60 protein-coding genes (2 of these 60 cut by a window edge) are annotated in these 54,829 nt (G+C 63.5%); 30 read left to right on the top strand and 30 right to left on the bottom strand.

The window, feature by feature from the left end; translation table 11 throughout:
* Positions 1-2,640, top strand: the 3' portion of a protein-coding gene (locus ACE103_RS29230) for an AAA family ATPase (RefSeq protein WP_375775870.1). It extends 414 nt beyond the left edge of the window; only the last 2,640 of its 3,054 coding nucleotides appear in the window; its start codon lies beyond the left edge, outside the window; it ends in the stop codon at positions 2,638-2,640.
* Between the two features lie 93 nt (positions 2,641-2,733).
* Here the strand turns inward: ACE103_RS29230 and ACE103_RS29225 are convergent, their stop codons facing one another.
* From ACE103_RS29225 to ACE103_RS29210, 4 genes are all read right to left on the bottom strand, one after another.
* On the bottom strand, positions 2,734-3,459 hold the full coding sequence (locus ACE103_RS29225; protein WP_375781206.1) for a formyltransferase family protein: 726 nt from the start codon (positions 3,457-3,459) through the stop codon (positions 2,734-2,736).
* Positions 3,460-3,497: 38 nt separating this feature from the next.
* On the bottom strand, positions 3,498-4,811 hold the full coding sequence (locus ACE103_RS29220; protein ID WP_375775869.1) for a hypothetical protein: 1,314 nt from the start codon (positions 4,809-4,811) through the stop codon (positions 3,498-3,500).
* Between the two features lie 103 nt (positions 4,812-4,914).
* Positions 4,915-7,260, bottom strand: a complete 2,346-nt coding sequence (locus ACE103_RS29215; RefSeq protein WP_375775868.1) for a hypothetical protein — start codon at positions 7,258-7,260, stop codon at positions 4,915-4,917.
* Positions 7,261-7,440: 180 nt separating this feature from the next.
* Positions 7,441-7,716 carry a hypothetical protein gene (locus tag ACE103_RS29210; protein ID WP_223968908.1) on the bottom strand — a complete coding sequence of 92 codons (276 nt, stop codon included), beginning with the start codon at positions 7,714-7,716 and terminating at the stop codon, positions 7,441-7,443.
* A gap of 211 nt (positions 7,717-7,927) precedes the next feature.
* Here ACE103_RS29210 and ACE103_RS29205 point away from each other — a divergent pair, with 211 nt between their 5' ends.
* The 11 genes from ACE103_RS29205 (at position 7,928) to ACE103_RS29155 (ending at position 18,062) form a co-directional block, all read left to right on the top strand.
* Complete coding sequence (locus tag ACE103_RS29205) at positions 7,928-8,629, top strand: RNA polymerase sigma factor (protein WP_375775867.1); 702 nt, start codon at positions 7,928-7,930, stop codon at positions 8,627-8,629.
* 139 nt (positions 8,630-8,768) lie between these two features.
* On the top strand, positions 8,769-9,593 hold the full coding sequence (locus ACE103_RS29200; RefSeq protein WP_050405219.1) for a flagellin: 825 nt from the start codon (positions 8,769-8,771) through the stop codon (positions 9,591-9,593).
* A gap of 63 nt (positions 9,594-9,656) precedes the next feature.
* Positions 9,657-11,363, top strand: coding sequence for a flagellar filament capping protein FliD (fliD, locus tag ACE103_RS29195; RefSeq protein WP_375775866.1), 1,707 nt, complete (start codon positions 9,657-9,659; stop codon positions 11,361-11,363).
* Positions 11,363-11,806: a flagellar export chaperone FliS gene (fliS, locus tag ACE103_RS29190; protein ID WP_223968912.1), complete on the top strand. Its 444-nt coding sequence runs from the start codon at positions 11,363-11,365 to the stop codon at positions 11,804-11,806. Before fliD ends, fliS begins: the two co-directional genes overlap by 1 nt.
* A gap of 95 nt (positions 11,807-11,901) precedes the next feature.
* On the top strand, positions 11,902-12,423 hold the full coding sequence (locus ACE103_RS29185; protein ID WP_375775865.1) for a hypothetical protein: 522 nt from the start codon (positions 11,902-11,904) through the stop codon (positions 12,421-12,423).
* Between the two features lie 225 nt (positions 12,424-12,648).
* The gene (locus ACE103_RS29180; protein ID WP_375775864.1) at positions 12,649-13,320 is read left to right on the top strand and encodes a flagellar hook assembly protein FlgD; all 672 of its coding nucleotides are present in this window, start codon (positions 12,649-12,651) and stop codon (positions 13,318-13,320) included.
* Positions 13,321-13,339: 19 nt separating this feature from the next.
* Entirely contained in the window at positions 13,340-14,611 is a 1,272-nt protein-coding gene (flgE, locus tag ACE103_RS29175) for a flagellar hook protein FlgE (protein WP_223968914.1), read from the top strand.
* Complete coding sequence (locus ACE103_RS29170; protein ID WP_375775863.1) at positions 14,611-14,862, top strand: hypothetical protein; 252 nt, start codon at positions 14,611-14,613, stop codon at positions 14,860-14,862. The genes flgE and ACE103_RS29170 overlap by 1 nt, the downstream gene beginning before the upstream one ends.
* Before the next feature lie 19 nt (positions 14,863-14,881).
* On the top strand, positions 14,882-15,337 hold the full coding sequence (locus ACE103_RS29165; protein WP_092125877.1) for a flagellar protein FlgN: 456 nt from the start codon (positions 14,882-14,884) through the stop codon (positions 15,335-15,337).
* Positions 15,338-15,364: 27 nt separating this feature from the next.
* On the top strand, positions 15,365-17,137 hold the full coding sequence (gene flgK, locus ACE103_RS29160) for a flagellar hook-associated protein FlgK (RefSeq protein WP_375775862.1): 1,773 nt from the start codon (positions 15,365-15,367) through the stop codon (positions 17,135-17,137).
* 16 nt (positions 17,138-17,153) lie between these two features.
* On the top strand, positions 17,154-18,062 hold the full coding sequence (locus tag ACE103_RS29155; protein WP_375775861.1) for a flagellin: 909 nt from the start codon (positions 17,154-17,156) through the stop codon (positions 18,060-18,062).
* 19 nt (positions 18,063-18,081) lie between these two features.
* Here the strand turns inward: ACE103_RS29155 and ACE103_RS29150 are convergent, their stop codons facing one another.
* The 4 genes from ACE103_RS29150 to ACE103_RS29135 all read right to left on the bottom strand — a co-directional run bounded on the left by ACE103_RS29150 (position 18,082) and on the right by ACE103_RS29135 (position 21,518).
* Positions 18,082-19,020: a substrate-binding periplasmic protein gene (locus tag ACE103_RS29150; RefSeq protein ID WP_375775860.1), complete on the bottom strand. Its 939-nt coding sequence runs from the start codon at positions 19,018-19,020 to the stop codon at positions 18,082-18,084.
* The gene (locus tag ACE103_RS29145) at positions 19,017-19,367 is read right to left on the bottom strand and encodes a c-type cytochrome (protein WP_375775859.1); all 351 of its coding nucleotides are present in this window, start codon (positions 19,365-19,367) and stop codon (positions 19,017-19,019) included. Before ACE103_RS29145 ends, ACE103_RS29150 begins: the two co-directional genes overlap by 4 nt.
* 13 nt (positions 19,368-19,380) lie before the next feature.
* Positions 19,381-21,045, bottom strand: a complete 1,665-nt coding sequence (locus ACE103_RS29140) for a methanol/ethanol family PQQ-dependent dehydrogenase (protein WP_223968921.1) — start codon at positions 21,043-21,045, stop codon at positions 19,381-19,383.
* A gap of 227 nt (positions 21,046-21,272) precedes the next feature.
* Positions 21,273-21,518 carry a hypothetical protein gene (locus ACE103_RS29135; protein ID WP_375775858.1) on the bottom strand — a complete coding sequence of 82 codons (246 nt, stop codon included), beginning with the start codon at positions 21,516-21,518 and terminating at the stop codon, positions 21,273-21,275.
* A 178-nt stretch (positions 21,519-21,696) separates the two neighbouring features.
* Between ACE103_RS29135 and ACE103_RS29130 the strand changes: the two genes are divergently transcribed.
* From ACE103_RS29130 to ACE103_RS29115, 4 genes are all read left to right on the top strand, one after another.
* Complete coding sequence (locus tag ACE103_RS29130; RefSeq protein WP_375775857.1) at positions 21,697-22,095, top strand: EF-hand domain-containing protein; 399 nt, start codon at positions 21,697-21,699, stop codon at positions 22,093-22,095.
* A 341-nt stretch (positions 22,096-22,436) separates the two neighbouring features.
* Complete coding sequence (gene pqqA, locus ACE103_RS29125; protein WP_009031067.1) at positions 22,437-22,517, top strand: pyrroloquinoline quinone precursor peptide PqqA; 81 nt, start codon at positions 22,437-22,439, stop codon at positions 22,515-22,517.
* Between the two features lie 242 nt (positions 22,518-22,759).
* Entirely contained in the window at positions 22,760-23,608 is an 849-nt protein-coding gene (locus tag ACE103_RS29120; RefSeq protein WP_223969287.1) for a hypothetical protein, read from the top strand.
* A gap of 102 nt (positions 23,609-23,710) precedes the next feature.
* Positions 23,711-23,947, top strand: a complete 237-nt coding sequence (locus ACE103_RS29115) for a hypothetical protein (protein ID WP_342727806.1) — start codon at positions 23,711-23,713, stop codon at positions 23,945-23,947.
* Positions 23,948-23,950: 3 nt separating this feature from the next.
* Here ACE103_RS29115 and ACE103_RS29110 read toward each other — a convergent pair whose 3' ends face one another.
* Genes ACE103_RS29110 through ACE103_RS29095 form a run of 4 tightly spaced genes read right to left on the bottom strand, consistent with a single transcriptional unit; the run spans position 23,951 to position 26,717 of the window.
* Positions 23,951-24,304, bottom strand: coding sequence for a hypothetical protein (locus tag ACE103_RS29110; protein ID WP_375775856.1), 354 nt, complete (start codon positions 24,302-24,304; stop codon positions 23,951-23,953).
* 40 nt (positions 24,305-24,344) lie between these two features.
* Entirely contained in the window at positions 24,345-25,055 is a 711-nt protein-coding gene (locus ACE103_RS29105; protein WP_223968927.1) for an ABC transporter ATP-binding protein, read from the bottom strand.
* Positions 25,045-25,782 (bottom strand): ABC transporter permease, encoded by a 738-nt coding sequence (locus ACE103_RS29100; RefSeq protein WP_375775855.1) that lies wholly within the window; start codon positions 25,780-25,782, stop codon positions 25,045-25,047. The genes ACE103_RS29105 and ACE103_RS29100 overlap by 11 nt, the downstream gene beginning before the upstream one ends.
* A gap of 2 nt (positions 25,783-25,784) precedes the next feature.
* Positions 25,785-26,717, bottom strand: coding sequence for an ABC transporter substrate-binding protein (locus tag ACE103_RS29095; protein WP_375781205.1), 933 nt, complete (start codon positions 26,715-26,717; stop codon positions 25,785-25,787).
* 149 nt (positions 26,718-26,866) lie between these two features.
* On the opposite strand from ACE103_RS29095, the gene ACE103_RS29090 reads away from it, so the two are divergent.
* Positions 26,867-27,208 (top strand): hypothetical protein, encoded by a 342-nt coding sequence (locus ACE103_RS29090; RefSeq protein WP_375775854.1) that lies wholly within the window; start codon positions 26,867-26,869, stop codon positions 27,206-27,208.
* Positions 27,209-27,233: 25 nt separating this feature from the next.
* On the opposite strand, the gene ACE103_RS29085 is transcribed toward ACE103_RS29090, so the two are convergent.
* Both ACE103_RS29085 and ACE103_RS29080 read right to left on the bottom strand, forming a co-directional pair.
* On the bottom strand, positions 27,234-28,055 hold the full coding sequence (locus tag ACE103_RS29085) for a quinoprotein dehydrogenase-associated SoxYZ-like carrier (RefSeq protein WP_375775853.1): 822 nt from the start codon (positions 28,053-28,055) through the stop codon (positions 27,234-27,236).
* Between the two features lie 43 nt (positions 28,056-28,098).
* Positions 28,099-28,989 (bottom strand): quinoprotein relay system zinc metallohydrolase 2, encoded by an 891-nt coding sequence (locus ACE103_RS29080; RefSeq protein ID WP_375781204.1) that lies wholly within the window; start codon positions 28,987-28,989, stop codon positions 28,099-28,101.
* 203 nt (positions 28,990-29,192) lie between these two features.
* Here ACE103_RS29080 and ACE103_RS29075 point away from each other — a divergent pair, with 203 nt between their 5' ends.
* The gene (locus ACE103_RS29075) at positions 29,193-30,074 is read left to right on the top strand and encodes a substrate-binding domain-containing protein (protein ID WP_375775852.1); all 882 of its coding nucleotides are present in this window, start codon (positions 29,193-29,195) and stop codon (positions 30,072-30,074) included.
* Positions 30,071-30,625: a PQQ-dependent catabolism-associated CXXCW motif protein gene (locus ACE103_RS29070; RefSeq protein WP_375775851.1), complete on the top strand. Its 555-nt coding sequence runs from the start codon at positions 30,071-30,073 to the stop codon at positions 30,623-30,625. Before ACE103_RS29075 ends, ACE103_RS29070 begins: the two co-directional genes overlap by 4 nt.
* A 36-nt stretch (positions 30,626-30,661) precedes the next feature.
* On the opposite strand, the gene ACE103_RS29065 is transcribed toward ACE103_RS29070, so the two are convergent.
* The 6 genes from ACE103_RS29065 to ACE103_RS29040 all read right to left on the bottom strand — a co-directional run bounded on the left by ACE103_RS29065 (position 30,662) and on the right by ACE103_RS29040 (position 35,494).
* Positions 30,662-30,958: a copper-binding protein gene (locus tag ACE103_RS29065; RefSeq protein ID WP_223968937.1), complete on the bottom strand. Its 297-nt coding sequence runs from the start codon at positions 30,956-30,958 to the stop codon at positions 30,662-30,664.
* A 100-nt stretch (positions 30,959-31,058) separates the two neighbouring features.
* Positions 31,059-31,676 (bottom strand): hypothetical protein, encoded by a 618-nt coding sequence (locus ACE103_RS29060; protein ID WP_375775850.1) that lies wholly within the window; start codon positions 31,674-31,676, stop codon positions 31,059-31,061.
* The gene (locus ACE103_RS29055; RefSeq protein ID WP_375775849.1) at positions 31,673-32,521 is read right to left on the bottom strand and encodes an ABC transporter permease; all 849 of its coding nucleotides are present in this window, start codon (positions 32,519-32,521) and stop codon (positions 31,673-31,675) included. The genes ACE103_RS29060 and ACE103_RS29055 overlap by 4 nt, the downstream gene beginning before the upstream one ends.
* Positions 32,518-33,333 carry an ABC transporter ATP-binding protein gene (locus ACE103_RS29050; protein ID WP_375775848.1) on the bottom strand — a complete coding sequence of 272 codons (816 nt, stop codon included), beginning with the start codon at positions 33,331-33,333 and terminating at the stop codon, positions 32,518-32,520. Before ACE103_RS29050 ends, ACE103_RS29055 begins: the two co-directional genes overlap by 4 nt.
* A complete protein-coding gene (locus tag ACE103_RS29045; protein WP_223968943.1) occupies positions 33,330-34,307 on the bottom strand; it encodes a YVTN family beta-propeller repeat protein in 978 nt (325 codons plus the stop codon). The genes ACE103_RS29050 and ACE103_RS29045 overlap by 4 nt, the downstream gene beginning before the upstream one ends.
* 5 nt (positions 34,308-34,312) lie before the next feature.
* Entirely contained in the window at positions 34,313-35,494 is a 1,182-nt protein-coding gene (locus tag ACE103_RS29040) for an ABC transporter substrate-binding protein (RefSeq protein WP_375775847.1), read from the bottom strand.
* Between the two features lie 175 nt (positions 35,495-35,669).
* On the opposite strand from ACE103_RS29040, the gene ACE103_RS29035 reads away from it, so the two are divergent.
* Positions 35,670-36,146: a DUF3280 domain-containing protein gene (locus ACE103_RS29035; protein ID WP_375781203.1), complete on the top strand. Its 477-nt coding sequence runs from the start codon at positions 35,670-35,672 to the stop codon at positions 36,144-36,146.
* Between the two features lie 151 nt (positions 36,147-36,297).
* Here the strand turns inward: ACE103_RS29035 and fghA are convergent, their stop codons facing one another.
* Both fghA and ACE103_RS29025 read right to left on the bottom strand, forming a co-directional pair.
* The gene (gene fghA / locus ACE103_RS29030) at positions 36,298-37,143 is read right to left on the bottom strand and encodes an S-formylglutathione hydrolase (protein ID WP_375775846.1); all 846 of its coding nucleotides are present in this window, start codon (positions 37,141-37,143) and stop codon (positions 36,298-36,300) included.
* 24 nt (positions 37,144-37,167) lie between these two features.
* Positions 37,168-37,788, bottom strand: coding sequence for a response regulator transcription factor (locus ACE103_RS29025; protein WP_223968949.1), 621 nt, complete (start codon positions 37,786-37,788; stop codon positions 37,168-37,170).
* Between the two features lie 181 nt (positions 37,789-37,969).
* On the opposite strand from ACE103_RS29025, the gene ACE103_RS29020 reads away from it, so the two are divergent.
* Positions 37,970-39,334 (top strand): histidine kinase, encoded by a 1,365-nt coding sequence (locus ACE103_RS29020; protein ID WP_375775845.1) that lies wholly within the window; start codon positions 37,970-37,972, stop codon positions 39,332-39,334.
* On the opposite strand, the gene ACE103_RS29015 is transcribed toward ACE103_RS29020, so the two are convergent.
* Positions 39,331-39,747: a YkvA family protein gene (locus tag ACE103_RS29015; protein ID WP_375775844.1), complete on the bottom strand. Its 417-nt coding sequence runs from the start codon at positions 39,745-39,747 to the stop codon at positions 39,331-39,333. The genes ACE103_RS29020 and ACE103_RS29015 overlap by 4 nt on opposite strands.
* Positions 39,748-39,777: 30 nt before the next feature.
* On the bottom strand, positions 39,778-40,752 hold the full coding sequence (locus ACE103_RS29010; RefSeq protein ID WP_223968955.1) for a helix-turn-helix domain-containing protein: 975 nt from the start codon (positions 40,750-40,752) through the stop codon (positions 39,778-39,780).
* On the opposite strand from ACE103_RS29010, the gene ACE103_RS29005 reads away from it, so the two are divergent.
* The 6 genes from ACE103_RS29005 (at position 40,706) to ACE103_RS28980 (ending at position 46,428) form a co-directional block, all read left to right on the top strand.
* A complete protein-coding gene (locus ACE103_RS29005; RefSeq protein WP_375781316.1) occupies positions 40,706-41,155 on the top strand; it encodes a hypothetical protein in 450 nt (149 codons plus the stop codon). The two genes, ACE103_RS29010 and ACE103_RS29005, sit on opposite strands and share 47 nt — an antisense overlap.
* A 19-nt stretch (positions 41,156-41,174) precedes the next feature.
* Entirely contained in the window at positions 41,175-42,980 is a 1,806-nt protein-coding gene (xoxF5, locus tag ACE103_RS29000; RefSeq protein WP_223968957.1) for a lanthanide-dependent methanol dehydrogenase XoxF5, read from the top strand.
* Between the two features lie 123 nt (positions 42,981-43,103).
* Positions 43,104-43,580, top strand: a complete 477-nt coding sequence (locus tag ACE103_RS28995) for a c-type cytochrome, methanol metabolism-related (protein WP_223969294.1) — start codon at positions 43,104-43,106, stop codon at positions 43,578-43,580.
* A gap of 50 nt (positions 43,581-43,630) precedes the next feature.
* On the top strand, positions 43,631-44,740 hold the full coding sequence (locus ACE103_RS28990; RefSeq protein ID WP_050405342.1) for an S-(hydroxymethyl)glutathione dehydrogenase/class III alcohol dehydrogenase: 1,110 nt from the start codon (positions 43,631-43,633) through the stop codon (positions 44,738-44,740).
* A 33-nt stretch (positions 44,741-44,773) separates the two neighbouring features.
* Complete coding sequence (gene gfa, locus ACE103_RS28985; RefSeq protein ID WP_223968961.1) at positions 44,774-45,337, top strand: S-(hydroxymethyl)glutathione synthase; 564 nt, start codon at positions 44,774-44,776, stop codon at positions 45,335-45,337.
* Between the two features lie 137 nt (positions 45,338-45,474).
* Positions 45,475-46,428, top strand: a complete 954-nt coding sequence (locus ACE103_RS28980) for a hypothetical protein (RefSeq protein WP_375775843.1) — start codon at positions 45,475-45,477, stop codon at positions 46,426-46,428.
* Positions 46,429-46,437: 9 nt separating this feature from the next.
* On the opposite strand, the gene ACE103_RS28975 is transcribed toward ACE103_RS28980, so the two are convergent.
* The gene (locus ACE103_RS28975; RefSeq protein WP_375775842.1) at positions 46,438-47,187 is read right to left on the bottom strand and encodes a hypothetical protein; all 750 of its coding nucleotides are present in this window, start codon (positions 47,185-47,187) and stop codon (positions 46,438-46,440) included.
* On the opposite strand from ACE103_RS28975, the gene ACE103_RS28970 reads away from it, so the two are divergent.
* The gene (locus ACE103_RS28970; protein WP_375775841.1) at positions 47,174-48,316 is read left to right on the top strand and encodes an epoxide hydrolase family protein; all 1,143 of its coding nucleotides are present in this window, start codon (positions 47,174-47,176) and stop codon (positions 48,314-48,316) included. The genes ACE103_RS28975 and ACE103_RS28970 overlap by 14 nt on opposite strands.
* A gap of 49 nt (positions 48,317-48,365) precedes the next feature.
* A complete protein-coding gene (locus ACE103_RS28965) occupies positions 48,366-50,084 on the top strand; it encodes a metallophosphoesterase family protein (RefSeq protein WP_375775840.1) in 1,719 nt (572 codons plus the stop codon).
* On the opposite strand, the gene ACE103_RS28960 is transcribed toward ACE103_RS28965, so the two are convergent.
* Together ACE103_RS28960 and ACE103_RS28955 are read right to left on the bottom strand one after the other, a co-directional pair.
* Positions 50,081-51,115, bottom strand: coding sequence for an AI-2E family transporter (locus tag ACE103_RS28960; protein ID WP_375775839.1), 1,035 nt, complete (start codon positions 51,113-51,115; stop codon positions 50,081-50,083). The two genes, ACE103_RS28965 and ACE103_RS28960, sit on opposite strands and share 4 nt — an antisense overlap.
* Before the next feature lie 37 nt (positions 51,116-51,152).
* Positions 51,153-51,617 (bottom strand): GNAT family N-acetyltransferase, encoded by a 465-nt coding sequence (locus tag ACE103_RS28955; protein ID WP_375775838.1) that lies wholly within the window; start codon positions 51,615-51,617, stop codon positions 51,153-51,155.
* A gap of 466 nt (positions 51,618-52,083) precedes the next feature.
* Between ACE103_RS28955 and ACE103_RS28950 the strand changes: the two genes are divergently transcribed.
* Positions 52,084-52,716 (top strand): invasion associated locus B family protein, encoded by a 633-nt coding sequence (locus ACE103_RS28950; RefSeq protein WP_375775837.1) that lies wholly within the window; start codon positions 52,084-52,086, stop codon positions 52,714-52,716.
* On the opposite strand, the gene ACE103_RS28945 is transcribed toward ACE103_RS28950, so the two are convergent.
* The 3 genes in view from ACE103_RS28945 to ACE103_RS28935 are tightly spaced (each overlapping or abutting the next) and all read right to left on the bottom strand, a layout consistent with a single transcriptional unit that may run on beyond the window.
* On the bottom strand, positions 52,701-53,714 hold the full coding sequence (locus tag ACE103_RS28945) for an ABC transporter ATP-binding protein (RefSeq protein WP_375775836.1): 1,014 nt from the start codon (positions 53,712-53,714) through the stop codon (positions 52,701-52,703). The genes ACE103_RS28950 and ACE103_RS28945 overlap by 16 nt on opposite strands.
* Positions 53,707-54,687, bottom strand: coding sequence for an ABC transporter ATP-binding protein (locus ACE103_RS28940; RefSeq protein WP_375775835.1), 981 nt, complete (start codon positions 54,685-54,687; stop codon positions 53,707-53,709). Before ACE103_RS28940 ends, ACE103_RS28945 begins: the two co-directional genes overlap by 8 nt.
* Positions 54,684-54,829: the 3' end of an ABC transporter permease gene (locus ACE103_RS28935; protein WP_223968980.1), read on the bottom strand. 676 nt of this gene lie beyond the right edge of the window; the window shows 146 of its 822 coding nt (coding positions 677-822); its start codon lies off the right edge, out of view; it ends in the stop codon at positions 54,684-54,686. Before ACE103_RS28935 ends, ACE103_RS28940 begins: the two co-directional genes overlap by 4 nt.

Genomic DNA, 54,829 nt, shown 5'->3' with positions numbered 1-54,829 from the left:
TACATGGTCGCCAGCGAGTATTCCAAGGTTTATGAGATTGGGGGCGCCGCACAACATCTGGCGGCGCGGCTCGAAGCGGCTGCTGAACCGAATCAGATCTACGCGTCCGAAGCCTGCCAGAAGCTCGCTGAAGGTAACGTTCAGTTCGAGTTTCTCGGACGCAGGCAGCTCAAGGGGTTTAGTGAGGCTCTGCCGATCTACCGCGTGACGGGTGCAACCGACGTCTCCAGTTGGCGGGTGCGCAGGGCACGCAGCGTTGCGCGGTTCGTCAACCGGTCGAATGAGACTGCGCTGCTCAGGAGGTTGGCGCAGGACGCCGGCCCGAACCGGCAAACGGCGCTCTTGATTGGTGATCCCGGTATCGGAAAATCGCGGCTGGTGCATGAGTTCGTCGACGAACTCACCCGCGAGGGCTGGCTCCCGTTTCACGCCGAGTGCAGCCCGAATCTTCAAGGCGCGCCGTTCAGTACGTTAAAGTCCCTGATGCTCTCGATCCTGGAGGGAGCCGCGGCCGACACCGATGGCCCAACGCGCCTGATAGGACTTCAGCGTTCGGCCATCGACGCGGTGCTGGACCGTCCGATCTCGGATCCGGAATGGAGCGAGCTGGAGCCGCATGCGCGCGGCCGCGCGATCAGCGAGGCGTGCTGCGCGATTCTCGAAGGCGTGGTTGTTCGCCGGCGTGCGGTGATCCTGATCGAGGATCTGCACTGGATCGATCGCGCCAGCGAGACCGTCATGGCGTCACTTGCTTCGCTGCCGGTGCCCGGGCTTCTGGTGCTGCTGACCAGTAGGCCGAATGGAGTTCCGGATTGGGTCGCGCGCTGCAACGCTGAAGTCGCGGCGTTGCGCTCGCTCGGCGAGGACGCCGGACGGGAGATGCTGGACGACATCCTGGGCTCGTCCGCGAACATGGCCGACCTGAAGAGCCGCGTCGTTCTTCATACCGCCAGCGTGCCGCTCTTCATCGAAGAGGTCTGCCGCAGCCTCAAGGACAGCGGGGTTCTCCGCGGGCATTGGGGCGATCTGGCGCTGGCGCGTCCGGTCGGCGATCTCGGAATTCCGAGCAGCATCCAGGGCGTGATCGCCACGCGTCTGGACCGCATCTCGAAGGAGGAGCGTTCGCTGTTGCAGATCGCGGCGGCGTTGGGACCCCAGTCGATGGAATCCATGCTGCGCACGGTGGCCGGTCTGTCGCCGGAGGCGCTTCAGCGCTGCCTGATCGCGCTCGATCGCGCGGAGTTTCTGGTGAGGATCGATGTCGAGCAGGATGGCTTGCTCGAGTTCCCGCACGAGATGGTTCGCCAAGTGACCTATGACTCGATGGTCGAGAAGCTACGGGAAAGCGTCCATGCGCGCATTTTTGCGGCGCTGGAGGCCAATGGGAGTTCGCATGATGAGCCGAACAGGCTCTGCTATCACGCAATGCGAGCAAAGGACTGGCAGAAAGCTTTCAGCTACGGCAGAACTGCCGCGCGGAAGAGCCTGGCAAGATCGGCATTTGCCGACGCAGCCAACTACTTCGAGATCGCGATGACCGCACTCGACAAGACGCCGTTCGCTCGCTCGCGCGAAGCGGATGCGGTCGACCTTCGCATCGAGGCGCGCACAGCCTTCATGAGCGCAGGCAAGGTCGCCGAATGGTTCGACCTTGGAAGGGATGCGGAGGGGCGCGCCAACGCGATTGATGATATCGGGCGGAAGGTCGCGGCGATGGCGGTCAGGTCGGGGGCGCAGAACTTCTACGGCACGCCGATCGAGGCCATCGAAACCGGTGAGGAGGTTGCTCGCTTGGCAGGAGAGTGGGGCAATCCCGGTTGGCTCAACCTTGCTCAATACAGCCTTGGCCAAGCCTATTTCATTGCCGGGCGTTATCGCGACGCAGAGCAGATGCTGGGACAGGCGTGCCTCCGCCTGTCCGAGCCGAAGGCCAGCGCGCCGCCCGGGACGACGCCGAAAACCCTGGAGCTGCTGTCCTGCATGATGAAGAGCGTGACCCACACGACCTTGGGAGAGATTGATACGGGGGCCGAGTTTCATCAACGCGCGTCAACAATCGCCAATGAGAGCAACAGGCCATTTGATCGCGTTGGCGCGGGGTATAGCGCTGGTTGTCTAGCGCTCGGGCGTGGCAATCCTGGCGAAGCAGCGGCGATCCTGGAAGACGCTTTTGCCATTACACAAAAGTATGGAATTCGCCTCTTTGTACCGGTCATCACCTGCCATCTCGGTATTGCCTATCTGGAACAGGGACGTCTCGCTGACGCGCGGATTACGCTAGTCGAAGCCCGAGAGGTCGCCAGGTCGGTGAGCTATACCTCGATCGTGCTACGTACCTCGATCTATTTGGCACTCGCTCTCAGCCGGCTCGGGGATGTGCAGGCTGCGCTGAACATGCTGCGAGAGGCTCGGAATACCGCGCGGCAGCAAGGATTCTCCGGCCTCGAAGCCGAGGCGTTGTTCGGAGAGGCGACGGTATCGCCGGCGTCAAATGAGAACGACAGGACTTCTATTCTGCATAAGTTGCGCGCAGCGATTGCGATTGCATCGAGCAGCGGAACGAAGCCGCTGTTGCATCGGGCCGAAGCGCTCCTGAATGGAATGCTCGCCGATCCGCAGGGTGAACCTTGGCGGCATTAGAGCATGACCCGGAGAGGTGCGAAACGACTCTCCGAAAAGATCATGCTTGGACAGCGCAAGCGCGACGACGCTTCAACCTGATCTCGTCGCGCTTCAGGACGCAGCAGCGAGCGGCGGCGAGACCACCTGCGGTGTCTCGGGCGCCTGCGCCGCGATCGTCGCCAGCTCGAAGCGGATGCCGTGCACGGAGACGGTCAGCGGGATCGCGCGGAAGTCGTCGTGGAAGGCGCGGATCCGGCGGGCCAGCTCGTTTGGGCTGATGCCGGCGGGAAGCTCGCACATGTCGCGGTACATCTGCCGGGTGCTCTTGATGCCGCACCAGGCGATTTCCAGCTCCGGTAGCGGTGAGGGATCGCGGGCAAGATCGCGCGACATCCGCCAGAACAGATGGGCAAGCCGCACATACGCGATCTGCTCGAGCCCGCGCACGCTGATCTTGTCGGGAATGATGAAGGACTCGACCCCGACGATCGGGCCGGAATCGACGCGCGCGGCCATCACATGGGCGGTCGCGCCGAACGTGCGCGCACCGTCATAGAGCGCGAAATGCGCCGGCGCCCAGCCGGGATATTGCGGCGGGCCGGGGTGGAAATTATAGGCGCCGTGGCCGAGCGCCGCCAGGATGCTTTCGGGCACGATGACGCTGGTCGTGAATGCCAGCAGCCTGGCCTCACGCAACACCTCGGGCTCGATCGCCGCGAGCTCCTCGGCCGTCACCGCGCAGCGGAACGACAGCGCCGGATTGTGCGCCTTCAACAGCTCGGTGAGCGCGAATTGCTGGTCGGCGACGCCGGTGAGAAGGATGATGGTTTTCATGATGTCGATATCCTTCTCTTGCCTGATGGTGGTGCCGTTGATCAGCCGCGCTGCCCGGCCATGACGAGGACGCTGCCGGCATCGCGGGACTGACCCACGGTGCGGAACAGATCGGCCGGCAATGCTTGCCAGGGCGCAATCTCGATGATCCGGTTGTTCGCGCTGGCGGCGGCCGATTTCGCCGCGCGGATATCGTCCTGCCATGGGCAAAGCGCGAGCTCGAGCCGGCCGAACCCGCCGCAATCGGCGGCGAACGCGCCGGTGACGGCCTCGATGCTGGCCGCCATTTCGCGTGCGTCGCTGGTCGCGATATCGCGCATGATCACGGTGATCGCGTTGTTCGAGGCTGCTTGCGACCTGATCACGATCATGGCGTCGCGGCCGCCGCTGCGGCTGGCGCGCCGCGCGGCCCGCATCGTGACGCCGAATTCGGCATCGGGCCCAAGGTCGCTGTTGTCGGTCGGCAGATTGTGGACGACCGTGGTGTGGCGGGGCGTGCCGGCATCTTCAGCGGGCGCATGGTACGAGCGCGGCAGCCAGGCGGTGTCTAGCGCCATCTGCGACGACGTCAGGCTCCAGGCCTGGTCGAGCAGGTAGCCCTCCCAGACCGCGGGATAGGCGGTCGCGATGTGATGCCAGTTGCGCAGCAGCGCTTCGGCGGCCGGGGTGCGGCTGAGATACAAAGTGCGCGCCGACATCTCCCACCGGTTCCACTTGTGGAGCGCGATGTCGCATGCGAGGGACGACGGCAGCAATGGCGGCTCGCTGAGCGTTGCATCGGCCTCGATGAACAGCAGGGGCTCGCGATGCTCCTGCCACATCCGCAGCAAGAAGGCGGATTTCTCGGAGGCGCACATACGCTCGCCATCCGCCGTGTCGATCGGTACGATGTCGGACGCGATCTCGAATTCGGCCAGCTTCTCTCGCAGCGCGCGGGCATGACCGTCGCCGCAGGCGCGGGGATAGCAGGAGACCACGCGCAGCGCTGCGTCGGATCGGGCACCTTCCGCGGGCGCGATCGGGCGCCAGTTGAGGCCGCCCCACCACATCTCGTGCGGGCCGTCGAAGCTCGGCCCGATGGTTCCGAAGTCGGTCAGCTTGGACTTCAGGAAATCGAACGCGGGATTCTCGCCGAAGGGGATTACGACCGCACAATCGGCGCGAAGCGACCGGTAGAGTATTTCGGCGGCGGGGCCGCTCGGCGGCTCAACAAGGATGATGATGCCATGGTCCCGCGCCGGCACCGTACCGGCCTGGTGGACGGTTGCGCGTCCGAGCCGTTCGGACAGCCATGCGAGCCGACGGCGCTGTGCAGCGCTCATCCGGATGTTGTTGGTCGCCAGTAATTGGTCCAAATTCGTCTGCAAGCCGTCCGCTTGCACCGTGTCAGCCGAAATCATGCCCGCGCTACCCCTCGTTAACCTTCTACGAGCGGGGCGGCCAGATCAGGCGGACAATTCAGTGGCCGTTGGTTGCCTGCGCACCGCTAGCGCTGCGCCAGGTCAGCGTGGCCGAGGGGACTCCGTTACCGTCGCGGCCCTCGACGGTAAGGATGCGGTCATGGTCGAGGGCGGTCAGCGCGACGGTGTAGATTGCAACATCGTCCTCAAAGCCGTCGACCGGGATCAGCAGCATGCCGTCTTCGGTGGTGGCACGGAACTGACGGCCGCTCCGCTCCAGGCCGGCATCGATCAGCCGTCCCTCGGCGATCGCCTTCACGTTCGAACTCTCCGCCGCCTTCGCGGCGCTCTCGCCGTACTGGACCGTGATGCCGTGCAGTAGTCCGTTGCGCGTAAGCTTTGCCAGCGGCAGCGCGATGGTCGCAACCGCCATGCGGCGCGACAACGGAATCCGCAGGCGGAGGTCGCCGAGCCCGGTATGATAGACGCTGACGGCTTCCAGCGACGCCTGGCCGTCCGGCCCGAACAGGCCGACCTGCAGCGTTCCGCATTGCGCCTCGCCGAACAGGTTCGCGGGCAGGCGATTGGCGCCGAACAATGTGTAGAGGTAGGCGTGCGACGGTGACAACGCGGCAAAGCTGCCGGCCAGCCACATCGGGGGCGCCGGTGCCGTGCAGGCGGCCGAGAGGCCGCGCGCGACGATGCAGTCATTGATGAAGCCGGCGTCGAGCAGCGGCGCCAGCGCCTGGGTGCCAAGGTTGACGTCATGCTTGATGTCGCCGAGCAGCACGAGTTCATCATCGTCGGGCAACAGCAGGAGGCGTCCGAGCACGGCGGCGGCCCAGCGTGCCGCCACAACGGGATCCGCGTCGGGCCGCAATGCGTAGTGCGGCGCCAGCTCGCGGGCGCGCGACGCATAGGCCAGCGTTCCGGATTGCACCTCGTTCGCCAGCGCCAGCTGAGCGGCCGGGCGCTGATCGCCCTCGCGCAACACTTCTCCGCCGCGATAGTCGCGTGCCGATCCTTCATCGGAACAGCAAAGCTGCTCCAGCAACGCAACGTTGCGGATCAACATGCGCTTGACGTGTGGCGTGACGATGCGATCCGAGATCAGGCCTTCCGCGGTGTCGTCATCGGCGATGTCGTCGAAGGCATCATCGAGCGTCAGCAGATAGGCGCCATGCAGGCGGATGCGAATGCCTTCGCGATCGAAGATGCGGCGCAGCGACTTCTGCACGCTGGCGGAATAGCCGAGGTCGACGAGGATGAGGTCGGTGCAGCCGTCGAAATCCGCGATGTTCGCCCGAAGATAAGCAAGCAGGCGCGTGCGGACGCCGGCAGCGATGTCGGTGATTTCGCGCGGGTCAATCAGATCGGGCAGGGCGTCGGCGAGTTCGCGTCCGCTCGCAATGCCGTCGGGATATTGCGCAAAGAACTTCATCACCGCAGGCGGCTGCACCTTGACGATATCGACAAACGTCGCCGCGTCGATCTTGACGACCCGGCTCAGCAACTCGCTGAGGGGTTCGAGCGTATCGGCGGACCCGACCAGGCTGACACGGCGATTGATCTCGACATAGGCGCCGGTCTCACCATGGCTTGCCTGCCAGACGCGATACGGCAGCAGACCGTCGCGGCCGAGGAAACCGATCGCGACGCGCGCGCCCTCGCGCGCCAGCGCAGCGCGCCGCGCCTCGATGAAGGCGTCGAGCGCGGCCATCACCGGGCCGAGCACGGTCACGCCGAGGTTGAAAGCGGGAGAATGCTCTGCACTGCGCGCCGTCACCGCGCGCCGCAGCGTGCGCGCGCCGCAATCGAGCCGCGACGGCTGATCGGGACACAGCAATTCGAAGATCGATGTTTCGCGCTGAAACTTCGATGCCAACGGCGCGCTGGCCTGCGGATAATAGCGCGGGCGAATGCCGTGACGGCGGGCGCCCTTGATATCGGCGTTGTGATTGTCGCCGACATGGAATGAGCTTGCCGCATCGATGCCTTGCTCGAGGAGATAGGCCTCGAACAGCGCTTCGCTCTTGCCGGAGCCGTGATCGCAGGATGCGTAGAGGAAATCCCAGGTCAGTCCCGGGCTGCAGGCGCGCAGCAGTTGCGCGAGCTGCTCGGTGCTCCAGTAGGTGTCTGAAATGAAGCCAGTGCGAAAACCGCCCCGCTTCATGTCCAGATATTGCTCGAGCATTTCCGGGTTGGCGCGGCACAGTTCGAGCTCGGCTTCGAATTCGATCTGCGCGAGATCGCCCAATGCATCGCGGTTCAGGCCGAACAGCCTGAACGGAAAGAACTTGTAGATGTCGGCGATGCGCACTTCAGCAGAGCCGCTGCGCTCCAGCGCCAGCTTGCGTGCGCGCGCCTCCGCCTGAATTCGATGCTGAACGAAACTGACGGACATATTTGGAAATTTTTCAGCAATGCTAGAAAGCTGAAAAACCCTTTCAAATACGCCATCCGGCGTCGTGCAGGCGCGCAACAGAAATGTATCGAAAACATCGAATGAACATGCAGAAACATTCTGCGCTCGACGCGTTGCGTCGACCGTCATGATCGTCATGCGCAAAATTCCCGCCAGTCCTCATGCGTTGAACGCCTGCGTGAGACAAATCAGGCGCGATGATTCAAAAAAGTTGATGCGGGATTCGAAAACGCGCGCTTCGCGACTGACAGATTCAAAAAATCCGATAACGTCGAAATGGTGATTCGGAAAAATTTGCCTAGTCGCAATCGTCGAATGCAAGATGGCGACCAACGGCGATGGATCACTCGCATGCTCCGCGCATGCATGTGTTCGCGTGGCGTTAGTTGATGTGACAACAGCGTTTTCCGGCGCGACGAAATCTTCCGCGGGCATGCGAGGCGATGCTGAACGACTGCTCCAGACTCCGTAGAATTGCTGCCTGCGCCTCCGCGCAGCGGCAGCTTTTGCCGGGCGGTCGGCAAAAAAATCCAGCTAAGCATTTGAAAAATAACGAAAAAACTTCGCCTGGTTTGTCTGGCCCCTCCGTTCAACGCTCAGAAGCCGCATGCGATGTGTGCTTGCGGCGTTGGTTGGAGAGCGGCGGATGAGTTACGCGCTTGATGTGATGGCAGCGGTCGAGGTGGAAGCTACGGCGGCCACGGCTGCGCCGGTCGAAGCGACTGCTGCCTGGAGCAACGTTCCCACGATTGCCGATGCAGGCCCGCTCGACACCGTCGAGATCCAGGACGAGGACAAGGAACTGCTCGACCGCCTCGCCGCAGGCGACGAGGTGGCGTTTCGTGCTCTCGTCGAGCGCCATGTCGATCGCGCTTACGCGATCGCGCTGCGCATCGTCGGCAACGCCGCCGATGCCGAAGACGTGGTGCAGGACACCATGCTGAAGGTCTGGACGCATCGCGGCCGCTGGCAGCATGGCCGCGCCAAGTTCTCGACCTGGCTCTATCGCGTCGTCAGCAACCGTTGCATCGATCTGCGCCGCAAGCCGCGCACCGAGAATGTCGATGTCGTGCCCGAGGTGGCCGACACCCAGCTCGACGCCTCGACCGTCATCGAGCGCAACGAGATCGGCAATCTGCTGGAGCTCGCGATGCAGCGGCTGCCCGAGCAGCAGCGCGTCGCGGTGATCCTCTCCTACCACGAGAACATGAGCAACGGCGAGATCGCCGAGGTGATGGATACGACCGTGGCCGCGGTCGAGTCGCTGCTGAAGCGCGGGCGGCAACAGTTGCGCGAGTTGCTCAAGCGGCACGAGCGCGACCTGCGCGGTGCGTTCACCGACTGTTAACCATAAATTTCGGCTTCTGAAGATTTCGCGCCTGACCACCGGCGGCCGCTCCGTTTGATCGGTCGGACGGGGCTGGATCCGCGTCACCTCACTTTCTCACGATGCGGCATGCCATGCCCCATCAGCACAGGAGCTAATCATGCCCGCAATTTCCACCAACACAGCCGCCAACTCCGCGGTCCGTTACCTCAACATCAACTCGATGCAGGAAACCAGCGCGCTCTCGAAGCTGTCGAGCGGCTCGCGCATCACTTCCGCGTCCGACGACGCGGCCGGCCTCGCGATCTCGACCCGCATCTCCTCCGACATCACGACGCTGCAGCAGGCTGCCACCAACGCGGCGCAGGCGACCTCGATCCTGCAGACCGCCGACGGCGGCGCGTCCAACATCTCGGACATCCTGGCCCGCATGAAGTCGCTGGCTTCCGAGTCCGCCTCCGGCACCGTCGCCGATTCCAGCCGCGCCTACATCAACTCGGAATTCACGCAGCTCAAGGGCGAAATCGACTCGATCGCCTCCGGCACCCGCTACAGCAGCCAGAGCCTGCTCGACGGTTCGAGCGTGTTCTCCTCGGGCGTCTCGGTGCTGGTCGGCTCGACCTCGGCCGACACCATCACGATCACGCTGACCAGCCTCACGGCATCCTCGCTCGGCGTCACCTCGCTCGACGTCTCCAGCCTGTCGAGCGCCACCAGCGCGATGTCGGCCCTCGACAGCGCGATCGACACCGTGTCGTCCGCCCGCGCCGAGATCGGTGCCCAGGAATCGCGCTTCAACTTCAGCGCCGACTCGATCTCGACCCAGACCCAGAACCTGCAGTCCGCCAATTCGGCGATCAAGGACGTTGATATCGCTTCCGAGCAGGCGACGCTGTCGTCGGCCGAAGTGAAGACCCAGGCCGCGGTGTCGGCGGAAACCGCCGCCAACCAGATGCCGCAGTACCTGCTCAAGCTGCTCGGCTAATTCGAACGATAGGTCGGGCCGGCATCTTGCCGGCCCGATTCTCACGACGGCGGAGGTGTCGACATGACGGTTAGCAGCGCCACCTCGAGCACATCAGGTACGACATCGTCGAGTTCCGCCAGCTCGGCCAGTACGGTGACCACGACCGGCACTACCAACTCGGCCAGTATCGACTGGACTGCCCTGATCGATGCCGAAGTTAACGCCAAGCTCACAGCGGCGACCACGATCACCACCAAGATTACCGCGAACCAGGCCAAGGTCACCGCCTACCAATCCTTGCAGACAGAGCTGTCGACACTGGCGACCGGATTGTCGTCGCTCAGCACGTCGATCATCAACACGATCGCCACCAATGCGTTCGCCACACGTTCGGCGACGATTTCATCCACCGGCGACGTCAGTGCCTCCTCGGCGCTGTCGATGAGCGTCAACAGCGGCTCGGCGACCGGCAATCACACGCTCCAGATCACCCAGCTCGCAACCGCGCAGAAGGTGATCGGCGCTTCGCAGTCGAGCAGCTCGACGGCGCTCGGTTACTCCGGAACGTTTTCGCTGGGCCTCGCCGGCGGCACCAGCACGGCGATCTCGATCACCAGCGGCATGTCGATGCAGGATATCGTCGACACCATCAACGCCCAGACCTCGAGCACCAACGTCCAGGCCTCCATCGTCCAGGTGTCGAGCGGGTCTTATGAGATGGTGCTGACGGGGACCCAGGACGCCGCAAACATCACCTATTCGTCGACATCCGGCGACGACATCCTGAACAAGCTCGGCGTCACCGACACAACGGGGGCGTTCACCGACGTGCTGCAGAAGGCGCAATCCGCCGAATTCACCCTCGACGGCATCGCGCTCACCCGCAACACCAACGATATTTCCGACGTGCTCTCGGGCGTCACGTTCGACCTTCTGCAGCCGACACCGAGCGGCACCAGCCTGAACATCAGCATCTCGACCGACACCAGCCAGATCACGTCAGCGCTGCAAACCTTCGTCACCAACTACAATGCGTTTCGCGACCAGGTGATCGCGCAGTCCGCGCAGAATTCCGACGGCACGGCGTCATCGAGCGCGGTGCTGTTCGGCGACAGCACGATGCGCGATATCATGACCCAGCTTCAGCAGGTGCTCAGCGGCTCCGTCGGCGGCATGACGATGGCCGACCTCGGCCTGTCCTTCAACGAGAACAACGAGCTGCAGCTCGATACCGGCACGCTGTCGACCGTGCTGACGCAAAACCTGACCGGCGTGACCAAGCTGCTGTCCGCGCAGACGACGGCCTCATCCAGCCAGCTCAACGTCGTCAACACCGGCACGTCGCCGCAATCGTTCACGCTCGATGTGACGGTGGATTCGACTGGCACGCTGAGCGGTGCCTCGGTCGGCGGCGACAGTTCCGGCTTTTCGGTGGTCGGCGACTCCATTATCGGCAATTCGGGCACGATCTACGCCGGCATGGCATTCACCTACACCGGCTCGACCTCGCAATCGATCACCGTGACCTCATCGTCCGGGCTTGCGGCGCAACTTTATCAGCTCGCACAAACCAACTCCGGGACCAGCGGTCAGCTACAGACCATGATCACCAACCTGCAGTCGCGCGATACCGATCTGCAGTCCCAGGTCAGCGACATCCAGAGCAACGCGGCGACCTTCAAGGCGCAGCTGCAGCTTCAATACGCCAATTATCAGGCCGCCATCGAAAGCGCGAACAACACGCTGGGCTACCTGAGTGCTCTCCTGAACGCATCATCGAGTAAATAATGACCCAGAATGCTACGGCCTACCTCGCCAACAATGCCTATCGATCCGCCGCGGTGGCGGTTCCGCCGCTGAAGGCGGTGGTGATGCTGTGCGACGGCGCCATCACGTTGCTGCAGAAGGCGCTGGACGCGCACGAGGCGAAGCGCTTCGAGGAAGGGCACACCTATCTGACCCGGGCGACCGCGATCCTGCGCGGACTGAGCCACCATCTCGACGTCACCCGTGGGGGCGCGATGGCCGATCGCCTGTTCCGCACCTACAACGCGCTGATCATGGCGTGCCTGCGCTCCTACGGCCGGCCTCACGCCAGGGAGAATTTCCGGCGTATCATTGCCAGCCTGACCGAGCTCCGCGACGCTTGGAAGTTCGTCGAGGCGACCGCCGGCAAGGCGGCCAAGGCCAAGACGCTCGACAAGGCGCTCGAATCAGCCACCGGCCGCTGAGCGGGCGAATCGGCCGGCGAACCTCGTTTCGCCGGGATGGGGCAGGGCGCTCGGGCGGGCGTCCTGTTGGGGAAAAAGGCCGCTCGGTGAGCACCATGCTGGACCTGACGCTACGGCGGCGGAAATTGATTTCCGCCGTCCCGCGAATGCTTTATGACAACCTTGGCGACGAGGCGGGATCTGCGCGCGGGATGGACGTTGCGACATTCGAAGACCTGATCGACCGGCTGGGGGAGGATCTGTCCCGCTGGCCCGATGATCAACGTCTTGCAGCCCTCCAGCTGCTCGCATCCTCGGTCGAGGCGCGGACGCTCTATGAAGAGGCGAGCGCGGTCCGCCGGGCGCTCGCGGCGCCGCCGGTCCGCGCACCCAAGGGCCTTCTCGACCGCATCGTGACCGCTGCGGCGAAATTGCCCCAGCAGGAGCTGCCTCAAGAGCCGGCCTCGGAGCCGGCCGCACCCGAGGAGCAGCCGAACGATGCGCAGGCTCAAGGCGATTCCGCACAGCAAGGCAAGGTGCTGCCTGCGCTGTTGCTGGCCCTCTGCCTGCTGCCCGCGCTGGCGCCGCCGGCATTGATGCTCGACGAGCCGGATCTACCAATCAGCCTCTCGCTCTAAGCTTTCCGCATTCTTTTGCGGCGCACTGCGCCCTCCCGCGGCGGGCGCATTTGCGTGCTGCGGCGCCGCGGCCGATCGGCAAATTCTGCCGATTAATCAAATGATTCCGCGCGGATGAATCCGCGCCTGAAATCGCCGCGTCATCCGTTTTATCTGCGAACGACTTCACGATCCCAATGTTTCACCGCGTTCCGTCGCCTAGCCCGCGACGAAGAGAGCCTTGTCATGACCGTTTCCTCGGCAACCTCTGCTGCAGCCTCCGCCGCCTCGAGCTCGTCGTCGAGTTCGTCAACCAGCGCGTCGATGGGGATGAGCTCGACCGATTTCCTCAACCTGCTCGTCAGCGAACTGCAAAACCAGGATCCGCTGAACGCCACCAGCACGACCGACTTCATCAATCAGCTCACCTCTTACGCCAACTTCACCGAGCAGCAGTCGACCAACGCCAGCATGACGTCGCTCGCGAGCTCGTTCTCGAGCCTCGTGACGCTCAACTCGGTCAACTATATCGGCCACACCGTCGAGGCGAAGACCAACACGGCGGAGCTGACCAACGGCTCGGCGACCTTCGGCTACTCGCTCACGTCGGCCGCTTCCAACGTCGCGATCGCGATCCAGGATTCCGCGGGCAACACGGTGTGGAGCGGCAAGGGGACCGGAACCGCCGGCTCGAACACCTTCACCTGGAACGGCCAGACCACGAACGGCACTCAGCTCAGCAACGGCGGCCAGTACACGATCCAGGTGACCGCGACCGACTCCGCCGGAAACTCGCTGCTCAGCTACACCACGATGACTGGAACGGTGACCGGGATCGATGCGTCCGGCTCGACACCTTCGCTGCTCGTGAACGGTGTCCCCGTCAGCGCCGCCAATATCATCGGCGTCACGTCCTGATTGCTTCCGGAGTATTATCATGAGTCTTACTGGTGCACTTTCCTCGGCGATCTCGGCGCTCAATTCGCAGAGCCAGTCGCTGGCAATGATTTCCGACAACATCTCGAACGCCGATACCACCGGCTACAAGACCACGTCGGCGATGTTCGAGGATCTGGTGACGGCGTCGAACAGCGCCACCTCGTACACGTCCGGCGGCGTCAACGTGTCCGGCCGCGCCAACATCAGCCAGCAGGGATTGCTGGCCGCGACCACCAACGCCACCGACGTTGCGATCCAGGGCAGCGGCTTCTTCGTCACCACCAATGCGACGACCGGCGGCACCACCTCCTATACGCGCAACGGTGCGTTCACCACCGACAACTCGGGCTACCTCGTCAATAACGGCAACTACCTCGAGGGCTGGCGCACCGACGCGCAAGGCAACATCCTCGGTAATGCGTCGGCCGCGAGTCTTGGGCCGATCAACACACAGGTTGCTGCAACCAGTGGCAGTGCTACGACCAAGGCGACGATCGCAGCGAACTTGCCGTCGGATGCGGCGACTGGTGCCACCTTCAGCAGCTCCATGACGGCGTACGACTCGCTCGGAACAGCGAATTCGATCCAGATCACCTGGACCAAGACCGGCGCCAATGCCTGGACCGCAAGCTTTGGAAATCCAACGCTTGCCTCGAATTCGAGTACGACGACGGGAACAACGAGCAGCGGCACAGTGGCCATCACTTTCAATAGCGATGGTTCTCTCGCCTCGACGAATCCAAGCCCGCCGACGATCTCGGTGACGGGCTGGACCGACGGGGCTGCCAACAGCAGCATCGCGCTCAATCTCGGTACCGTCGGCAAGACTGATGGCCTGACCCAGTACGCCTCGGGTGAGACGACCCCGTCAGTCGACCTGACCGGCATTACGCCCGACGGTCTTCCCTACGGCAAGCTGAGTAGCATCGCGATCGGCAAGGGTGGTGTGGTCGATGCGACCTACTCCAACGGGCAGACCATCGCGATCTACAAGATTGCGGTCGCAACCTTCAGCGACCCCAACGGATTGAGCGCGGCCAGCGACGGCCTGTACTCCGCGACGGCAGCCTCCGGCAACGCCACGCTACAGACCTCGGGGGCCAACGGTGCCGGCACGATCTACGGCAGCGAGCTGGAATCGAGCACCACTGACACCAGCGGCCAGTTCTCCAACATGATCTCGGCGCAGCAAGCCTATTCGGCGGCGTCACAGGTGATCACCACCGTCAACAAGATGTTCGACACGCTGATCTCGGCGGTGTCGCGATGATGACCGAAGCGAAGAATGACCGCTTGCTGGTCAGGCTTCAGCGGCTGAAGGCGAGGGCTGCGTCGGCTCAGCCGAACGATCGGGCGCAACTCACTGCGTTGCTCGACGACGTCGAAACGCTGCGGGACCTGCTGATGCGAGAATGCGCACGGCTCGACCAGGAACTCAACCGGGCCTCGGTCCGGGTAACGGCAATCACCGCGTATGGACGCAGCGCACAGTCGGTTCGCGCCCTGCGTCGCGGACACTAGCTTGAACGGGAGCGATGACATGACACCGGAACGCAACATCAAGATCAATCCCGCGGGCAATGACGAGCGCGCCAGGTCGTTGATCGCACTGATCGACAATCTGATCGAGATCGTGAACGAGGAAAACGTCGAGCTCGCCAAGGGCCTGCCCGCCTCTCGGCTGAAGCAAGTCGACGAGAAGAACCGCCTCGCGACGCTGTTCGAGCAGTGTGTCGCGGAGGCCGTCGGCAAGACCGCCAATCTCAACGTCCAGGATCGCGTGCTGCGCGAACAGCTGATGGACCGGATCCTGAAGCTTCGGGTCGCGATGGACGAGAACGTGATGCGGCTGCGTGCGGCGATCGATGCCAGCAACCGCCGGATCGAGGCGATCATGCAGGCGATCCGCGAGCAGATCGCCAACGTATCGCCATACGGAGCCGGTGGCCGTCGCGTCACATCCGCGATGTCCTATGGCACCAACGTGCGGGCCTGATCGGGCCGTCGCCGGAGGGAGTTGGCCGTGTCGTCGCTCGATATCGCACGAAGCATCGCATTCAGCGGCCTGTCTGCCACGCAGGTGCAGATCAGCGTCGCCTCGGCCAATATCTCCAATGCGGACACCAAGGGCTATACCGAGAAGACCGCCAACCAAAGCAGCAGCGTCACCAGCGGCGTCGGCACCGGTGTCACGATCTCGGGGATCACCAGCGCGGTCGACAAGCTGCTCCTGAAGTCGCTGGTCGGGGCCAATTCCGATCTCGGCACCGCCGACACCAACAACAACTATCTGACTGAGCTCCAGCAGCTCTATGGCAGCACGTCGAGCAGCGGCAGTTCCACGACGGGCACCTCGCTGGCCAACACGATCGCGGCATTCGAGTCGGCGTTGTCCTCGCTTGCCAGCACGCCGAGCAGCGCTTCGCTGCAGTCGAACGCCGTCAGCGCGCTCGCGGCCGTTACCAATCAGCTGCAGCAGACCTCGAGCGGCATCCAGAAGCTGCGCTCCAACGCCGACCAGGATATCGCCTCGTCGGTCACCGATATCAATGCCGACCTGCAGCAGATCTCCGACCTCAACAAGCAGATCAAGCAGGAAGCGGCCGCAGGCCAGCCAACCGCCGATCTCGAGGATCAGCGCAACAGCGCGCTGCAGGACGTCGCGTCGCAGATGAACGTGAGCTATTTCACCACGTCGAGCGGTGACCTGCAGATCTATACCGGTTCCGGGCAGGCGCTCGTCGACAGCACGGCGCACCCGCTGAGCTATACGGCGGCGCCCAGCGTCACGGCGTCGACAACGTATACCGCGGGATCAGCGACGAGCGGCTTCAGCGGCATCACCGTCAACGGGGTCGACATCACTTCGCAGATCTCCTCCGGCAAGGTCAGCGCCCTGATTACCCTGCGCGACCAGACCCTGCCGGCCGCGCAGTCGCAGCTCGATGAGCTTGCGCAGCAGCTGGCTTCGAGCGTGAATGCGGTATCGAACCAGGGCACATCGGTGCCGCCGCCGACGAGCCTGACCGGTACGGCGACTGTCAGCAATTCGACATCGTTCGTGGGCACCGGCACGGTGCGTATCGCAGTCGCCGACAAGGGCGGCAATCTCGTATCGTATCAGGATATCGATCTATCGGCGTATTCCACGGTGGGGGCTCTGGCCGCCAAGATCAACACCATCTCCGGCGTATCGGCATCGGTCGATGCCAACGGACATTTGTCGATCTCGGCGACCGGGTCGGGCAATGGCATCGCCATCAACCAGATGACGAGTTCGGTCGGCGGTGAGGGATTTTCCCAATATTTCGGGCTCAACGACCTGATCACGGGGACCAGCGCGTCCAACATCGCTGTGCGCAGCGACATCCTCAGCGGCTCCGCCGCGCTGCCGACGGCGACGCTCGATGCATCGTCCACGCTGACGGTCGGAAATTCGGTGCTGTCGTCGGGTTCGGCGACGGTGGTGAACGCGCTCTCGAGTGCGCTCACGGGGTCGACCAACTTCGCGATGGCGGGTGGGCTCGGCGCCACCACTGGCTCTTTCACCGACTATGCGGCAGCGATCGTTGCCAGCGTTGCGGGCAAGGCGAGCCAGGCATCGGCGACCTACACATCCAAGCAGACCGCGCAGTCGACCTATGCGAGTTCGCTGTCGTCGCAGTCCGGCGTCAACATTGACCAGGAAAGCGCGAATCTGAGTGCGTTGCAGAACAAATACGCTGCCGCATCCCAGATCATTACGACCATCAATTCCATGTTCTCGGCGCTGATGACCGCGATGGGCACAGCCTGAGTGTGAGGGCGTTGTCATGATGATGCGTGTTGCCACCTTCGCGCAATCGGAGCAGATGATATCAAGCGCGCTGCGCGTGCAGTCGGTGATGGCCAATGAGCAGGTGCAGGAGTCCTCCGGGCTGCAATCCGAGGATTTCGGCGGCTACGGTTCCGGCGCCGGGCGCGTGATCAACTTGCAGGTCTCGGTGACGCGGGCCCAGTCCTATATCGACGCCAGCAATCTCGCCGACAACAAGGTGCAAGCGATGTATTCGGCGGTCGGCTCGGTGACCGATATCATCACGCAGCTTCGGACCCAGCTCAGCGCCGCCACGACCGGCAGCAGCACGGCGACGGCATCGGTGATCAACTATGCCCAGCAGGCGATCTCGCAGATGCAGGGGCTGCTCAATACCCAATATGACGGTGAGTACGTCTTCAGCGGCGCCCGCACCGATACTGCGCCTGTGGATCTGTCGAGCTATGACACCGGAACGGGCTCGCTGACGACGTCGGATACCAGCTACTACAAGGGCGACAGCGAGATTGCGTCGGTACGCGTTTCCGACAGCCAGTCGGTTTCCTACGGCGTCACCGCCGACAATCCTGGCTTCGAGCAGGTGCTGCGGCTGTTGAAGTACGTCGGCAACAGCACGACGTTGTCGTCGAGCGATATCTCGCAGGCGCTCAACCTCGCCAGCACCGCGCTGGATGCAACGTCCACGGTGCAGGCAAAGCTCTCGACCTCGGCGTCGCAGATCGAGACCGCCAGCACGGACCAGAGCGACTACCAGAGTTTTGCGAAGACCCTGTCGACCAACCTCACCAGCGTCGACGTCGCCGCGGTGACGGCGCAGCTTTCGACCTATCAGGCGCAGCTGACGGCATCCTATTCGGCGATCGCCAAGATCCAGAGCATGAACCTGGCCAATTATCTGAAATAGCAGGCCCGCGGCGAGCGGCTCATCGGTTCAGGATCTTCAGCCAGACATCGCCGAGGATGATCGGCTCGCGCGGAGCGAGCCAGGTGAGGCCTGCGGTCTTGCCAAGCTCGGCGATGGTGCCTTTGGCTTGCAGGTCGGACAGCACCTTGTTGACGGCCTCCAGCAGTGCCTTGTCGCTCTCGAGGGCGACGTAACCGCGATTGGCGCCGATCGGATAATAATAGCCGGAGGCGGTGATCCTGGTGTCGGGATGATCGGCGCGGTAAGCGTCGAACCGGCGCAGGTCGAGCAGGGTGGCGTCGAATTCACCGCGCTCCAGCTCTCCCAACAGGTCGCTGCGTGCGGGAACGAGGTGGGTGATGTCCTCGATCAGCTTGCCCTTGTCGAAGGTCATCAGGATGGCATCGCCCAGCGTGCCGCTTTCGATCGTCAGGCGAAGGCCGGCGAGATCGCCGATATCGGTGATCTTGCGGTCCTTGAGCCGGTCCTTGGCTTTCGGACCAAGCACGACGGTCATCGGCGAATAGATGTAGGGCTGACTTGGCGACAGCACCCCGATCGGAATCCGCCGGCGGCGATCGTCGCGGGTGGCGCCATCGAAGTCCGGCAGCTTGGCCGTCGCGACGCCCGGCGCCTTCAGCGAGTCCGTGGTGAAGGCGTACCCGCCGACCAGCGAGCATCGTCCGTCCGACAGCAGCGCATTGGCTTCAAGCGCGGGGCTCGAATCCTCGTCGAGCTTGCTCTCGAACCACTGGATCTTGAGCGGCCGCCCGAGCCGCTCGGCGATCACTTGCGCGAGCGCGACGTCGAAGCCGGCATCCGGTTTGCCGCGATGATGCGCCGACAACGGCGGCAGATCCTCATCGAGGCATATCTTGAGCGGTGCGTCGGCGGCATGCGCTGCCGCCGTGGCGGCGAGAAGCAGGGCTGTCGCGGTGCCCGTCAGGAGCGCTCTCATTGGGGCCTCCGGCTCAACAGGAAGGCCCAGACGTCGGCGATCTCCTGCTCGCTCAGGATGTCGATCCAAGGCGGCATCTTGCCGTTCTTGCCTTGCTTCACGGTGGTCACGAAGCGCGTCTTGTCGTCGGGAAACGCGCGCAGGTCCGGCGTGATAGTGCCGGAGTTGACCATGTTGGGCCCATGGCAATGCGAGCAGTTCTTGGCGTAGGTGACCTTGCCCTGGTCGGCCTGACCCTGAAGGTCGATTGCACTGGCTTGCTGTGCGGCTGCCGGGATCAACGTGATCAGGGCCGCCGCGACGGCGGCGAAGATCGCCGCCGTCAACAGGGTTACTCTTTCAGTCACGTGTGCTCCGCGCTCAGTTCTTGACCGCGAACACCCACAGCGAGCCGCCGGGTGGGACCTTGGCTAGCCGCTCGTCGCCCGAGAACAGCGAATAGACGCCGCCATAGCCCGAGGTGACGGCGACATACTGCACGCCGTCCTGCTGCCAGGTCACGGGTTGTCCTTCGATGCCCGAGCCGGTCTGGAACTGCCAGAGCTTCTTGCCGCTGTCGGCGTCGAATGCCTCGAATTCGCCAGTCAGCTGACCGGAGAACACCACGCCGCCCGCGGTGGAGAGCACGCCGGAGAAGCGCGGAATGTCGCTCGGCACTTCCCACTTCGCCTTGCCGGTCATCGGATCGATCGCCTTGAGATGGCCGCGCGGTCCGGTGCCCCATTCCCAGGGATCGGTGAGGTCCATGCCGACATACCATTCGCCCTGCTTGAACGTCACCGGTTCGGACTTGTACTTGCCGCCGAAGGCGAGCGTGTTGGCATAGGCGAGGCCGGTCTGCGGATTGAACGACATCGGCTCCCAGTTCTTGCCGCCGAGGATCGACGGGTAGACCGTGACCTTCTTGCCGTCACGTGCATCCTTGACGACGTCTGTCTCGATCGGCCGTCCGGTCTTCAGGTCTACTCCGGTGGCCCAGTTGACGTTCACATAAGGATTGGCCGCGAGCAGCTTCCCGTTGGTGCGGTCGAGCACGTAGAAGAAGCCGTTGCGGTTGGCATCCATCAGCACCTTGGTCGGCTTGCCCTCGACATTCATGTCGGCGAGCACCATCTCGGCCACCGAGTCATAGTCGAACGGATTGTTCGGCGAGAACTGGTAGTGCCACTTGATCTTGCCGGTCTTCGGATCGAGCGCGAGCACCGAGCAGGTATAGAGGTTGTCGCCCGGACGCACCGCAGAGTTGAACGGTCCGGGATTGCCGATGCCCCAATACACGGTGTTCAGTTCGGCGTCATAGGAGCCGGTGATCCAGGTCGATCCGCCGCCCAGCTTCCAGGTGTCGCCCTTCCAGGTATCGCCGCCGGGCTCGTCCGGAGTCGGGATCGTGTAGGTACGCCAGAGCTTCTTGCCGGTCGCCGGATCCCAGCCGTCGATGAAGCCGCGGGTGCCGAATTCGGCGCCGGAGATGCCGGTGATCACGACGCCATCGGCGACCAGCGGCGCCACCGTCATCGAGTAGCCTTCCTTGATGTCCGCGGCCTTTTCGCGCCACAGCTCTTTGCCGGTCTTGGCATCGAGCGCGATCACATTGGCGTCGAGGGTGGTGCGGAACAATTTGCCGTCATACAGGGCCGCACCGCGATTGATGATGCCGCAGCAGACGATACGCGGCGTCTCGGCGGGATACTCGACCTTGGTCTTCCAGATCTGCTTGCCGGTCTTGGCGTCGATCGCGATCGTGGCGCTGTGCGTGGTGACGTAGAGGACGCCCTGGTAGACGAGCGGCTGCGATTCCTCGCTGCGGTCGTCGTTCAAGCTGTAATTCCAGACCGGGACCAGATTCTTGACGGTGTCCTTGTTGATCTGGTTCAGCGTCGAGAAGCGCTGAAGGTTGTAGCCCATACCATAATTGAGAACGTTCGATGTATCAGTCGCGCCCTTCACCAACTGCTCGTTGGTCTGAGCGCTTGCACCATAAGATGCAAGAATCACGAGGCTTGCGGCCAGCGCAATGCGTCTCATCATATCCTCCCAATGAACCTTTTCCCGCACGCCTATTCCTGACGTTGCGACGGAACCATCCCCCTGAAACCAAAACGGGTCAATACGAAAACGTGAACGAACCCCAGCAGCCTCAAGAGACCGGTCGAAAGCTTCAGGTTTTCACTGATGCGCCCGTAGCTTACCGCCACGTGGAATACACAACGCCATGTGTGACCCGCCGCTATGCCGCAGCGCGAACGGTTCGATCAGCTAGACGGCGCATGCGGACAGGCACTCGGACGCGGCTTGGTGCCCCGCTTGTCCGGCGGCACATTGCAATTGTCGATGCGCTGCTCGTCGGTCCATTTGCGTCCAAGCCGCTCCTTGCCGGTGAGCGTGCGCTGCTGGACAACCTCTGCCGATGGGGCAGGGGTCTTGTTCTGCGCGGACGCGGGCGCGGACAGACCGAGCGCAACCAGGCAGCCCAACGTGGTCCTGCAAATGTCGCTCATGGGTCACCTCGCTTGTTCCGGTGCAATGCCATCCGAACGCCACAGATGATCCGTGAGGAAGTTTCTTTCCACCCGAAACCTGACAGGTCTCGCGGGTTGCACTAGCTGTGGGAAGCTTCGTCGAAGCTGCTATGGTGGGCCGGTATCTTTGCGGAGCGACACTCAAGGGAGACGAACGATGATTTCGCGCCGATCGCTTGCTTTGACTTTGGCCATGGCCGTGCTCTCAGGTCCTGCCCTGGCCGCATCGGGCGGTCGCAGCGCGCTCAAGATGCTCGATCCCGACAATGACGGCACGGTCGACCTTGCCGAGGCCAAGAAGGCTGCCGCCGATCTGTTCGCGAAGCTCGATCCCGATCACGACGGCACGCTCGACGTGCGCGAATTGCGCGGACGGCTGACTGCGAAAGAGCTCAAGATGGCGGATCCGGATCACGACGGCACCCTGACGCTCGACGAGTATCTCGCGGTCGTCGAGCAGCGGTTCAAGGCCGCCGATCCCGACAATGACGGAACGCTGGATGCGAAGGAGTTGAAGTCGCGCGCCGGCCGGGCGCTGCTGCGCCTGCTCAAATAGGTCCGTGCCTGCGCATCTCGCCGGGCTGATTCCGGTTATCGACGCTGGATTCCGCGCATAACAAAAAAAGTTGCGATTTCGCTCTTGGGCAAGACGCCGCCGGCGTGATCGGGTTTGCTTATCGGTACGTAGCCGCCCGGCAGCCGGAAAATGCCTGACAGATCAGCGTCGGGGTTTCCCAATCGTTTCAAAGCCGGGCGGACGTCAGCGAGCCGTCGTCCGTTTCGGCATGCCCAGCAGCGAAGTCGGGTCCTTACCCGGCCGGCTTGCGCCCTGGAACAGCCAGCCCTAGCTTGCCGCGCGGCGCGACGTTTGCGCCAACATATACTTGGGAGAAGGAAATGGCCTGGAAAACACCGAAGATCGTCGAAGTGCCGGTCGGCATGGAAATCAACATGTACGCCTGCGCAGCGCGCAAGTAATCCGAGACAAGTAACGCGAGGCAGCCTGCCCGGCCCGAGCAGCTTGCTGCATCGAGCCGCGGCAGGCGTCTTTCGCGGACGCGATGCTGCCGCTCGAATTTCCTGCAGATCCTTCCCACAACACGTTGAAATCGAGACCACCTGCGCGATTGGCGGGCCATGCTGCTTTGTCCTACAGTGCGGCTTGAGGCGGTGGTCCGGGGACGATGAGTTTCGAAATCAGGCGAGGGCGTTGGGTGGGCGTGCTGGGCGCGGCGATTGCCGGCGTCGCGGCCGTGCTGCCGCTCGGCGCCTACGCCGAGGGTTTTGATACCGAGCACATCTTCGGCTTCATGATCGGCTCCGATGTGGGCGACGTCGGCGAGCGGGAATTCCAGAGCCAGACCACCGGGCGCTTCGCCAAGGATGGCGGCCGCTATCGCGCGCTCAATCAGGAGATGGAGCTCGAGCTCGTTCCGGCGCCGAACTTTCGTGTCGAACTCGGCACGTCGTTCAGCGCTTACGATATTAATCGCGTTCCGGGCTTTGACGATCGCCGCCAGTTGTCGTGGCAAAGCGTGTCGGTCGATTTTCGTTATCGCTTTCTCGATCGTGAGGCGGCGCCCTTCGGCATGACGGTCGCGCTGGAGACACGCGCCGGCCGCGTTGATGAAACGACGGCCGCGGCAGTCCGCAGCTACGGCACCGAGCTCACGGTGGCGTTCGACCGTGAGGTGATCCCGAATCTGGTGGTGGCGGCGCTGAACGTTAGCTACGAGCCCGAATGGACGCGGATGCCGCGCACCGGCACCGCAGAGCAGGATGCCACGATCGGCGTCGCGTTTGGCCTGATGGCCAAGGTGAGGCCGGATATCCTGATCGGCGGCGAAGCGCGTTATTTCAGGAAGTATGACGGGATCGGCCTTGATGAACTGTCCGGGCAGGCGCTGTTCATCGGTCCGACCGCCTATTTTCAGCTCTCGGAGCGCTCGCGCCTGACTGCGACCTGGAGCGTCCAGGCCTGGGGGCAGCGGGCCGGCAGCAATGCCGCCCTCGACCTGGTCAATTTCGAGCGCCACCAGGCGCGGCTGGTGTACGGTCTGAACTTCTAGAGCCGGGTTCCCGCGCCCTGTCACGAGCCTGTGAAACCCTGACCTGGCTGATTACGTATTCCGTCGTGTTATCTATTTCGTGAGCACGCTTAGGGATCGCGCATGAACCCGATTGATCTGATCGTCACCGTATGTGCCGTGCTGTCGCCCGCCACCTGCGAGGAGCAGCATCTGGTGTTCAACTGGAGCGGTTCGCTGCAACAATGCGCCATGGCCGCGCCGCCTTACATCGCGCAATGGGTCGGCGAGCATCCGAAATGGACCGCGGTGCGATGGCGTTGCGAATATCCGCACACCAACGATCGCGCCGGCGCGGACGGCAAACCGCCGGCGGGCTAGCTGTTACTTGTTGCAGTCCTTCAGGTCCTTGTCGGACACCGAAAACACGGCATCGGCCTTAATCTCGATGTCGCGAACGAAGCACTGCTTTGCGCCGCTGTAGCCGACCTTGGCATCGTAGCGGCCGGGCTCGACGCCGGTGATCCGCAAGCGCTCGTCGTGGTCGACTTCCTTGTCCTTGTCGTTGAGCGTCTGGTTCGGACCCCACTCGTTCTTGCCTGCCGGCGACAGCTCGAAGCTCGAAATCGTGGCGCTGGTCAGATTCCACAGCCGGATGCCTTTGCCCTTGCTTTGGGCGAGCACTGTGGCCGGCAGCACAAGCAACGCAATACCAACAGCAATCGACGCACGCGGCATCCAACCTCTCCCTTACGCTTCGTCCAAGGATGACGGCGTCTCACATATTTGCAAGGTCCAACTGTGAGAGCCGCCGCTTGATTTCGTCGATCTCCGGTTCGCTGCGCGTTGCGCGCGGCGCGGCAATGGTTTCGACGTGAAGGATTCGGGCGGGTCGCGGCGACAGGAAGAACAGGCGGTCTCCGAGGCGGACTGCGTCGTCGAGATCGTGGGTGACGAGGAGCGTCATCATCTTCCGGCTGGCGACCAGCGTGGCGACCTGGTCGCGCAACCGCCCCGCAAGCGCATTGTCGAGCGAGGCCAGCGGCTCATCGAGGATGAGGAAATCCGGCTCGATGGCGAAGGCGCGGGCGAGCGCGACGCGGCGGGCAAGGCCGAGCGACAGCTCACCGGGAAAGTGGTTGCGATGCACGCTCAATTCGAGCACCTCGAACAGCGCCGACAGCGTGCCGTCGTCGACATGCGGTGCGGCGATCCGCACATTCTCCTCAACGGTGCGCCAGGGCAACAGCCGCGGCTCCTGGAACACCATGCCGAGGCGCATGCCGGGGGAGCGCGCGACGTGGCCCTGGTAGTTGGCGTCGAGCCCGGCGAGAATCCGGAGCAGGGTGCTCTTGCCGCAGCCCGATGGGCCGAACAGCACGCCAACCTCGCCGGCGTTCAATGTGAAGGTGACGTTGTCGAGTACGTCGTGCCGCTTTCCGGCTGCGCTCGCAAAGCTCTTGCCTGTGATATTGACCTCAAGCTGCACGGAGCCGCCACCGCGTTAGCCTGGTTTCAAACGGCTGCACCAACAGGGTCTCGATCACGAGCACGACACCGGCAAAGCTCAGCGAGTAAGCGAGCAGCAACGGGATGTCGAACAGCTGGAAGGCGACGCCGATCTCGAAGCCGACCCCGTTGGGGCGGCCCAGATATTCGGCGACCAGCACGATCTTCCAGACCAGCGACAGCCCGGAGCGTGCAGCGGCCGCGATGTAGGGCGCAAGCTGCGGCAGGACCACATGCCGGAAGGCGCGGCCGCGCGGCAAGGCAAACGCCGTTGCCATCTCGTCGAGCGCGGGGTCGAGCGCGCGGGCGCCCTCGCGCAGGGTGACGACGGCAGTCGGCAGCTTGTTGATGGCGATGGCCGTGATCGCGGCGACCTCGGTCAGCCCGGCCCAGATATAGGCCAGCACGATGACGACCAGCGCCGGCAGGTTGAGCAGCAGGATCAGCCAGGGGTCGCCAAGGCGATTGGCGAGCGACATGCGGCCCATCAGATAGCCGATCGCCGAGCCGAGCGCCATGGCGAGGGTGAAGGCCAGCGCGACGCGCGCCAGCGTTGCGCCGAGATTGACGAACAGCGCGCCCGATCGCGCTTCGACTATGAGGACCGACAGCACCGCCGGCGGCGCCGGCAGCTTCGCATCGCCGATCAACAGCGAGGCGATCCACCAGGTCGCGATGAACAGCGCGAATGACAGGAGGCGCAGCACTGCTAGTCTCCCGGGATCGCTTGATAGAACGTGCCGGGATCGAGCTCGGTCGCGGTGCCGACAAGATCGCGGCCGCCGAGCTGCGCCAGCACCCGGTACAGCACGCGTGCATCCGCCTCTTCGTCAGCGATCGGACGTCGCGGGATGCCCTCACGGTAGCGGTCGCGATAGGCGTGTAGCGTCGCCGCATCCTGCGCACCGGTCAGCGGCGCAATCGTGTCCCATTCGGCATCCGAGGTTGCCAGAATCTCTTTCGCGGCGCGCGTCACGGCGATGAAGCGGGCCACCAGATCCTTGTTGGCGTTGGCCCAGGCCTCGTCGAACACGTAGCCGATCATCGCGATGCGGCCCTTGCTGCCGAGCTTTTGCAGGATCTCTTCCATGCCGGCGAGCCGGCGAAAGCCTTTGGCCTCAAGCGCAGCGCAGAAATTCCAGTAATTCAGCGTCGCGTCCATCTCGCCGTCGAGCGTCTTGGCGGTGAGCAGCGGCGGCGCGCCGTACACGATGCTCGCCTGCGATTTCAGGTCGACGCCCTCCTGCTTCGATGCGGCCTGCAGCAGCAGCCAGTTCTTGTCGATCGCGCCGCCGGCAACGGCAAGCTTGCGCCCCTTGAGGTCGGCGAGCGTCTTGAGCGGCGAGGCGGCCGGCACCATCACGGCGCCCAGCGCGCTCGAATAAGGATAGAACTGCAGCTTGGCGCCGAGCGAACGTTCGCGCGACACCCAGGGCCAGTCGGACACCATCACGTCGGCCGAGCCGGAGCGCAGCGCGATCTTGCCGGCCTCGGGGCTGGCGAGCTCGACGACATCGATCGACAGATTGGCCTTCTTGTCGAGACCATGGGAGCGAATGACGGTCAGTTCCCAGGCCAGCGTTCCGGTCTTCTGCGCTGCAACGCGGATGGTCTCCGCGCTGCACGAGGTGCCGAACTGCATGACCGCCACGACTGCCGCAGCCAACACCGTGCGTACAGAGATGATCATCGTTTGTTGAGCCACTTCCCCGAATGTTTTCTTTTCTGATCAACATCCATAGCATAGCTTGCCGGAAGAGAAGAGGAAGCAGGACCATGGCAGGAGCTGGCATGCTACGACCGATTGTCGCCGTCCTGGTGCTCGCCGGGACGACCATCAGCGTGCGGGCCCAGGAGACCAACGACTATCCAACCTCGGCGCGGGCCGAATATGTGTTCGGTTGCATGAAGTCCAATGGCGAATCGCGGCAGTCGATCGAACAATGTTCCTGCTCGATCGACGTGGTCGCCTCGATCATCCCCTATGACCGCTACGTCACCGCCGAGACCGTGCTGAGCATGGCGCAGGTGCGCGGCAATCTGGGCGGCCAGTTCCGCTCGTCCGAGCAGGCCGCAAACGCGCTCAGCGACCTCAGGCGTGCGCAGGCGGAGGCCGAAGTCAGGTGCTTCTAGCGTTGATCGTGAGATCGCGAACGCGTTAGGTCCCGGGATTCTCGACCTTCCATTCGTGGTCGAAAACGTGCCCGTCGGTGTCCTTGGCCTCGGCACGGAAGTGCTTGGCGCCATTGGAGACGTAAGTGAAGCGGATGTTGGGGTCCTCGGAAATCGAGATCCCGCCCTCCATCGTGAGCACCGGACTGTCGTCCTGCCAGATGTGCAGCTCATTGACGAAGAAGGCCGGGATATAGAGCTGTGTGACCTGGTCCATCTGCAGGCCTGAATTATTCGGATGCCCGATCATGATCTGGGCCTCGCGTGTGCTCGTCGGCCCCTGTTCGGACTTTGTGAACTGCCGGTAGCGCATCTGGCCGAGCCGGTTGTTCGCTTCCTCGACGTTCTTGCCGGCCGGCGCCGAGCAGCCGCCGGACGCTTTGACATAGACCTTGCTCACGTAGAGCTTGCCATCGCTGAGCTCGGCGACGGCGTGCACATTGGTGTAGTTGTTGACGCGGACGCGGGTCGAGATCTCGGTGACGTTGGCGTCCGGACCGAGGGTGAACTTCGCGGCCATCGGCGCCGGGTTCTCGTCGATGACAAGCGTGATCGCGACGACGCGGCGGCTGTCGCCAGGCTGCAGCTTGGTGCGCAGCGTCACCGGAACGATCGCGGCATCTTCCGCGCGCGCCGGCATCTCGATGCCGATGACATCGTTGCCGTCATTCATCGGGCGATTGTTGAAGATGTCCTGGACGAGGCCCGGCCAGGGATCGTAGGTCTCGGCTGCGGGCGCAGCCGGTGTCCCCAGCGCCATCGTGAGAAGGCTGGCGATGCAAAGCAGGCGGGTGCGATGTCCAGTCATGTTCGCGAGATCCTATGCAGCCGCGTCATTATAGGACCAACAGCTACTCCCATTCAATTTCCGAGAATGCTGCAGTTGCGTTGCGGGCGTTGTAATCGTCGAACAACTGCCAGCGCGGCCGCTCGGCTGCTGCGGCATGCTCCGCCGCAGCCGTGATCGGCTTGCCGCCTGCGACCAGCGTGCGGACGTCCGCGGCCAGGGTCTCAAGATAACGCCGCTCGTCGGCAAGCGCCGCGGGCCACGCACTCACGGGTCCGTGACCGGGAACCACGCGCTCGGCGGGAATAGCCTGGAGGTCGTCGAGCGCACGCAGCCAGCCCTTGAGGCTGCCGTCGACCACCGGAATATGCTCGAGGAACACCAGATCGCCGGCGAACAGGGTGCCGGTGCGTTCATCGAACACGGTGAGGTCGTTGTCGCTGTGGGCGGGTGGCCAGGCCTTCAGGGTGAGGCTCCGTCCGCCGAGGTCGAGCTTCAGCGTGTCCGCGACCAGCACGGTCGGCGGAATGATCCGGACTTCGTCGATCAGCGCATCGCCCATGGTCCGGCGAAAGCCATACAGATAGAATTGCCCGCGCGCTGCCAGCGCGCGGGGCAGGGCCTTGTTGCCGACGAAGCTGGTCCCGTCGGCCACGAAAGCCGCGTTGCCGAAGCCATGATCCGGATGCGCGTGGGTGTTGATCACGTAGCGGATCGGCTTGTCGCTATGGCTACGCACCGCGGCGAGCAATTGCCGCCCTTCGCGGACGCTGCCGCCGGTGTCGATGACGGCAATGGCGCTGTCGCCGACCACGAAGCCGACATTGGCGATGGCGCCTTCGTTGTCGCGGGTCATCAATGCAGTGACCCCGGTGTGAACGAATATTCCGGGGGCGACTTCGCTCACAGGCAATTCCGCCTCTTGAGCCCGCGCTATGGTCGGCGCCCAAAGCATCAGGAGCAGCGCAAGCACCGAACCGCCATGAGCCATGTTTCCGCCTCAGTTTTTCCGGGACGCGCGATCGATGTCGCCGCGCTCCAGTTTGCGCTGCAACAAGCAACGCGGCACCGTCGCGATCATTATCCCTGTTGCACGTCATGTTGCGCCGGGCAATTGGCGGATGGCGGCAATCTGTCCGATCGAGAGGAGACCGCGCAATGAGAGTTATCGGATGCCGTCCTGTCCTGTTCGCGCTTGCGGGCTTCATCGTCTGTCTCGCCGGCCGCGACGTCGCGCGTGCGCAGGTCAACGAGCAGGGCGAACTCTCCATCGAGCTGGTCGATCCCAAGGTGCTGCGCATCTGCGCCGATCCGCGCAACCTGCCGTTCTCGAATGACAAGGGCGAGGGTTTTGAGAACAAGATCGGCGAGCTGTTCGCCGAGAAGCTGCAAAAGAAGCTGGATTACATGTATTTCCCGCAGGCGACCGGCTTCGTGCGGGTCACGCTCGGCTCGCATCGCTGCGACGTGATCATGGGCTTTCCGCAAGGCGACGACCTCGCGCAAGGGACCAATCCGTATTACCGCACGGCCTATGCGATCGTCGCCAAGCCGGGCAGTGGACTGGATGAGGTCACGACGCTCGAGGATGAGCGGCTGAAGGGCAAGCATATCGGCATCGTCGCCGGAACGCCGCCCGCGACCAACATGGCCATCAACGGCCTGATGAGCAATGCGAAGCCCTATCCGCTGATGATCGATACGCGCTACGATTCCTCGGCCGAGGCGATGATGAACGACCTCGAAAAGGGCGAGATCGACGCCGGCATCCTGTGGGGGCCGATGGCCGGCTTCTATGCCAAGAAGGCGAACCCGCCGCTGCATGTCACGCCGCTGCTCAAGGAGACCTCAGGACCCAAGCTGGTCTATCGCATCGGCATGGGCGTGCGGGCGTCCGACCAGAACTGGAAGCGGCAGCTCAATCGCCTGATCCAGGAGAACCAGCCGGCGATCAACAAGATCCTGCTCGACTTCGGCGTTCCGCTCCTCGATGAGAACGACCGTCCGATCGGACCGGAGACCGCGACCAAATCGCCATGATCAGGCTCGCGGCCATGCTCGCGGTGATATTGCTCGCCGTTTCGCATGTCCGCGCGCAGGACCACCCAGCGGAGCCCGAGGGCTACCGAACCGAGGATTATCGCGCGCCGGTGCCGATCACACTTGCCGGCGCACGGGTGCTCACGACCGCGGAAGCGGAAGCGATCTGGCGCGACAAATCAGGCGCCTTCGTCGACGTGCTGCCGCGCGCGCCGAAGCCTAACCTGCCGGCCGGCACGGTGTGGCGCGAGCGGCCGCATCGCGATATTCCCGGCAGCATGTGGCTGCCCGACACCGGCTACGGCAAGCTCGCCGCATCGACCGAGGACTACATGCGACGTGGGCTGGTCCGCGCTTCGGGCGACGACAAGGCCCGATTGCTGGTGATCTACTGCCAGGAAAATTGCTGGATGTCGTGGAACGCCGCTAAGCGCGTGCTGTCCTACGGCTACCGGAATGTGGCGTGGTATCCGGACGGAACCGACGGTTGGGGGCGCGCCAATCTGCCGCTGACCGATGTCGAGCCCGAGCCGCGCGAGGGCGAGCAATAAGCCCGTCCTCACGAGGCCAGGAAATGCTCCAGCGAGCTACTTCTGCTTGTCGAGCTTGTTGATGGTCTTGCCGCCGTCGCCGTCCGACGTGGTGAACGTCACCTTGTCACCGGCGTGAAGCTCCTCCAGCGATTGTCCCTTGGCCACCTTGTATTCCTGGATCGCGCCGCCGGCCGCGCCGACGGTGCCGGTTTGCGCCTGCTGGATCGAGATGGTCCCACTCAGTCGGTCAATCTTGGTGACCATTCCCGACATGGATTGCTGGGCCAAAGCCGCTGTGGTGATCAGGCTCGCGGCGGCGAGGCTGGTCATGACGATCTTGGCTGCTCTCATCGAGGTCTCCCAACTTCAGATATAGTTGGAGACAACGAGCGGGCAGCGCAGTTTGTTCCGGCGGCGAGTCAATGATCCCCGGGGCGATCGGCCGCAGGCCTCAATCCAGTTCCTGCTGGATGGTGCGGCCCAGCGCGAACAGCCGCTGATCGATGATGGTCGGCACCTCGCAGACGTATTTCACCACGCGGCCGCGGTCCTCGAAGATCCGGGTCTCCCAGACCAGCTGGTTGCCGAGTTCGTCGACCTTGGCCTGATCCGGCGGCGTGGCATCCTGCAGCGCCTGCAGCGCGATCGTATCGGCGCGGATCTTTTCTGCGGCCTCACGCTGTTTGCGCATCACGCGCTCCAGCCCGTTCAAGACCGAGGCCCGCTGGCCGTTGAGCGTATCGAAAAGGCCCGCGAACAGCAGTTTTCCCGCATTGGCCTTGTCGGCTGCGGCGGCCGACAGGAACTCGGTGATCTCCTTCTGGGCATCCTCGAGCGGAACGCGGCGCGCCGCGAGCTTGGTCGCAAGTTGGCTGATCTTCGGATTGTCCCGCCACTTGGTCTCGGCATCGCCGAGCGGCGGCCCGGCCCAGACCGCAGCGAGCGAGATCTCGGGCACCTTGGCCTGTTGGCAGGGCCAGTCCGGGTAACGCGGGTCGGCAGCGAACGCGACCTGGTTCGACAGAACCATCGCGAACAGCGCGCCGAGTGCTGGCCGCCAGCCCGTCATGCCTCGCCTCCGCCGGGTCCGCGGCGCACCAGGCCGCGCGACGGATCGTAGGCCAGGATGGCGCCGATCATGAACACCACCGTGCAGCCGCCGACCACCGCGAGCGAAACCCAGTTCATCTTGCCGTACAGCGCAAACCGGATCAGCTCCACCGCGTGCGTGAACGGGTTACACTGGCAGACATAATACAGCATCGGGCTGCCTTCCTGCACACGCCAGAGCGGATAGAGGGCCGACGACGCAAAGAACATCGGGAAGATCACAAAGTTCATCACGCCGGCAAAATTCTCCAGCTGCTTGATGCTGGCCGAGATCAGCATGCCCAGTGCGCCGAGCATCAGGCCCGACAGCACCAGCGCCGGAAGCACGGTAAGGTAGCCGATGGTCGGCGGCGTGATGTCCCAGAACCATGCGATCAGCAGGAAGGCGTAAACCTGGAGCAGCGATACCGCCGTGCCGGCGAGCAGCTTGCAGAACAGGAGATAGCCGCGTGGCAGCGGGCTGACCAGCAACGTGCGCATGTTGCCCATCTCGCGGTCATAGACCATCGACAGCGACGATTGCATGCCGTTGAAGAGCTGGATCATCGCCATCAGGCCGGGCGCGATATAGACCTCGTAGAGAATGTAGGTCTCATAGGGTGGGATGATCGAGATGCCGAGCACCTGACGGAAGCCGGCCGCGAAAATGAACAGCCAGACCAGCGGCCGGACCAGCGCCGAGACGAAGCGCTCGCGCTGGTGCAGGAAGCGCAGCGCCTCGCGCCATACGATGCCGTTCAGGCAGACGATGTATTCCGACGCCGAGAAGCCGCTTCGCTCAGGCGTGACCGTCGTGCTGCTCATGTTGGCGGTTTTCCGGTGAGGGTTGCCGTTCCGGTCAGGCGCATGAATGCGGTGTTGACGTCCTGGGCGCCTGCATCCGCGATCACGCGCACCATCGGGCCGTGCGCCAGCATCCGGCCCTGATGCAGCACGACGAGGTCGTCGCCCGGCATGATCTCGTCGAACAGATGCGTCGCCCAGAGCACGCCGATGCCCTGTTCGGCGACGAGCTGCCGGACATGGTCGAGAATGTCGGCGCGCGCCTTGACGTCGAGCCCGACGGTGGCCTCGTCGAGCAGCAACAGCCTCGGACGATGCAGCAGCGCGCGGGCGATCTCAAGCCGCCGCATCTGGCCGCCCGAGAGGTCGCGCACCTTGCTGGCGGCGCGGTCGGCAAGGCCGATGCGGCCGAGCACCTCGGTGCTGCGCAGCCGCGCCTCGCGGCGCGAGATGCCGTGCAGTGCGGCGTGGTACAGCAGGTTCTGCGTCAGCGAAAGATCGAGATCGAGCGTGCGTGGCTGGAACACGACGCCCATCAGCCGCAGCGCTTCACCCGGCGTCCGGCTGATGTCGTGACCGAAGATCTTGATCTGGCCGTTCTGGATCCCGAACAGCCGCGTCACCAGCGAGAACAACGTGCTCTTGCCGGCGCCGTTGAGGCCCAGCAAAGCGGTGAAGCTCGCAGGCTGAACCGTGAAATTGACATCGATCAAGGCGCGCCGCGGCCCGTAGCTGTGGCTGACATTGCCGATCGACAGCGCCGGCTGCACGGCCGCTACAGGGCCTGCATCCGGCGAGGGCTGGCTCGCGATATGGGCGTCGGTTGCGGTCATGGCTGCGCGATCGTGATCCCCCAGGGCAGTTCGCCGACCTGAATGGTCTTGATCACCTTCTGGGCCGCGACGTCGATCACCGAGACGTCGTTCGAGACCCCGTTGGTGACCATCAGGTATTTTTCGTCCGGCGTGAAATCCATGTGCCAGACCCGCTGGCCGACCAGGAGATATTTGAGGACCTTGTGGGTCGCGCCGTCGACCACCGCGACGCGGTTGGCGGGGCCGAGCGCGACGAACGCGGTCTTGCCGTCCTTGGTCATGCCGATACCGACCGGCTGGATCGCCTCGTTGCGCAGGCCCGGGATTTCGAAGGTGATCTTGCCGGTCACCTCGCGCTTGACCGGATCGATGATCGACACCGTGCCGCCGATCTCGGAGGAGACCCACAATTCGGAGCCGTCGCGCTTGAACTGGGCGAAGCGCGGCCGCGAATCGACCAGCACATTGGCGACGATCTGGCGCGTCGTCGTGTCGATGAAATGCGCCATATTGGTGGTTTCGGAGGTGTTGATCAGGATCTTGCCGTCCGGGCTGATCGTCATGCCCTCCGGCTCGACGCCGACCTGGATGTCGCCGAGCCGGGCGCGCTTCTCGAGATCGATCACGGTGACCGTGTTGTCGTTCTCGTTGGCGACATACATGGTCTTGCCGGCGGCATCCTGGGTGAACAATTCCGGGTCAGGGCCGGAAGGTAGGGTGTCGACGATCTCCTGGGTCTTGGTATCGATCACCTGGATCGTGTCGTCGTCTCCGACCGCGACCATCACGAACTTGCCGTCGCGCGAGAACTCGATGCCGCGTGGCCGCTGGCCGACCTTGATGGTTTTGGTCACTGTCCAACTGTCGGTGTCGATCACCGTGACGGTGTTGCCCTTCTCGTTGGAGACGTAGGCAACGAAGGCGGACGCCGGTGTCGCGGCAAGCCAAACCAGCATCCCGGTCAACAGACAGCGGCGCCACATGCGTTTCATCTCCCTCACTGCAGCTTGCACTTCGTTTCAGGCCGGTCAACACCGAGCGTGTCGAGCTCGGAGACCTGATGCAGGAAACCTTCCTGCGGCGAGACCGAAACGACCATACGACCATCGGCCAGCAGGATCGGCTGGCGAAGCTGCAGATTCCAGTCTCGCAAGGTCAATCGCGTGCCCTTGAAGGCGGCGATCGAGAAATCCTTGCCCTTGAGGAAGGCGATGACCTTCTTGGGATCCCCCGAATTGGTGCGGGATGTGGCTTCCCCGATCATGCGGGCTGCGGTCCAGGCCTGCATGTCGAGCGCCGTCATGCGGCGCATGTTCAGCTTGACGAAGCGGTTCTGGATCTGGACCGCGCCCCATTGGTCATGCGCGGCGTCCCAGCTGGTCGGCACCAGGCCCGCCGAGCCGGCCACGGGGCGCGGGTCCCAGGTCCGGTAGGGCAGATAGTTCGCGAACACCTCGCTCTCGTCGGCGGCGACCAGCACGTCGTAAGCCGGTGCCTGCTGCGTGAACACCGGCATCTGGCGCTGGATCAGCGTCACGCCGGAGTCGGTGCGGCGCGCGCCGCCGGTGTCCTCGAATGTCCGCTCCTGGACGATCTTGGCGCCGAAGCGGGTGGCGGCGCGGCGCAGCGCGTCGGCGTAGAGCTTGTCCGGATCATGCGAGCCGGTCACCAGCAGCCAGCGCTTCCATTGCTTCCACACCAGGTACTGGCCAAGCGCGTCCGCCAGCATCGAGCGGGTCGGTGCGACATGGATCACGTTGGCGCGGCAGTCCTGCTCGCGCAGCCGATCGTCGATCGCGCCGGCGTTGAGCAACACGGTGCCGCGGTCGCGCAGCGCGTCGGCGACTTTGAGCAGGGCGTCGGCGGGCAGGTCGGTGATGATATAGTCGTTGCGGCCGGCGAGATCGGTCGCAACCTTGGCGACATCGTCGCTGTCCTTGACCTTGATCTCGTCGAGCGCGAAGCGCTGGTTGAGGAATTTCCCGGTCGTATTGTTGTCTTCGATTGCAAGGCGTGCGCCGGCGATGCCGTCATTGTCGGCCGGTTGCTGGATCAGCGAGAGCGTCGATTTGATGCCGGCGTGGCCGAGATAGCCGATATGGATTTCGACGGGATCAGCCGCCAGCGCTCCGGACGCCACCATGCTGAGCGCGATCGTGCCGATCAGCCATCGGAACATAATTCCTCCCGTAGTCATTCTTCACTCGGCTGGCGTTGTCGAGCCATGCGTTGACATGCAAGATGCCGGAATTGGCCTGGCTTGCAACCCCGCTTTTTGTCGTTGCGTGGTACCAAATCTGGATTGGTTCACAATCATGAGATCAGCGTTCGTCTTCGTCATATCTTTGCTGCTGATGTCTGCTGCGGCACGCGCCGAACCGCCGAAGCTCGCGGTATTCGATCTCGAGATGATCGACACCAGCCTTCAGGGGGAGGTGAACGGGCCGCGGACCGATGAGCAGGCGCGGCTGCTCCGCACCGGCGAACAGGTGCGCAGAGAGCTTGCAGAGTCCGGCAAGTTCCACGTGATCGATATCGCGCCCGTCAATGCTGCGGCGCACGGCAGCAATCTTCAGGCCTGCGGCGGATGCGACGTGAAACTGGCCGGCGAGCTGGGCGCCGATCTTGCGATGACCGGTGTGGTGCAGAAGGTCTCCAACCTGATCCTCAACATCAATCTCTATCTGCGCGACGTCCATTCCGGGCAATTGGTGGCAGCAGCAAGCGCCGACATGCGCGGCAATACCGACGAATCCTGGTCGCGCGCCACCGATTACCTCGTGCGCAACCGCCTGCTCGCGCCGAATTACGGCGCGCCGCAGGCACGATGAGCAACGGGTGCTCGGACGATTTCGGAATATTAGAAGAATAACCCTGAGTTGCCTGACGTGTCAACTCGTCTGGTTGAACGCCGCCGCCGGCTACTTTGCATGGGGTTGTTTTCGATATTTTGGCATCGCGCCGCCTTGGCCGGGGAAAGCATCACGCCTTCAGCCGCGCGGCGTGCCAGCGCAGGTGATCGGCCATGAAGGTCGAGATGAAGTAATAGCTGTGGTCGTAGCCCGGCTGACGACGCAACGTGAGCGGAATATTGGCCTTCTCGCAGGCGGCCTTCAGGAGCTCGGGGCGCAGCTGTTCGTTGAGAAAGCCGTCGGCATCGCCGTAATCGACCAACAGATCGGAGAACCGGGCGCCGTCTTCGATCAATGCGACTGCATCGTGCTTGCGCCACGCCTGCTTGTTGCTGCCGAGATAGCCGCCTAGCGCCTTGTTGCCCCACGGCACCTGCGACGGCGCCACGATCGGCGCAAACGCGCTCGCCGCGCGATACCGGTCGGGATAGCGCAGCGCCACCGTCAGTGCGCCATGGCCGCCCATGGAGTGACCGAGAATCGATTTCCGCTTCGTATCGACCGGGAATTGCTCGGCGATCAGTTTTGGCAATTCCTCGGTGACATAGCTCCACATCCGGTAGTTGGTCGCGAACGGCTGCTCCGTCGCATCGACATAGAAGCCTGCGCCGAGGCCAAAATCATAGGCATTGGCGGGATCGCCGGGGACACCTTCGCCGCGCGGGCTTGTGTCGGGCGCGACGAAGATCAGGCCGAGCTCGGCGCATGCCTGGCGGAATTCACCCTTCTCGGTGACGTTGGCGTGCGTGCAGGTCAGGCCCGACAGATAGGTGACGACGGGCAATTTGGAGCCGGTCGCATGATCGGGGACGAACACCGAGAAGGTCATGTCGGTCTTGGTTTCGCGGCTTGGGTGCCGGTAAACGCCTTGCGTGCCGCCATGCGACTTGTTCCGGGAAACCGTCTGCATTGCCATATTCCTCTGTGTTGGAGCGCGACGTCAGGCGACGCCGCTCTCGATCGCCAGCCGCACTAGCTCTGCCGAGGTGCGCACGCCAAGTTTCTGACGCATGATCGATGACGTGTTCGCGACCGTCTTGTATGACGAATGCACCAGCCAGGCGATCTCCGACAGGCTCTTGCCGGAACTGAGCAGGCGCAGGATCTCCATCTCGCGCGAAGTGAGCTTGGAAAGTGGATTTTGCGCAAAACCCGGCCGCGCAAAGGCGACGTTGCGTGCGATCGCGGGCGGCAGGTAGACGCCGCCATTGCCGACCTCGCGTACCGCCTCCACCAGATCGTTGGGATCGCCGGTCTTCGAGACGTAGCCCTTGGCGCCGATGTCGATGGCGCGGGCGGCGAACACCGGGTCGTCGTTCATGCTGAACATGATGAGGCGCGCGGATGCATCGCGGCTCAAGATACGGCGTGCCAGCTCGAAGCCGGAGACGGTCGGCAGGTTGATGTCGATCACGCAGAGATCGGGCTTCTCCGCGACGAACGCCCGTTCGCCGCTTTCGGCATCCGCAGCTTCCAGCAGGACGATCTCGGGATCGTCGGCGAACACGGTGCGACAACCGGAGGCAACGATGGGATGATCATCAACGATCAAAATGCGCATGGCGTTGTTCCGGCGACCTGCTTCGGTTCACTCTTCGTCACATCGATTTGCACGAAGAACACCTCGGTTCCGACCGGTTGTGCACCTCGCACGAGATTGCGATAGGGTGCGATTAGATAGCCGGGCAAATTTGGCTGTCAACGATCCTCTCGGAGGAGGGATCGCGGTCGGGGGCAACGTCATGTGGCAAAAGCTATCCTTGCGCGCACGGATCAACCTGCTGCTGGCGCTGATACTGGCGCTTGGGTTGGGCATCAATATTGCGCGGCTCGTGCTGGAAGCGGGGCCGCGCGTCCAGGCCGAGGACCAGAGCGTGATCCGGCTGGCGCGCGAGTTTGTTACGACGATGGTGGCCGGTCTCGACGAGGCGCCGGATCCGGATGCCCGGCTCGACCAGATCGTTCAAGATCTGAGCCGGCTGCGTCACGTCAGCATCACGCGGCAGGACGACGCGACCGCAAGGTCTCCCGAGCACCCGGAGGAGGCAGGCGATCCGCGCGCCCCTCCGGAGTGGTTCGTCGCGCTGGTGCATCCCGAGCAAACCTCGGTGCGGGTGCCGATCTCGGTTCACGGCAAGCCGCAATCGCTTGTCATTACCTCGCATCCCGACGACGAAATGGCCGAGATCTGGGACGGCATCGTCACCCAGCTCGAGATCGGCTCCGCGATCGCGGTGGCGCTGCTGCTGGTCACCATGCTGGTGGTCGGCCGCGCACTTGCTCCGCTGGAAGCGCTGTCGCAGGCCATGACCGGTATCGAGGCCGGGGATTACGATGCACGCGTCGAGCCTGGTGGATCGCCTGAATTGGCTGCAATCTGTGCCAAACTGAACCATTTGGCGGCGACCCTTGGCGAAGCCGTCGACAGCAAGCGGCAGCTGGCCGAACGTGCGGTCTCGCTGCAGGATTCCGAACGCAAGGAGATCGCGCGCGAATTGCACGACGAGTTCGGGCCCTATCTGTTCGCGTTGCGCGCGCATGCGGGCGCGCTGACGCGGCTGTCGGAGGTCGAAAAGCCCGATCCTGCTGCGCTCCGCAAGCACGGCAGTGCCATCCTGGAGCAGGTCAACGCGCTTCAGCAGTTCACTCGCCGCATCCTGGAGCGATTGCGGCCGGTGGGATTGGCGGAGCTTGGGCTTGCGGAAGCACTTGGCGCGCTGGTGCGGTTGTGGGGCGAGACCCACCCGGAGGTGGAGATCGAGAGCAGCATATCGCCCGATCTCGGCGAGACCGGCGAGACGGCCGATCTGACGATCTATCGCATCGTTCAGGAAGCGCTCACCAATGTGTTCCGTCACGCCGGCGCAACGGCGGTCGATATCACGATCGCGCCCGCGGAGCGGCCAACCGCCCTGCGCGGCAGCCGCGGCTGCGCGCTGGTCCGCGTCCGCGACAACGGCCGCGGCCTGCTCAGGGATCATCGCCTCGGCCGCGGTTTGACCGGCATGCAGGAGCGAATCCTCGCGCTCGGAGGCACGCTCAAGATCAATTCCAGCGATGACGGCGTGACGGTCGAGGCGCTGGTGCCGAAGGCCGTGCAGGCTTAGCGCGCGGCTCGCGGCCAGTATGCGAAGACGGCCCATGCCAGCGCGAGTGCGCCGGCGATCCAGAGCACGATGATCGCGATCATTCCCGCTCGACTGGTCGGGCGCTGCAAGACGGCGCTGGCTTTGGCGCGGCATTCGGCCATCACCTCATCCGGAACGAGCGAGATCGCAAGCCAGATGCCGAGCGGCAGCAGGATCAGATCGTCGAGATAGCCGATGACCGGGATGAAATCCGGAATCAGGTCGACGGGGGAGAGCGCATAGGCCGCGATGGCGATGGCGAGGGCCTTTGCGTACCACGGTACGCGCGGATCACGCGACGCGAGATACAGCGCAACGCTGTCTCGTTTGAGGTTACGCGCCCAAGCCTTGATTGAGGAAAGTCTGATTGAGGGTAGCTTGATGGACGGCATGGCGTGGCGCCTGCACGCCAGGCGGAAGCGCTATTCCAGCACCACATCGACCGGCATGCCGCCGTGCAGACCCTTGTGCACGGAGGAGGGTGCGATGCCAAAATACTTCCGGAACACGCGGCTAAAATGCGACGAGCTGGAGAAGCCCCAGGAGAACGCGACGTCCGTGATGGTCTTGCCGTTCTGCGATTCCAGCTCCTGCCGGCAATTCTGCAGCCGGGCCTTCCAGATGTAGTCGCTGACCGTCATGCCGCGATCGCTGAACAGCATGTGCAGATAGCGCTTCGAGCAGCCGAGCGCCGCAGAAATGCGGTCGATACAGAGATCGGGATCGCGCAGATGCTCGCGGATGAAGCCCTGGGCCCGCACATAGGTCGCCTCGGCGCTCCCGCGGTCGAACATCGCACCGGTCTCGCGCAGCGGCAGCAGCAGCAGGTCGATCAGCGCATCGGCTACGCCGACGGCGTTGACCGGGGTCAGCGTCGGCGCCTCGCCGAACGCGGCATGCACGAAATCATAGGCGATGCGGCCGGTGCCGTTGCGTGCCGAGAGCTTGCATGGCGCCATCTTGGAGAGCTGGAAGCCGCGCTCCTTGAGTAGGTCCTTCGGAACGATGACAACCTCGTGGCGCGTCAGGGACGGGCTGATGATCGTATGCGGACACGACACGTCGTAGGCGAAGCAGTCGCCCGGCATGATGTCGAAGTGCAGACCGTCCTGCTCGAAATGCGAGACGCCGTGGGTCTGGAATACGATCTTGATGTAGGGGTGCTCGCTCAGCCTGATGCGCGAAACGGTATGGGCGATGCGGTGCTGGCTTGCCTCGATCTGACACAGCTTCAATCGCGACACAGTCGTGAAATTGATCCGGCCCTCGAGCGAGGATCCTTCCAGCGCATCGACGTCGAACTGACCGCAGAGGTCAGTGAGCGCATCCGACCAGCGCTGGATCTGCCGCTTGGGCGTCAATCCGTTCGTGCTGAGTGAATGGACTGTGTCGGTCATCTTTCCAGCCACCGATTCGATCCTCAACGTGACTGCCCATCGCGCCTACTTCTGGTCCGGGATGATGAGCCTTCTCCCTGATTCTGAACAGTTTAGGGAGGCGGCGGGATTTCTTCCCGATCAAAGCCGGGCGATCCTCCGACTTAGTTCTGGGCGCGTCAAGCGCAACCTTGGGCCGGTTCTATCCGACACCGGAACAGCACCGAAGACGTTTGATGCTCTGCAACATGAAGCAGCCTTTGACCGCCAATTCGCGGCCCAACCGCAAAAATCTGACAATGCTTCGCTTCTGAGCAAACGGCGCTTCGCTGCTGGGCAAGTCAGCGGGATTCGATCGGACTACCACTGGGGTACCAAAATGGAAGAAGTGGGGCCGTTTCGGCGGAAACCCTTGAGCTCTTGAACCTGGGAGGAAATCCACGATGCGCAAGTTGCTTTACGCGACCAGCCTTGGGGCAATGGCGGTGTTCGCCGCCGGAGCTGCCAACGCCAATGACGAACTCCACAAGATGGCGCAGAACCCGAAAGACTGGGTAATGCCGACCGGCGACTACACCAATCAGCGCTATTCAAAGCTTAATCAGATCAACGCCCAGAACGTCGGAAAGTTGCAGGTAGCGTGGACGTTTTCGACCGGCGTACTGCGCGGTCACGAAGGCGGCCCGCTGATCATCGGCAACATGATGTACGTGCATACGCCGTTCCCGAACAAGGTCTACGCTATTGACCTTTCCAAGGACAACCAGATCGTCTGGAAGTACGAGCCCAAGCAGGATCCGAACGTCATTCCGGTGATGTGCTGCGACACGGTTAATCGCGGCGTCGCCTATGGTGACGGCAAGATCATCCTGCATCAGGCCGACACCACGCTGGTCGCACTGGATGCGAAGACCGGCAAGGTGGAGTGGAGCGTCAAGAACGGCGATCCGAGCAAGGGATCGACCGGTACGTCGGCGCCGATGGTCGTCAAGGACAAGGTCCTGGTCGGCATCTCCGGCGGCGAGTTCGGCGTTCAGGCCCACATGACGGCCTACGACCTCAAGACCGGCAAGCTGGTCTGGCGCGGATTCTCGGAAGGTCCGGATGACCAGATCCTGGTCGACGACAAGACCACCGAGCTCGGCAAGCCGGTCGGCAAGGACTCGAGCCTGAAGACGTGGCAAGGCGATCAGTGGAAGATCGGCGGCGGCGCGACCTGGGGCTGGATCTCCTACGATCCCGAACTCAACCTCGTCTATTACGGATCGGGCAACCCCTCGACCTGGAATCCGAAGCAGCGTCCTGGCGATAACAAATGGTCGATGACGATCTGGGCGCGTAACCCGGATACCGGCGTTGCCAAGTGGGTCTACCAGATGACGCCCCATGACGAATGGGACTATGACGGCGTCAACGAGATGATCCTCTCGGATCAGTCGATCGACGGCAAGGCGCGCAAGCTGCTGACGCACTTCGATCGTAACGGCCTCGGCTACACGCTCGATCGCGTCACCGGCGAACTGCTGGTCGCCGAGAAGTATGATCCGAAGGTGAACTGGACCTCCGGCGTCGACATGAAGAAGGACTCGCCGACCTATGGTCGTCCGAAGGTTCTTGACACAGCGTCGACCGACAAGGCCGGCGAAGACCACAACGTCAAGGGCATCTGCCCGGCGGCGCTTGGCTCGAAGGACGAGCAGCCGGCGGCCTACTCGCCGGACACGCAGCTGTTCTACGTGCCGACCAACCACGTCTGCATGGACTACGAGCCGTTCAAGGTGAGCTACACCGCAGGTCAGCCCTATGTCGGCGCGACGCTGTCGATGTATCCGCCTCCCGGTGAGACCAACATGGGTAACTTCATCGCCTGGGACGGCAAGACCGGCAAGATCGTGTGGTCGAACAAGGAGCAGTTCTCGGTCTGGTCGGGTGCACTCGCGACCGCCGGCGGCGTGGTGTTCTACGGCACGCTGGAAGGCTACCTGAAGGCAGTCGACGCCAAGACGGGCAAGGAGCTCTACAAGTTCAAGACTCCGTCCGGCATCATCGGCAACGTCACCACCTATGAGAACGGCGGCAAGCAGTACATCGCCGTGCTGTCGGGTGTTGGCGGTTGGGCAGGCATCGGCCTCGCGGCCGGTCTGACTGATCCGACGGCCGGTCTCGGTGCAGTCGGCGGTTATGCCGCGCTGAGCAACTACACCGCGCTCGGCGGAACGCTCACCGTGTTCTCGCTGCCGCAGCAGTGAGCTGAGCAAGCTCGTTCCGGCGCATGGGGCGATCTCCATGCGCCGGTCCGTCTTCAATCTGCACGCGAGGATATGCTTTTGCGTAAGATCTGGTTTGTGACTGCCGCGATCTTCGTCGTGGCAATGGGAGGAGTTGCCTCTGCCGAGGACGTGGGTGATCCAACCGCCGTCAAGTCCGAGGACGGCAAGTGGCTCGACAAGGATGGCAACCCGACGTTCAAGGTGACGTCCGACGGTACGGTGGATTGGTACACTTACTCCGGCTACCGCCGTTATCATTCGGAGTGCCACGTCTGCCACGGACCCGACGGGATGGGCTCGACTTACGCGCCGGCGTTGAAGGATTCGCTGAAGACCATGAGCTATGCCGACTTCATGGGCGTGGTCGCGAGCGGGCGCAAGAACGTGTCGACGGCGCAGGAAAACGTCATGCCGGCATTCGGCGATAACCCGAACGTTGCCTGCTACATGGACGACCTCTATGTGTACCTGCGCGCCCGCGCCAATGATGCGGTTGGGCGTGTTCGGCCGGCCAAGCACGAAGACAAGTCGGAAGCCTATGGAAAGGCCGAAGACGCCTGCATGGGCAACAAGAACTGAGCGTGACCGGCGCGAATGACAAACCTGCTTGATGTTTTGTGGAGACCAAGATGAAGACCCGCGCCGCAGTCGCATTCGAAGCCAAGAAGCCGCTTGAGATCGTCGAGCTCGACCTGGAAGGCCCCAAGGCCGGCGAGGTCCTTGTCGAGATCAAGGCGACGGGCATCTGTCACACCGATGCTTACACGCTCGACGGCTTCGACAGCGAAGGCATCTTCCCCTCGGTCCTTGGGCACGAAGGTGCCGGCATCGTTCGCGAGGTCGGCGCCGGCGTGACGTCGGTGAAGCCTGGCGATCACGTGATCCCGCTCTACACGCCCGAATGCCGTCAGTGCAAAAGCTGCCTGAGTCAGAAGACCAATCTCTGCACCGCGATCCGCGCGACGCAAGGCAAGGGCGTGATGCCCGACGGCACCTCGCGCTTCAGCTACAAGGGCAAGACGGTCTTCCACTACATGGGCTGCTCGACCTTCTCGAACTTCACCGTGCTGCCTGAGATCGCGGTGGCGAAGATTCGCGAGGACGCGCCGTTCGACAAGAGCTGCTACATCGGCTGCGGCGTCACCACCGGCGTCGGTGCCGTCGTCAACACCGCCAAGGTGACGCCGGGCTCCAACGTCGTGGTGTTCGGCCTCGGCGGCATCGGCCTCAACGTGATCCAGGGCGCCAAGATGGTCGGCGCCGACAAGATCATCGGCGTCGATATCAACGATTCCAAGGACAATTGGGGCCGCCAGTTCGGCATGACGCATTTCGTCAACCCGACCAAGGTGAGCGGCGATATCGTCCAGCACCTGGTGGGTCTGACCGACGGCGGCGCCGACTACACCTTCGACTGCACCGGCAACACCAACGTGATGCGCCAGGCGCTGGAAGCCTGCCACCGCGGCTGGGGCGTGTCGGTCGTGATCGGCGTCGCGGAATCAGGCAAGGAGATCGCAACCCGGCCGTTCCAGCTCGTCACCGGACGCGTCTGGAAGGGCACCGCGTTCGGCGGTGCGCGCGGCCGCACCGACGTGCCGAAGATCGTCGACTGGTACATGAATGGAAAGATCCAGATCGATCCGATGATCACCCACGTGCTGAAGCTCGACGAGATCAACAAAGGCTTCGATCTGATGCACGAGGGCAAATCGATCCGTTCGGTCGTCGTGTTCTAAAATCAAAACAGCAAGCACTAGGAGGATAGGTCAATGACTGTTCATATCCACCCGTCAATCGACAACGGCGTCAAGCAAGGCACCGGCAGCTTTGCCGGCGGCACTCTTGTCTGCAAATGCGCGGACAAGAAGGTCAAGGTCGGGGTCAAGGGCGACGTCGCCCACAACCACGCCTGCGGCTGCACCAAATGCTGGAAGCCTTCGGGCGCCACATTCTCCGTGGTTGCGGTGGTGCCGCGCGAGAACGTCACCGTGCTGGAGAACGGCGACAAGCTGAAGATCGTGGATGCGGCTGCCGTGATCCAGCGCCATGCCTGCACCGGATGCGGCACGCATATGTACGGCCGGATCGAGAACAAGGGCCATCCGTTCTATGGCCTCGACTTCATCCACCCCGAGCTGTTCCAGGAGTCCGGCTCAGCGGCTCCGGGATTTGCCGCCTTCGTGTCGTCGGTGATCGAGTCCGGTGTCAAGCCGGCCGATATGGCGGGGATCCGGTCGCGGCTGAAGGAGCTTGGGCTCGAGCCCTATGACTGCCTGTCGCCGCCGCTGATGGACGCGATCGCCACCCACGTGGCGAAATCCAAAGCAGCCTGACCAAGGCGGCCTGACAAGGGCGGCGCGACCGGGCGGCCTTGACGAGATCCTGCGTCGGCAGAGGGCCTGCCGGCGACGGATATGCTGGTAGTACCCGTGACCTTGAACCTTGCATGCCCTGCGGGCGACCACAGGGCATGCATTTTATTTTCCGCGTTGCCCTCGTCGTATCCCCGATCCTGGTCCTTTCGCCGGCCCGCGCGGCGTCGCCGGAGGACCGCTACATTGCCGCGCGCGACGCCGCGGTCGCCAAATTCGCCAAGCAGGAGAAGGACGGCAAGATCGACGAGGCCGTCGACAAGGCAGAGGTGGCCGCGCGCGACGAGTTGAAGGGGCAGCTGACGGCGATCCTGTCCCAACCCGCCCGGCCGGGCTTTGCGCCCGCCCAGCTCAATCTCGACACTCTCTATAAGGGCGATATGGGGTTCGGCATGCTGGACGGCCTGCGCTTCGATGCGGACAAGGGCAGGGACGGCGGCAAGATCGGCGAAAAGCGGGCTGACGGCAGCTTCGTCGAGCCGAAAGCCCATATCATCGTCACCTCCGAAGCCCTGTTCACGCGCTGGCTGCACGAGCACAAGACGTGGTGGGACAAGGGCAGCAAGAACGTGCCGCAGCAGATCGAACCGGCCCTGAAGTTCGAGGGCCTCTACACGCAGGCGATTTCGACCGACGCTGCGGTGATCAACTTCAACGAGCTGCCGGTCACCAAGCCGGCGTCGGCCACCCTGACTTACGGTTTCCTGGCTGGCCGCACGCAGGACACCACCCCCGAGGCCGCCGACGAGGTATTTGTCGCCGCGCTCGCCAACGGCAAGTTCTACATCGCTTACGGCGAGATCGAGCCCGCCGTGAAGGTGCCGGCCTGTACGGCGATCCGGACCGACTACAACAAGAAGGCCACCGAGGCGGCCGAGAAGCTCGCGCGCAAGCAGATCACCCGGAAGGCCTATGACAAGCTCGGCGACCTGCGCCAGCAGGGCGAGGACGCATTCAAGCGCTGCTTCGTTCTGCACGCCCCGGAGCAGCCGGCATTCGCCGAAGCCACCAAGCAGGCCCAGGCGCTGCTGGAGACGGCGATCGGCAGGTAGGTCCGCACGCTATTCCCACTCTCCAAACAGCAGACACATCCACACCACCTGCAGGATCGGCCAGACCGCGAATGCGCTGCATAACAGGCCATTGCCGAGCGGTGCGCTGCGTCGACGCACCCTCACGAGGGAGGTGATTCCGAATGGAAGCAGCAGAAGAAATGTCGGTGCGAAAATCGCGCCGTATAAAATGATAAGCTCCGCGTGAGCGGCAAGGCCTTCCTGCGTGGATTGCAGCAGGAGAAAGTACATGACGAGGAGAACAGGGCCAAACAGGGCCGACGACGCTGCCGGCGAGAACCCTGACGAATCGACGCCGGGCCTGTTCACCCAAGCCCTGATGATGATCCACCCCGACACGAACATGACGACAAGCGGCACGCCCAGCTTCAACAGAACGTCTTGCGCGTTCATGATGCTCGTCAGGTAGAGTGCCACATCCAGCTCCCTGCGTTGCGACATGAGTGCTTCGATCTTTCGCGATTCATGTCGGTTCGATCGATCGCGTCCGCTGTCGTAGCAACATGGCGGCGCCGATGGTGGATTTTGTCGTGCAGAGTTCGCGGTTTGTCGTGCAGGGTTTATGCAGACCGACAGGGTAGCCGCAGCCGTGCCCTTGCCGATGTCTGGCACGCGGGCCCGATACCGCTGCAATCGATGGCTCGCGAATGGCACGGCGCGGGTTTGATCGGCGGCCCGCGCGCGCCTATCTTCTCCGGAAAGCTCTGCATCCCGGGGAGACGCCATGAATACCGCCATCAGCCCGTTCCGCATCGCCGTCAGTGACGGTGTCCTTGAGGATCTCCGCAGCCGGCTGCGCCGGACCCGCTGGCCAGAGGCCGAGCTGGTCGACGATTGGAGCCAGGGCGCGCCGCTGAAATGGATCAAGGAGGTCTGCCAGTATTGGGCCGAGACCTATGATTGGCGGCAGCGCGAGGCCCAGCTCAATCGCTTCAGCCAGTTCACGACCGAAATCGACGGGCTCGACATCCACTTCATCCATGCCCGCTCGAGGCATCCCGAGGCGCGGCCATTGATCATCACCCATGGCTGGCCGGGGTCGGTGGTCGAATTCCACAAGGTGATCGAACCGCTGACCGATCCGACGGCATACGGCGGCAGCGCGGCCGATGCCTTCCATGTGGTGTGTCCGTCCTTGCCGGGCTTCGGCTTCTCGGCCAAGCCGGCTGCAACGGGCTGGGGCGTCGATCACATCGCCACGACCTGGGCCGTCCTGATGCAGCGGCTAGGCTACACCAGGTATTTCGCGCAAGGCGGCGACTGGGGTTCCGCGGTCACCACCGCGATCGGCGGGCAGGATGCGGCGCATTGCGCCGGTATTCATATCACGCTTGCAATGTCGACCCGGCCCAATGTCGAAGGGCAGCCGACGCCGGAGGAAACGCGGGCACTCAACGGCATCAAATACTATGCCGACTGGGATTCTGGCTATTCCAAGCAGCAGTCCACCCGGCCGCAGACGCTTGGTTACGCCCTGACGGATTCGCCGAGCGGGCAGGCGGCCTGGATCCTGGAGAAGTTCTGGGCCTGGACCGACTGCGACGGGCATCCGGAAAACATCCTCAGCCGTGACGAACTGCTCGACAACGTCATGCTGTACTGGGTGACCGAGACGGCCGCATCGTCGGCGCGGCTCTATTGGGAAAGCTTTGGGCCCGGCAAGCGAACCCCGCACAAGGTGAGCGTGCCGACCGGCGTTGCGGTATTTCCCAAGGAGATCGTTACGCCGGTCCGCAAATGGATGGAGACGAATTTCACCAATATCCGGCACTGGCACGAGATGCCGAAGGGCGGACATTTCTCCGCGTTCGAGCAGCCCGAGCTGTTCGTTGGCGAAGTGCGCGAGTTTTTCGGGAAGCTGCGCTAGCCGTGTAGAATAGGTAGAGCGAAGCGAAACCCAACGGAGGGACGTCGGCGTGCTGCTGGACCCCCGCGACGGCGACTTTGAGGACAATGCCGCCAGCCCCGAGCAGCGGTCGTTGTTCGCGATCGTGGGCAGCCTTCTCGTCGAGATAAGCCCGGCGAAACTGCTATTTGCCTGGACAATTTCGATCCTGCTTCCGGGCGTGCTGCTCGGCCTTGCGCCGCTGGTCGTGTCCGCCTGGATTTCGAGCCTTTCGCAACATGTTCTTGCACTGTCCGAAGTGGGCGCCGTGCTGGCGCTGGTTGCGATCGCGGCGTTAGGATGGCTCGGCGGGCGACCGCTGGTTCAAATCGTGGAAACCAGCTTTTGGTCGCTCAACGCGCTCGCGGTCCAACCGAGCTACGCGTTCGCGCGCGAGGCGCTGGGCCATCTGGCGGAGCTGCTCTGGCGCACCGGCGCAACTCCTGCCTCTCGCATGAGGCTGCGCCGTGGCTGCTCTGTCGGTGCTGGCATACTGCTCGCTGCAGGTGCGGCATTGGTCGCGGCCCTGGCTTGGCCTGCTTCGCAATGGACTGCGACCATCAACGACCTAGTTCTGATCCATCGTCTTGTGATGCCGACGTTCGCGAACGCTGTGGTGCTGGTGTCCTGCTATCTTGCAGTCGCATCGCTGGCCTGGAGCGTGGCCGACGCCAGTATGGACCAACCGGCTGATCTTGCCGCGTTCGACGCGACGCCACCCGGAGGCCGCTTCTGGCGCCTTGCACATCTGTCCGATCTCCACGTGGTCGGCGAGCGATACGGCTTCCGCATCGAAAGCGGGACGGCTGGTCCGCAGGGAAACGAACGCTTCAATCGCGTGCTGGCGAGGCTTGCCGAAATTCACGCTGTTGATCCGCTCGACCACGTGCTGATCAGCGGCGACATGACGGATGCCGGCCGGCCCGGCGAATGGGCTGAATTTCTTGATGCATTGGCAAGTCATCCCGAACTCGCCGCACGCGTCGTCATGCTTCCGGGAAATCATGACGTTAACGTCGTGGACCGCGCCAATCCCGCGCGCCTCGACCTGCCGTTCAGCCCAGGCAAGCGGCTACGGCAGATGCGTACCCTGTCGGCGATCGCGGCTGTCCAGGGCGATCGCGTCCGCGTCATCGGCGGTTCCGGCAAACCATCGGTGACGCTGAACCAGGCGCTGGCGCCGTATCATGATCGGATAACGCAATTTGCGCAGCACGGCGGCGTGCGCCGCGCAGCTGCGCTCCGCGGCTTGTTCGATGATCAGTTTCCAATGATCCTGCCGCCGGACCAGGACGGCGGCTTAGGGATCGCCATTCTCAACTCCAATGCCGAAACTCACTTCTCCTTCACCAACGCGCTCGGATTGGTTTCGGAAGCGCAAACGCGGCGATTGGAGGCTGCGATCCGTCATTTTCCGACGGCGTACTGGACCATCGCGCTACATCATCACTTGATGGAATATCCCATGCCGGTGAAGACCTTCGCCGAGCGCATCGGGACGGCCTTGATCAACGGCAGCTGGTTTGTGCGCAGGTTGCAAAAGTTTTCCGATCGTTCGGTCGTGATGCACGGTCACCGTCATATCGATTGGATCGGTACATGTGGTGCGTCGAAGATCGTCTCGGCCCCGTCGCCGGTGATGGGCGCCCATGATGCAGTCACCTATTTTTACATCCATAGAATGACGGTCGGGCCGGACGGGAATCTCTGCCTCGCGGAGCCCGAGCGGGTGGAAATTGCCAAAAGCTAGGATGTTCCCGGCTTATCTTCATGCGATCCGCCGAACAGATCGGCGATCCAGGCGGCCGATGGGCTCTCGGCGCAGAAGGTCAGAATAGCGAGCGTGATTGGCACGCCGATGAAAGTCCCGAACAGGCCCCAAAGCGAGCTCCAGAAGAAGATCGCAAACAGCACAAGGAACGGCGAGATCGACAACGTCGAGCCGGCGACCCGCGGTTCGATGTAGCTGCCGACCACGAACTGGATGACGTTGAGGCAGGCGAAGACACCAAACACCGCGGGCCAACTCTCGAACTGCGTCATGGCCAGCAGGGTGGGGAACAGGGTCGCGATGAAAGGGCCGATGAAAGGAATGTAGTTAAGGACAAATGCGATCACGCCCCATTCGAATGCGAAAGGCAGTCCGGTCACGGCAGCGAACAGGCCGACCAAGAGACCCGTGACCGCGCTCATCTGCGTCCGCACCAGCATATATTTCCGGAACTTGGCGGCCGTCGCCTCGCTGCCCTTGAGCAGCACGCGCGCAGCCGTGCGGTTCTCCAGCCGCCGGATTCGTCGACCCGCGTCTTCGACCTCGAGAAGCCCGAGCACAACATAGACCAGCGCGATGAGCCAGAAGCTCAACGTGGTGTTGATGCGGCCCGTGACGAATTGCGTGGTGCGCAGCAGCCAGCCGACATTGAAATGCTCTGCCCAAAGGCCGGCGAAGGAGACGCCATGGCCATCCAGCCAGATCACCGCGGCGTCGTAGAAGGCCTGATACCGCGCCGCATCCGCTATCAGGTAGCGCCCGACGCGGCCGAATCCCCACGCCGCCAGTGAGGCAAACGCGGCGCAGGTCGCGGTCGTCACAACGACCGTGATGGCGAGCGCGAGGAGTTTCGGCAGCCACGACTGAAGCCGTTCCTGAATGGGCCAGACGATCGCAATGATGAACAGGGCGGCCGCGAGCGGAGCGAGCACACTGCGTGCCTGAGCTACCGCCGCAGTGACCAGCACCGCGGCGATGATGCCGGTCGTGATCTTCAACCCGCTAGCCATCCTTGGGTTATCCGACCTCCGTGACCTTGCGGGGCAGCTACAGCAATCCCCGATAAATCCCCGGCGCAGAGCCTTCGATGGCCACCGCGCCGACGGCCTTCGAATAGAATTCTGCCGGCCCGACGCCGCCGATGATGGCGTAGCCGAAGCCCTGGTGTTTCATGTCCTCGAGACAGGCGAACAGCAGTGCTTTGCCGATGCCGCCCTGCTGCGCCTTCGGTGCGACGCCGGTCGGGCCGAAGAAGTTGCGGCAGGCCGCGTCATGGCAGGCGAATCCCACGATCTTCTTTTGCTGGACCGCGATGAAGCAGGAGACCGGCTGGCGGCTGAACGCGACCTCGGTTTCGCTGGCCCACGCCTCGCTGAACGTTTCCCGCACCCAGGCCACCACCTTGTGCTTTTCGGGCGCGAGCGCACGGCGCATAACAACTCCGGCCTTGAGCAATCGATCATAGGCAGGCCGGGAATCGGGCAGGGCGTAGAGCTTGACGAGCATGTCCATCCCGCGACCTTAGTTGAAAACGCGGCCCGCGGGCAAATCACGGGAGGAAGGGTGGGGCGGGTTAGCTGCGTAACGGTTGGTTAATCCAGCCATGACACGGGTCGGCCTCGTCATTCCGGGGCGTGCGAAGCACGAGCCCGGAATCCATCGGGCCGCTGGCTTTGGGGATGAATCGATTCCGGGTTCTCGCTTCGCGAGCCCGGAATGACGGATCTGTCGCGATAGATTGCCGCAGTACGGACCGTCGAGCACCGCTTATTTCCGCCGTTGCTTGTTCGCGATCCTGGCTTCGCGCGCAACGGCCCAGAAATACCCGCCACAGAATGCAACAATCGCAACAATCACGGCGGCGGCGATAGTCTCTTGCATGTCGGCGGCTCCCCAAGTACACGTATCTCACATACGTGGGAATTATGCCCACGAAATGGCAGGTCGGTTTCGAGACGTAAAGAGGCGGAGCGAAGGCATGGTGAGAGTCAGCGCAACAGACAGACGTCTTCGGGCGATCGCAGCTCTCATCGTCATGGCCGGCATCGGTTCGGCGCAGGCCGCTCGAACCTCTGATAAATCGGATGTCAGCGGGGGCACGGTCTCTATTCCGATCGACACAAGGAGCCAGACGTCCGCGATGGAGGGCGTGGTCCGCCCCGTCCAGCTTCCCAAGGGCGCTTCCTCGGTCAGCGAGACCTACGGAGACTGGATCGTCAAATGCCTGCTCGATGGCGGTGCCAAGCTCTGCACCCTGGGGCAGACACAGACCTCCAAGGAGACCAATCAGCAAATCTTCGCCATCGAACTGATTCCGAGGGACGGAAAGGCCGAAGGCAACATCTTGATGCCGTTCGGGCTGAAGTTCGACGCCGGGGCCGTCCTCAAGCTCGACGGCAAGGATCTGGAGCAGACCCGATTCTCCACCTGCACCGCACAAGGCTGTTTGCTTCCGGTTTCCTTTCCCACGGTTGGGACCGACACCATCAGCAAGGGCAAAATGCTCACCGTCGCCGCGCAGAACATCGGCAACGGACAGGCTGTCGTCTTCAATGCCCCCCTCAACGGCTTCGCCGCTGCGCTGGAACGCACCATTCAGCTTGGAGGTTGACCGGCAATCTCGTCAGCGCGCCAGCACCGGACCGCGTGCCCGTCGGCGCGCGTTTGAAGCGAAGGCCCGGGCTCGCGCTGGCACACCGCTTCGGCGTAGCGGCAGCGTGGACTGAATGCACATCCGTCCGGCGGATTGAGCGGATTGGGAAGCTCGCCCCTTGTCGTCGCGAGCGGTGCGCGGCGTAGTGGATCGGGAATGGCGGCGATCAGGGTCTGTGTATACGGGTGCGCCGGCCGTTCGAAGATCTCGCGCCAGCCGCCGGTCTCCACAATGCGGCCGAGATACATAACCGCGACCCTGTCGCTCATGTGCTCGACCACGCCGAGGTCGTGGCTGATCATGATGTAGGAGAGGCCGAGACTCTCCTTCAACTCCAGCAGCAGATTGATGATCTGGGCACGGATCGAGACATCGAGCGCCGAGACCGGTTCGTCGCAGATGACGATCTTGGGATTGAGGATCAGCGCACGGGCGATGCCGATGCGCTGGCGCTGGCCACCCGAGAATTCATGCGGGTAGCGCCCGGCCTGCTCGGGCCGCAAGCCGACATGTCTGAGCATGGCGGCAATGCGTCCGTCGATCTCGCTTTGGGCGGTCACGCCGTGCAGCCGCAGCGGGTCTTCCAGCGTGCGGCGAACGGTCTGCCGTGGATTGAGCGAGGCGTAGGGATCCTGAAACACCATCTGGGCGGTACGGGCCAGCAGCTTTCGATCGACCGATCGCTGGCCCGTCACGACGTGCCCGTCGAGCACGATCCTGCCGCGTGTCGGCGTCAGCAGCCCGAGCAGCGAAAGGGCGACGGTCGACTTGCCGCAGCCGGATTCGCCGACCAGACCGAGGCACTCACCGCGCTTCAGTTCGAGATCGATGCCGTCGACCGCACGCAGCAGCCGCTGGCCGCCACCCAGCAAGCCGCCACCGAGTGGAAAATGCACCGCGAGATCCTCCACGCTGAGGATGACATCGTCGCCGGGCCTCGCCGCGGGTTCATGCATGGTGGTGGCACCTGACGAGGCCGCCTGCACCGAGCCATGTCGTCTCCGGTGCGGTGGTCCGGCAGATCTCGGTCGCCTGCGCGCAACGCGGATTGAAGCGGCAACCGCTCGGAAAGTCCGCGATCGCCGGGACAACGCCGGCAATCTCGCGGAGCCGCGACCGGCCGAGTGCTGCGCGGCTGCCCAGCCGCGGCAGCGAATCGACCAGGCCTTGCGTGTAGGGATGCGCGCAGGCCCGGAAGATGTCGTCCGAGCCGCGTTCCTCGACAATGCGACCGGCATACATGACGCCGACGCGGCGGCAGACATTGGCGACCAGGCCCAGATCGTGGCTGATCATCAGGATCGCCGTGCCTCGCTCGGCGCACAGATTGCGCATCAGCTCGATGATCTCCGCCTGCACCGTCACGTCGAGCGCGGTGGTCGGCTCGTCGGCGATCAGAAGATCCGGATCGCATGCCAACGCGATGGCGATCATCACGCGTTGGCGCATGCCGCCCGAAAGCTGGTGCGGGTAATCCTTCACCCGCCGCTCCGGTGCCGGGACGCGCACGTTCGCCAGCGCCTCAACCGCCAGCCGGTTTGCCTCGCGCCAGCTCTTGCCCTTGTGCAGCACGAACATCTCTGCGATCTGCCGGCCGACCGGCGAGACCGGATTGAGCGCCGTCATCGGCTCCTGAAAGATCATGGCGATGCGGTTGCCGCGCAGCGCCCGCTGCTCGGCCGTGGAAAGCCCCTGAATCTCGCGGCCCTCGAAACGGATGGCGCCGGCGGCGACCGAGAGCGGCCGGCGCAGCAGGCCGATCAAGGCGAGAGCCGTAATGCTTTTGCCGCAGCCGGACTCGCCGACAAGGCCGAATGTCTCGCCGCGATCGATGCGGAATGAAACGCCCTCAACCGCCGCAACATGCTTGGCGCCGTCGTCGAGATCGATGCGCAAGTCCTCAACTTCGATCAGCGGAGGAGCCGTCATGCACGCCGGCTCCGCGATTGCGGATCGAGAACGTCACGCAAGCCGTCGCCAAGCAGGTTGAGGCCGAGCACCGTCAGGAAGATGGCGAGGCCCGGAAACACCGACAGCCACGGCGCCGTGGTGATCTGGTCGCGGGCCTCCG

The organism is Bradyrhizobium sp. ma5, assembly GCF_042258955.1.
In the GTDB taxonomy this organism is placed as follows: domain Bacteria; phylum Pseudomonadota; class Alphaproteobacteria; order Rhizobiales; family Xanthobacteraceae; genus Bradyrhizobium.
The sequence above is the reverse complement of the archived record's forward strand: the minus strand, read 5'-3'. Positions and strand labels throughout refer to the sequence as shown.

What these genes read in the sequence shown, in the direction of transcription:
- ACE103_RS29215 (WP_375775868.1), bottom strand. Translation starts at nt 7,260, where the DNA reads ATGTCCGTCAGTTTCGTTCAGCATCGAATTCAGGCGGAGGCGCGCGCA.
- ACE103_RS29210 (WP_223968908.1), bottom strand. Translation starts at nt 7,716, where the DNA reads ATGCCCGCGGAAGATTTCGTCGCGCCGGAAAACGCTGTTGTCACATCA.
- ACE103_RS29205 (WP_375775867.1), top strand. Translation starts at nt 7,928, where the DNA reads ATGAGTTACGCGCTTGATGTGATGGCAGCGGTCGAGGTGGAAGCTACG.
- ACE103_RS29200 (WP_050405219.1), top strand. Translation starts at nt 8,769, where the DNA reads ATGCCCGCAATTTCCACCAACACAGCCGCCAACTCCGCGGTCCGTTAC.
- fliD (WP_375775866.1), top strand. Translation starts at nt 9,657, where the DNA reads ATGACGGTTAGCAGCGCCACCTCGAGCACATCAGGTACGACATCGTCG.
- fliS (WP_223968912.1), top strand. Translation starts at nt 11,363, where the DNA reads ATGACCCAGAATGCTACGGCCTACCTCGCCAACAATGCCTATCGATCC.
- ACE103_RS29185 (WP_375775865.1), top strand. Translation starts at nt 11,902, where the DNA reads ATGCTGGACCTGACGCTACGGCGGCGGAAATTGATTTCCGCCGTCCCG.
- ACE103_RS29180 (WP_375775864.1), top strand. Translation starts at nt 12,649, where the DNA reads ATGACCGTTTCCTCGGCAACCTCTGCTGCAGCCTCCGCCGCCTCGAGC.
- flgE (WP_223968914.1), top strand. Translation starts at nt 13,340, where the DNA reads ATGAGTCTTACTGGTGCACTTTCCTCGGCGATCTCGGCGCTCAATTCG.
- ACE103_RS29170 (WP_375775863.1), top strand. Translation starts at nt 14,611, where the DNA reads ATGACCGAAGCGAAGAATGACCGCTTGCTGGTCAGGCTTCAGCGGCTG.
- ACE103_RS29165 (WP_092125877.1), top strand. Translation starts at nt 14,882, where the DNA reads ATGACACCGGAACGCAACATCAAGATCAATCCCGCGGGCAATGACGAG.
- ACE103_RS29155 (WP_375775861.1), top strand. Translation starts at nt 17,154, where the DNA reads ATGATGATGCGTGTTGCCACCTTCGCGCAATCGGAGCAGATGATATCA.
- ACE103_RS29150 (WP_375775860.1), bottom strand. Translation starts at nt 19,020, where the DNA reads ATGAGAGCGCTCCTGACGGGCACCGCGACAGCCCTGCTTCTCGCCGCC.
- ACE103_RS29140 (WP_223968921.1), bottom strand. Translation starts at nt 21,045, where the DNA reads ATGAGACGCATTGCGCTGGCCGCAAGCCTCGTGATTCTTGCATCTTAT.
- ACE103_RS29135 (WP_375775858.1), bottom strand. Translation starts at nt 21,518, where the DNA reads ATGAGCGACATTTGCAGGACCACGTTGGGCTGCCTGGTTGCGCTCGGT.
- ACE103_RS29130 (WP_375775857.1), top strand. Translation starts at nt 21,697, where the DNA reads ATGATTTCGCGCCGATCGCTTGCTTTGACTTTGGCCATGGCCGTGCTC.
- pqqA (WP_009031067.1), top strand. Translation starts at nt 22,437, where the DNA reads ATGGCCTGGAAAACACCGAAGATCGTCGAAGTGCCGGTCGGCATGGAA.
- ACE103_RS29115 (WP_342727806.1), top strand. Translation starts at nt 23,711, where the DNA reads ATGAACCCGATTGATCTGATCGTCACCGTATGTGCCGTGCTGTCGCCC.
- ACE103_RS29110 (WP_375775856.1), bottom strand. Translation starts at nt 24,304, where the DNA reads ATGCCGCGTGCGTCGATTGCTGTTGGTATTGCGTTGCTTGTGCTGCCG.
- ACE103_RS29095 (WP_375781205.1), bottom strand. Translation starts at nt 26,717, where the DNA reads ATGCAGTTCGGCACCTCGTGCAGCGCGGAGACCATCCGCGTTGCAGCG.
- ACE103_RS29090 (WP_375775854.1), top strand. Translation starts at nt 26,867, where the DNA reads ATGCTACGACCGATTGTCGCCGTCCTGGTGCTCGCCGGGACGACCATC.
- ACE103_RS29085 (WP_375775853.1), bottom strand. Translation starts at nt 28,055, where the DNA reads ATGACTGGACATCGCACCCGCCTGCTTTGCATCGCCAGCCTTCTCACG.
- ACE103_RS29080 (WP_375781204.1), bottom strand. Translation starts at nt 28,989, where the DNA reads ATGCTTTGGGCGCCGACCATAGCGCGGGCTCAAGAGGCGGAATTGCCT.
- ACE103_RS29075 (WP_375775852.1), top strand. Translation starts at nt 29,193, where the DNA reads ATGAGAGTTATCGGATGCCGTCCTGTCCTGTTCGCGCTTGCGGGCTTC.
- ACE103_RS29070 (WP_375775851.1), top strand. Translation starts at nt 30,071, where the DNA reads ATGATCAGGCTCGCGGCCATGCTCGCGGTGATATTGCTCGCCGTTTCG.
- ACE103_RS29065 (WP_223968937.1), bottom strand. Translation starts at nt 30,958, where the DNA reads ATGAGAGCAGCCAAGATCGTCATGACCAGCCTCGCCGCCGCGAGCCTG.
- ACE103_RS29060 (WP_375775850.1), bottom strand. Translation starts at nt 31,676, where the DNA reads ATGACGGGCTGGCGGCCAGCACTCGGCGCGCTGTTCGCGATGGTTCTG.
- ACE103_RS29055 (WP_375775849.1), bottom strand. Translation starts at nt 32,521, where the DNA reads ATGAGCAGCACGACGGTCACGCCTGAGCGAAGCGGCTTCTCGGCGTCG.
- ACE103_RS29050 (WP_375775848.1), bottom strand. Translation starts at nt 33,333, where the DNA reads ATGACCGCAACCGACGCCCATATCGCGAGCCAGCCCTCGCCGGATGCA.
- ACE103_RS29045 (WP_223968943.1), bottom strand. Translation starts at nt 34,307, where the DNA reads ATGAAACGCATGTGGCGCCGCTGTCTGTTGACCGGGATGCTGGTTTGG.
- ACE103_RS29040 (WP_375775847.1), bottom strand. Translation starts at nt 35,494, where the DNA reads ATGTTCCGATGGCTGATCGGCACGATCGCGCTCAGCATGGTGGCGTCC.
- ACE103_RS29035 (WP_375781203.1), top strand. Translation starts at nt 35,670, where the DNA reads ATGTCTGCTGCGGCACGCGCCGAACCGCCGAAGCTCGCGGTATTCGAT.
- fghA (WP_375775846.1), bottom strand. Translation starts at nt 37,143, where the DNA reads ATGGCAATGCAGACGGTTTCCCGGAACAAGTCGCATGGCGGCACGCAA.
- ACE103_RS29025 (WP_223968949.1), bottom strand. Translation starts at nt 37,788, where the DNA reads ATGCGCATTTTGATCGTTGATGATCATCCCATCGTTGCCTCCGGTTGT.
- ACE103_RS29020 (WP_375775845.1), top strand. Translation starts at nt 37,970, where the DNA reads ATGTGGCAAAAGCTATCCTTGCGCGCACGGATCAACCTGCTGCTGGCG.
- ACE103_RS29015 (WP_375775844.1), bottom strand. Translation starts at nt 39,747, where the DNA reads ATGCCGTCCATCAAGCTACCCTCAATCAGACTTTCCTCAATCAAGGCT.
- ACE103_RS29010 (WP_223968955.1), bottom strand. Translation starts at nt 40,752, where the DNA reads ATGACCGACACAGTCCATTCACTCAGCACGAACGGATTGACGCCCAAG.
- xoxF5 (WP_223968957.1), top strand. Translation starts at nt 41,175, where the DNA reads ATGCGCAAGTTGCTTTACGCGACCAGCCTTGGGGCAATGGCGGTGTTC.
- ACE103_RS28995 (WP_223969294.1), top strand. Translation starts at nt 43,104, where the DNA reads ATGGGAGGAGTTGCCTCTGCCGAGGACGTGGGTGATCCAACCGCCGTC.
- ACE103_RS28990 (WP_050405342.1), top strand. Translation starts at nt 43,631, where the DNA reads ATGAAGACCCGCGCCGCAGTCGCATTCGAAGCCAAGAAGCCGCTTGAG.
- gfa (WP_223968961.1), top strand. Translation starts at nt 44,774, where the DNA reads ATGACTGTTCATATCCACCCGTCAATCGACAACGGCGTCAAGCAAGGC.
- ACE103_RS28980 (WP_375775843.1), top strand. Translation starts at nt 45,475, where the DNA reads ATGCATTTTATTTTCCGCGTTGCCCTCGTCGTATCCCCGATCCTGGTC.
- ACE103_RS28970 (WP_375775841.1), top strand. Translation starts at nt 47,174, where the DNA reads ATGAATACCGCCATCAGCCCGTTCCGCATCGCCGTCAGTGACGGTGTC.
- ACE103_RS28975 (WP_375775842.1), bottom strand. Translation starts at nt 47,187, where the DNA reads ATGGCGGTATTCATGGCGTCTCCCCGGGATGCAGAGCTTTCCGGAGAA.
- ACE103_RS28960 (WP_375775839.1), bottom strand. Translation starts at nt 51,115, where the DNA reads ATGGCTAGCGGGTTGAAGATCACGACCGGCATCATCGCCGCGGTGCTG.
- ACE103_RS28955 (WP_375775838.1), bottom strand. Translation starts at nt 51,617, where the DNA reads ATGGACATGCTCGTCAAGCTCTACGCCCTGCCCGATTCCCGGCCTGCC.
- ACE103_RS28950 (WP_375775837.1), top strand. Translation starts at nt 52,084, where the DNA reads ATGGTGAGAGTCAGCGCAACAGACAGACGTCTTCGGGCGATCGCAGCT.
- ACE103_RS28945 (WP_375775836.1), bottom strand. Translation starts at nt 53,714, where the DNA reads ATGCATGAACCCGCGGCGAGGCCCGGCGACGATGTCATCCTCAGCGTG.
- ACE103_RS28940 (WP_375775835.1), bottom strand. Translation starts at nt 54,687, where the DNA reads ATGACGGCTCCTCCGCTGATCGAAGTTGAGGACTTGCGCATCGATCTC.